Annotated in this window: 54 protein-coding genes (2 of these 54 only partly in view); 22 read left to right on the top strand and 32 right to left on the bottom strand. The window is 70.0% G+C overall.

The features are described from left to right. The 7 genes from J2X21_RS25725 to J2X21_RS25695 all read right to left on the bottom strand — a co-directional run. A protein-coding gene (locus J2X21_RS25725) for a patatin-like phospholipase family protein (RefSeq protein ID WP_310332996.1) crosses the window boundary here: on the bottom strand, positions 1–461 show its beginning. The gene continues 652 nt to the left of window position 1, outside the view; 461 of the gene's 1113 nt are visible here — the first part of the coding sequence; its start codon is at positions 459–461; its stop codon lies off the left edge, out of view. Beyond that, the gene (locus tag J2X21_RS25720) at positions 461–1087 is read right to left on the bottom strand and encodes a glutathione S-transferase (RefSeq protein ID WP_310332995.1); all 627 of its coding nucleotides are present in this window, start codon (positions 1085–1087) and stop codon (positions 461–463) included. The genes J2X21_RS25725 and J2X21_RS25720 overlap by 1 nt, the downstream gene beginning before the upstream one ends. Next, positions 1084–1593 (bottom strand): hypothetical protein, encoded by a 510-nt coding sequence (locus J2X21_RS25715; protein WP_310332994.1) that lies wholly within the window; start codon positions 1591–1593, stop codon positions 1084–1086. The genes J2X21_RS25720 and J2X21_RS25715 overlap by 4 nt, the downstream gene beginning before the upstream one ends. Beyond that, entirely contained in the window at positions 1577–2134 is a 558-nt protein-coding gene (locus J2X21_RS25710; protein WP_310332993.1) for a putative quinol monooxygenase, read from the bottom strand. The genes J2X21_RS25715 and J2X21_RS25710 overlap by 17 nt, the downstream gene beginning before the upstream one ends. A 4-nt stretch (positions 2135–2138) precedes the next feature. Continuing rightward, positions 2139–2669 (bottom strand): hypothetical protein, encoded by a 531-nt coding sequence (locus tag J2X21_RS25705; protein ID WP_310332992.1) that lies wholly within the window; start codon positions 2667–2669, stop codon positions 2139–2141. Between the two features lie 76 nt (positions 2670–2745). After that, the gene (locus tag J2X21_RS25700) at positions 2746–3168 is read right to left on the bottom strand and encodes a VOC family protein (RefSeq protein WP_310332991.1); all 423 of its coding nucleotides are present in this window, start codon (positions 3166–3168) and stop codon (positions 2746–2748) included. Positions 3169–3206: 38 nt separating this feature from the next. Continuing rightward, positions 3207–6011: a M16 family metallopeptidase gene (locus J2X21_RS25695; protein WP_310332990.1), complete on the bottom strand. Its 2805-nt coding sequence runs from the start codon at positions 6009–6011 to the stop codon at positions 3207–3209. A 182-nt stretch (positions 6012–6193) separates the two neighbouring features. Here J2X21_RS25695 and J2X21_RS25690 point away from each other — a divergent pair, with 182 nt between their 5' ends. Beyond that, positions 6194–6790, top strand: a complete 597-nt coding sequence (locus J2X21_RS25690) for a pyridoxamine 5'-phosphate oxidase family protein (protein WP_310332989.1) — start codon at positions 6194–6196, stop codon at positions 6788–6790. Between the two features lie 6 nt (positions 6791–6796). Here J2X21_RS25690 and J2X21_RS25685 read toward each other — a convergent pair whose 3' ends face one another. Both J2X21_RS25685 and J2X21_RS25680 read right to left on the bottom strand, forming a co-directional pair. Beyond that, entirely contained in the window at positions 6797–8338 is a 1542-nt protein-coding gene (locus J2X21_RS25685; RefSeq protein ID WP_310332988.1) for a methyl-accepting chemotaxis protein, read from the bottom strand. Between the two features lie 121 nt (positions 8339–8459). Continuing rightward, a complete protein-coding gene (locus J2X21_RS25680; RefSeq protein ID WP_310332987.1) occupies positions 8460–8747 on the bottom strand; it encodes a hypothetical protein in 288 nt (95 codons plus the stop codon). 182 nt (positions 8748–8929) lie between these two features. Here J2X21_RS25680 and J2X21_RS25675 point away from each other — a divergent pair, with 182 nt between their 5' ends. Then, the gene (locus tag J2X21_RS25675) at positions 8930–10678 is read left to right on the top strand and encodes a coiled-coil domain-containing protein (protein WP_310332986.1); all 1749 of its coding nucleotides are present in this window, start codon (positions 8930–8932) and stop codon (positions 10676–10678) included. A gap of 5 nt (positions 10679–10683) precedes the next feature. Here the strand turns inward: J2X21_RS25675 and J2X21_RS25670 are convergent, their stop codons facing one another. The 12 genes from J2X21_RS25670 to J2X21_RS25615 all read right to left on the bottom strand — a co-directional run bounded on the left by J2X21_RS25670 (position 10684) and on the right by J2X21_RS25615 (position 26658). Further along, positions 10684–11880, bottom strand: a complete 1197-nt coding sequence (locus tag J2X21_RS25670; RefSeq protein WP_310332985.1) for a vanadium-dependent haloperoxidase — start codon at positions 11878–11880, stop codon at positions 10684–10686. Positions 11881–11882: 2 nt separating this feature from the next. Beyond that, entirely contained in the window at positions 11883–12380 is a 498-nt protein-coding gene (locus tag J2X21_RS25665) for a DUF3455 domain-containing protein (RefSeq protein ID WP_310332984.1), read from the bottom strand. A gap of 26 nt (positions 12381–12406) precedes the next feature. Then, a complete protein-coding gene (locus J2X21_RS25660; RefSeq protein ID WP_310332983.1) occupies positions 12407–13243 on the bottom strand; it encodes a class I SAM-dependent methyltransferase in 837 nt (278 codons plus the stop codon). Positions 13244–13322: 79 nt separating this feature from the next. After that, complete coding sequence (locus J2X21_RS25655; protein ID WP_310332982.1) at positions 13323–13586, bottom strand: DUF1127 domain-containing protein; 264 nt, start codon at positions 13584–13586, stop codon at positions 13323–13325. 84 nt (positions 13587–13670) lie between these two features. After that, entirely contained in the window at positions 13671–16646 is a 2976-nt protein-coding gene (locus tag J2X21_RS25650; RefSeq protein ID WP_310332981.1) for an ATP-binding protein, read from the bottom strand. Between the two features lie 31 nt (positions 16647–16677). Then, complete coding sequence (locus J2X21_RS25645; protein ID WP_310332980.1) at positions 16678–16881, bottom strand: hypothetical protein; 204 nt, start codon at positions 16879–16881, stop codon at positions 16678–16680. A gap of 313 nt (positions 16882–17194) precedes the next feature. Further along, the gene (locus J2X21_RS25640) at positions 17195–17542 is read right to left on the bottom strand and encodes a hypothetical protein (protein ID WP_310332979.1); all 348 of its coding nucleotides are present in this window, start codon (positions 17540–17542) and stop codon (positions 17195–17197) included. 9 nt (positions 17543–17551) lie between these two features. Continuing rightward, positions 17552–20488 (bottom strand): EAL domain-containing protein, encoded by a 2937-nt coding sequence (locus tag J2X21_RS25635; protein WP_310332978.1) that lies wholly within the window; start codon positions 20486–20488, stop codon positions 17552–17554. Next, on the bottom strand, positions 20485–21096 hold the full coding sequence (locus J2X21_RS25630) for a FecR family protein (RefSeq protein WP_310332977.1): 612 nt from the start codon (positions 21094–21096) through the stop codon (positions 20485–20487). The genes J2X21_RS25635 and J2X21_RS25630 overlap by 4 nt, the downstream gene beginning before the upstream one ends. 11 nt (positions 21097–21107) lie before the next feature. Further along, complete coding sequence (locus J2X21_RS25625; RefSeq protein WP_310332976.1) at positions 21108–24107, bottom strand: CHAT domain-containing protein; 3000 nt, start codon at positions 24105–24107, stop codon at positions 21108–21110. A gap of 23 nt (positions 24108–24130) precedes the next feature. After that, complete coding sequence (locus J2X21_RS25620) at positions 24131–25294, bottom strand: MFS transporter (protein ID WP_310332975.1); 1164 nt, start codon at positions 25292–25294, stop codon at positions 24131–24133. Then, positions 25291–26658 (bottom strand): DNA recombination protein RmuC, encoded by a 1368-nt coding sequence (locus tag J2X21_RS25615; RefSeq protein ID WP_310332974.1) that lies wholly within the window; start codon positions 26656–26658, stop codon positions 25291–25293. Before J2X21_RS25615 ends, J2X21_RS25620 begins: the two co-directional genes overlap by 4 nt. A 100-nt stretch (positions 26659–26758) precedes the next feature. Between J2X21_RS25615 and J2X21_RS25610 the strand changes: the two genes are divergently transcribed. Beyond that, positions 26759–28267: an FAD-binding oxidoreductase gene (locus J2X21_RS25610; RefSeq protein ID WP_310332973.1), complete on the top strand. Its 1509-nt coding sequence runs from the start codon at positions 26759–26761 to the stop codon at positions 28265–28267. Here the strand turns inward: J2X21_RS25610 and J2X21_RS25605 are convergent. The 6 genes from J2X21_RS25605 to J2X21_RS25580 form a co-directional block, all read right to left on the bottom strand. Then, complete coding sequence (locus tag J2X21_RS25605; protein ID WP_310332972.1) at positions 28262–28954, bottom strand: LytR/AlgR family response regulator transcription factor; 693 nt, start codon at positions 28952–28954, stop codon at positions 28262–28264. The genes J2X21_RS25610 and J2X21_RS25605 overlap by 6 nt on opposite strands. Further along, positions 28951–30162 (bottom strand): sensor histidine kinase, encoded by a 1212-nt coding sequence (locus J2X21_RS25600; protein WP_310332971.1) that lies wholly within the window; start codon positions 30160–30162, stop codon positions 28951–28953. Before J2X21_RS25600 ends, J2X21_RS25605 begins: the two co-directional genes overlap by 4 nt. Before the next feature lie 208 nt (positions 30163–30370). Beyond that, the gene (locus tag J2X21_RS25595) at positions 30371–31162 is read right to left on the bottom strand and encodes a hypothetical protein (RefSeq protein WP_310332970.1); all 792 of its coding nucleotides are present in this window, start codon (positions 31160–31162) and stop codon (positions 30371–30373) included. A gap of 8 nt (positions 31163–31170) precedes the next feature. Then, positions 31171–32151, bottom strand: coding sequence for a 2-hydroxyacid dehydrogenase (locus J2X21_RS25590; protein WP_310332969.1), 981 nt, complete (start codon positions 32149–32151; stop codon positions 31171–31173). A 2-nt stretch (positions 32152–32153) separates the two neighbouring features. Continuing rightward, positions 32154–32867, bottom strand: coding sequence for a nitroreductase (locus J2X21_RS25585; RefSeq protein ID WP_310332968.1), 714 nt, complete (start codon positions 32865–32867; stop codon positions 32154–32156). Next, positions 32864–33304, bottom strand: coding sequence for an acyl-CoA thioesterase (locus J2X21_RS25580; protein ID WP_310332967.1), 441 nt, complete (start codon positions 33302–33304; stop codon positions 32864–32866). Before J2X21_RS25580 ends, J2X21_RS25585 begins: the two co-directional genes overlap by 4 nt. On the opposite strand from J2X21_RS25580, the gene J2X21_RS25575 reads away from it, so the two are divergent. Together J2X21_RS25575 and J2X21_RS25570 are read left to right on the top strand one after the other, a co-directional pair. Beyond that, positions 33212–33907, top strand: coding sequence for a cache domain-containing protein (locus tag J2X21_RS25575; RefSeq protein WP_310332966.1), 696 nt, complete (start codon positions 33212–33214; stop codon positions 33905–33907). The genes J2X21_RS25580 and J2X21_RS25575 overlap by 93 nt on opposite strands. Before the next feature lie 86 nt (positions 33908–33993). After that, positions 33994–35511 carry a methyl-accepting chemotaxis protein gene (locus J2X21_RS25570; RefSeq protein ID WP_310332965.1) on the top strand — a complete coding sequence of 506 codons (1518 nt, stop codon included), beginning with the start codon at positions 33994–33996 and terminating at the stop codon, positions 35509–35511. On the opposite strand, the gene J2X21_RS25565 is transcribed toward J2X21_RS25570, so the two are convergent. Further along, on the bottom strand, positions 35489–36427 hold the full coding sequence (locus J2X21_RS25565; protein WP_310332964.1) for a histone deacetylase family protein: 939 nt from the start codon (positions 36425–36427) through the stop codon (positions 35489–35491). The genes J2X21_RS25570 and J2X21_RS25565 overlap by 23 nt on opposite strands. Before the next feature lie 102 nt (positions 36428–36529). Here J2X21_RS25565 and J2X21_RS25560 point away from each other — a divergent pair, with 102 nt between their 5' ends. From J2X21_RS25560 to J2X21_RS25515, 10 genes are all read left to right on the top strand, one after another. Further along, positions 36530–37741 carry an amidohydrolase family protein gene (locus tag J2X21_RS25560; RefSeq protein ID WP_310332963.1) on the top strand — a complete coding sequence of 404 codons (1212 nt, stop codon included), beginning with the start codon at positions 36530–36532 and terminating at the stop codon, positions 37739–37741. A gap of 177 nt (positions 37742–37918) precedes the next feature. Next, positions 37919–38476, top strand: coding sequence for a TIGR01841 family phasin (gene phaP, locus J2X21_RS25555; RefSeq protein ID WP_310332962.1), 558 nt, complete (start codon positions 37919–37921; stop codon positions 38474–38476). Positions 38477–38642: 166 nt separating this feature from the next. Continuing rightward, positions 38643–39332, top strand: coding sequence for a LiaI-LiaF-like domain-containing protein (locus tag J2X21_RS25550; RefSeq protein WP_310332961.1), 690 nt, complete (start codon positions 38643–38645; stop codon positions 39330–39332). 105 nt (positions 39333–39437) lie between these two features. After that, the gene (locus J2X21_RS25545; protein WP_310332960.1) at positions 39438–40160 is read left to right on the top strand and encodes a LiaI-LiaF-like domain-containing protein; all 723 of its coding nucleotides are present in this window, start codon (positions 39438–39440) and stop codon (positions 40158–40160) included. Between the two features lie 3 nt (positions 40161–40163). Further along, complete coding sequence (locus J2X21_RS25540; protein WP_310332959.1) at positions 40164–41225, top strand: sensor histidine kinase; 1062 nt, start codon at positions 40164–40166, stop codon at positions 41223–41225. Then, on the top strand, positions 41222–41941 hold the full coding sequence (locus tag J2X21_RS25535) for a LytR/AlgR family response regulator transcription factor (RefSeq protein ID WP_310332958.1): 720 nt from the start codon (positions 41222–41224) through the stop codon (positions 41939–41941). Before J2X21_RS25540 ends, J2X21_RS25535 begins: the two co-directional genes overlap by 4 nt. Next, positions 41942–42334 carry a VOC family protein gene (locus J2X21_RS25530; RefSeq protein WP_310332957.1) on the top strand — a complete coding sequence of 131 codons (393 nt, stop codon included), beginning with the start codon at positions 41942–41944 and terminating at the stop codon, positions 42332–42334. A 1-nt stretch (position 42335) separates the two neighbouring features. Beyond that, a complete protein-coding gene (locus tag J2X21_RS25525; protein WP_310332956.1) occupies positions 42336–42620 on the top strand; it encodes an ASCH domain-containing protein in 285 nt (94 codons plus the stop codon). A 47-nt stretch (positions 42621–42667) separates the two neighbouring features. Next, positions 42668–43555 (top strand): YihY/virulence factor BrkB family protein, encoded by an 888-nt coding sequence (locus J2X21_RS25520; RefSeq protein WP_310332955.1) that lies wholly within the window; start codon positions 42668–42670, stop codon positions 43553–43555. Beyond that, positions 43552–44376: an alpha/beta hydrolase gene (locus tag J2X21_RS25515; RefSeq protein ID WP_310332954.1), complete on the top strand. Its 825-nt coding sequence runs from the start codon at positions 43552–43554 to the stop codon at positions 44374–44376. The genes J2X21_RS25520 and J2X21_RS25515 overlap by 4 nt, the downstream gene beginning before the upstream one ends. On the opposite strand, the gene J2X21_RS25510 is transcribed toward J2X21_RS25515, so the two are convergent. Genes J2X21_RS25510 through J2X21_RS25500 form a run of 3 tightly spaced genes read right to left on the bottom strand, consistent with a single transcriptional unit; the run spans position 44366 to position 46389 of the window. Next, the gene (locus J2X21_RS25510; protein WP_310332953.1) at positions 44366–44986 is read right to left on the bottom strand and encodes an LON peptidase substrate-binding domain-containing protein; all 621 of its coding nucleotides are present in this window, start codon (positions 44984–44986) and stop codon (positions 44366–44368) included. The genes J2X21_RS25515 and J2X21_RS25510 overlap by 11 nt on opposite strands. Before the next feature lie 2 nt (positions 44987–44988). Beyond that, positions 44989–45912 (bottom strand): patatin-like phospholipase family protein, encoded by a 924-nt coding sequence (locus J2X21_RS25505; RefSeq protein WP_310332952.1) that lies wholly within the window; start codon positions 45910–45912, stop codon positions 44989–44991. Between the two features lie 51 nt (positions 45913–45963). Beyond that, positions 45964–46389 carry an Lrp/AsnC family transcriptional regulator gene (locus tag J2X21_RS25500; protein ID WP_310333017.1) on the bottom strand — a complete coding sequence of 142 codons (426 nt, stop codon included), beginning with the start codon at positions 46387–46389 and terminating at the stop codon, positions 45964–45966. A gap of 127 nt (positions 46390–46516) precedes the next feature. Here J2X21_RS25500 and J2X21_RS25495 point away from each other — a divergent pair, with 127 nt between their 5' ends. After that, positions 46517–47554 carry an ornithine cyclodeaminase gene (locus J2X21_RS25495; RefSeq protein WP_310332951.1) on the top strand — a complete coding sequence of 346 codons (1038 nt, stop codon included), beginning with the start codon at positions 46517–46519 and terminating at the stop codon, positions 47552–47554. A 74-nt stretch (positions 47555–47628) separates the two neighbouring features. After that, complete coding sequence (locus J2X21_RS25490; protein WP_310332950.1) at positions 47629–48513, top strand: DUF4399 domain-containing protein; 885 nt, start codon at positions 47629–47631, stop codon at positions 48511–48513. On the opposite strand, the gene J2X21_RS25485 is transcribed toward J2X21_RS25490, so the two are convergent. Beyond that, entirely contained in the window at positions 48501–51428 is a 2928-nt protein-coding gene (locus tag J2X21_RS25485) for an HD domain-containing phosphohydrolase (RefSeq protein WP_310332949.1), read from the bottom strand. The genes J2X21_RS25490 and J2X21_RS25485 overlap by 13 nt on opposite strands. A 206-nt stretch (positions 51429–51634) precedes the next feature. Between J2X21_RS25485 and J2X21_RS25480 the strand changes: the two genes are divergently transcribed. From J2X21_RS25480 to J2X21_RS25460, 5 genes are all read left to right on the top strand, one after another. Further along, the gene (locus tag J2X21_RS25480; protein ID WP_310332948.1) at positions 51635–52207 is read left to right on the top strand and encodes an outer membrane beta-barrel protein; all 573 of its coding nucleotides are present in this window, start codon (positions 51635–51637) and stop codon (positions 52205–52207) included. A gap of 198 nt (positions 52208–52405) precedes the next feature. Further along, entirely contained in the window at positions 52406–52966 is a 561-nt protein-coding gene (locus J2X21_RS25475) for an outer membrane beta-barrel protein (protein WP_310332947.1), read from the top strand. Between the two features lie 58 nt (positions 52967–53024). Then, positions 53025–53948: a DNA-binding protein YbiB gene (gene ybiB, locus J2X21_RS25470; RefSeq protein WP_310332946.1), complete on the top strand. Its 924-nt coding sequence runs from the start codon at positions 53025–53027 to the stop codon at positions 53946–53948. An 83-nt stretch (positions 53949–54031) separates the two neighbouring features. Beyond that, a complete protein-coding gene (locus tag J2X21_RS25465) occupies positions 54032–55021 on the top strand; it encodes a sulfite exporter TauE/SafE family protein (protein WP_310332945.1) in 990 nt (329 codons plus the stop codon). 2 nt (positions 55022–55023) lie between these two features. Further along, a protein-coding gene (locus tag J2X21_RS25460) for a nitrite/sulfite reductase (RefSeq protein ID WP_310332944.1) crosses the window boundary here: on the top strand, positions 55024–55568 show its start. Its footprint extends 1171 nt past the window's final position; the window shows 545 of its 1716 coding nt (coding positions 1–545); its start codon is at positions 55024–55026; its stop codon lies off the right edge, out of view.

Genomic DNA, 55568 nt, shown 5'->3' with positions numbered 1-55568 from the left:
GTCAGCCGCACCTCGGCGGCAGCGATGCGGTCGAAGTCCACCAGCTCGCGCAGCGTGGCGGCCAGCGGCGCCGTGTCGTAGAAACCCAGTTCGCCCAGCGGCGCACGGCGGTTCATGTCCCAGGCCTGCGGGCCGCGCGGCTTGAAGAAGCCGGGAATGCCGGTCGTCAGCGTCTGCCAGGTCTGGAAGGCCGCCGTGAACGGGTTGCTGGGCAGGTGGGGCGCGACGCCGGGCCGCGTCACGCGGTCCCAGAAGCTGCGCAGCGCCTTCAACCGGTCGGCCGGCGCGTTGCCGGCGATCAAGGCCGCATTGATCGCGCCGATGGACGTGCCGATCAGCCAGTCCGGCGCGATGTCGGCCCCATGCAGTGCCTCGGTCACGCCGGCCTGGTAGGCGCCCAGCGCGCCACCGCCCTGGAAGACATAGACCGTCTGGGGCGGCGGGCGGCGGCGGGTGGCCATCAGCTCAGCGTGACGGCGTCGTCACAGGGAATCGCGCGGAACACCGGCAGCGCCTCCACCGCCGCCGCGTGCGCGGCCACGTGCGGGTAGGCCTCGGCCGGCGCCGCCTCGGGCAGCACGAAGCAAGTGAAGCTCCAGGCCACGCCCGCCGTGATGCCGTCCTGGCGCAGGCCGTCGGCGCTGGCGTCCAGCGGACGGGCGGCCAGTTCGGCGTCCAGCGCGGCCCAGGCGGCATGCAGTTGGCCGTTGACACGGTCCAGCCAGGGCTGGTGGCGCTTGTCCTCGGGCCGCAGGCCGCGCTCGTAGATGATCTGCGCGGTCTTTTCGCAGGCCGCCAGCGCGAGGCCGATGACGCGCAGCTCGCGCTGCAGCGCCGGCGCATCGCGCGACTGCAGGCTGCGCCCGGCCAGCGCCTCGGCGTACTGCAGCATCAGCGTGGAATCCATCAGCAGGCTGCCGTCGTCGCAGACCAGCGTCGGCGCCTTCACGACCGGGTTGATCTGCTGGAACGCGTCGAAGCCGCGGAACACCGAGATGGCCGCATGCTCGAACGGCAGGCCCAGCAGCCGCATCGAGATGGCGACGCGGCGCACATAGGGCGAGTCCAGCATGCCGATGAGCTTCATGGCTTGCCCTTGCCGTCGGCGCCCGGCCGGATCTCCTCGAAACCGGCCAGGCCGTCCGCCACCTGCTTGCCGTGGCGCTTCTCGATCTCCGCGTGCATCACGCGGTTGTAGGCCTCAACAAAGGCCGAGGTCTGCGGCGTCACGTTCTCGCTGTAACGGCCCCAGTCGACGCCATAGCGCTGCTTCATGCGCTCGGCGCGGGCCTTTTCGGCCTTGTTGGGCGTGGGCCCGACCGTCTGCAACTTCAGCTCGCCCGCCTCCAGGTCCATGCGGGCCCGCACGGCACCGCGCTCGGCCGCCAGCGCCGGCGTGCCCAGGCGCAGGTCCACGGTCGCGACAAGCAGCCGGTCGCCCGAGGTGTCCAGGTGAACGATGCCGAACCTGACGAACATCGCCAGCACGACGCCGACCGCGGCAAGGGCGAACAGCACCGCCACGACGTGGATGCGCCGGATGCCACGCGGCCGCTGCCACTTGGGCTCGACGAATTCAGTCAGCAAGGCCATGGCCGCCTATGGGTCGGGTTTCTCGGTGATCGCCGAACGCGGCGATCAGCGGAGGAGTCTGCGCGGCAGAGCGTGTTGCTCGCGTTGAGCCTGGCAGGGGCGCAAGCAAGGCGCGAGGAGGCCGCGGGCTCGTGCCCGCAACGACGAGCAACGCCGCATGCGCCCCTGCCAGGCTCAACCCGAAGGGCCGGGGCGATTTGCGGGGCCATGCGGCGTTGCCGGCGCGTTGTGGGTAGGAACCCACGCCTCGCCGGCGCCTTGCCTGGCCCCGCAACTCGCCCCGGCGCGGGCGACACGCTCTGCCGCGCAGACTCCTGGCCTGCGCGATGACGGCCTTCACGGCGGGCAGTTGCAGCGAGGCCTTGTGCGCGGCGGCATCGGTCCACACTTCCGTGACCCAGACGGTCACGTCGTCGGCCGGGTCTTCGGCCACCACATAGCTCAGGCAGCCCGGCAGGGCATCCACCTCGGCCAGCAGCAGCTTCACCAACTCGGCCCGCCGGCCCTCGGCAGCCTTGAAGCTGCCTATCAATCCGTACATCGCGTCAATTCCTCGAAGTCGAGGCCGGATTTTGTGCCAACAGCACCAAGGCCGCCTGCACACGGCCTTGCCAGCCGGCCTGCTGCGCCGCGCTCCAGTCCGGCCAGCGGTCCCCTTCGGCGTCCAGTTCGTCGGCCAATGCCTGCAGCGCGGGCCGGCCGGTGACGCTGGCGGCCAGCGTCAGCCGGGCCAGCCACTCCTGGGCCTGGCGCACGCGCGGGTAGGCCGCAAACAGCCAGCGCGCCACTTCGGGCCGCGCCCGCCAGTCGGCATCGCCGAACCGCGCCACGGCCTGCGCGGTCAGCCGCTGGCCGGCGCCCAGGCAGTCGAACGCGACGCAGCCGGTGAAGCCTTGCGCGATCAGCCCGTCATGGATGCCGCAGCGGTGGTCGGCGCACAAGTGATGGCAGGGCGTCTCGGCCGGCTTGTCGAAGCCGAAGCCCTGCACCGCGTCGAACGGCGGGATCACGCAGCACAGCGCCACGCAGGCCGAGCAGTCGGCCTTCAGGCGGGCCGGCAGCGTCGCCACAGTCACGAGGCATCCTTCGCGCTTCGCGCTGTCCCGCCAAGCGGGAGCTCGCCGCCTCCGGGCGGCCGCACGGCGGTGACGGTCACTGCGCGTCGTCCGACACGCCCACCATCCAGGCCACGCCGAAGCGGTCGGTGACCATGCCGAACAGCGGCGCCCAGAAGGTCTTGCCCAGCGGCATCGTCACCTGGCCGCCATCGGCCAGCGCCGCGAAGGCCTCGCGGGCGGTGTCGGCATCGGGGCAGTCCAGCGACAGCGAGAAGCCCTTGAAGCTGCCCTCCCCGTTGCACATGCCGTCGGACATCATGACCAGCGCGCCGCCGATGTGCAGCGATGCATGCATGATCTTGTTCTCCGAACCTGGCGGCAGCATGCCCTCGGGTGGCGGCTCTGGGCTTTCGGAGTTGCGCATCATGAATTCCACCTTGGCGCCCAGCGCCTTCTTGTAGAACTCGATGGCCTGCTCGCAGTTGCCTTCGAAGAACAGATAGGGATCGATCTTCATCGCGGTCTCCGGTGATGGGCTGATTTCGACTCTAGACCTTACGGGGCCTTGAAGTCACCGGCCGTCGAAATGATGAAACCATCTGCACGGATGTGTTTTCGCCAGGCCGCGTTGGCCTGCTCCACCGTGACGGCCGCCAGCGCGTCGTCGCGGGTCTGCGCGGCGGCCCAGGTCTCGCCGCGCTCGGCCAGGCCGGTCAGGCTGCCGGCCAGCGCGCCGGGGTCGGCGCGGCTTTGCTTGCGGCCTTCGAGGATGTCCTTCTTGGCGCGTGCCAGCTCGGCTGCCGTCACGCCGTCCTTGGCCATGCGCGCGATCTCCTCCTGCACGACGGCGATGACGCGCTCGCGCTTGTCCGGCGCATAGCTGCCCTGGATGGCGAAGCCACCGGCGTTGCCCCAGAAGCCGGCGTTCAACGACGCGCCGATGCCGTAGGTCAGGCCTTCCTTCTGGCGCACGCGCTCGGACAGCCGGCTCTCCAGCCCGCCGCCGCCGAAGATGTGCACGGCCAGTTCCAGCGCCGCGTAGTCGGCGTCCTCGCTGTTCAGCGCCAGCGGCTCGTGCAGGCGCACGATGGCGTTGGCCTTGTCGCGCGCGATCGCGTCGAAGCGCGCCGGCGGCACGGCCACATGCCTGGGCACGTGGCGCACGAACTTGGGCGCTGCCGGCTTCTTCCAGTCGCCGAACAGTTTCTCCACCTCGGCGGCGAGGCCGTCGGGCAGCGCCCCCACGACGCTGATCTGCGCGTCATTGGCGCTCCAGTAGTCGGCGTAGAAACCCTTCACATCGGCCAGCGTGGTCTTCTTCAGCTCGGCGATGCGCTCGTCCACGCTCATCACGTAGTCCGGGTGGCCCAGGCTCACACCGCGAGCCTGGTTGTAGTGGCCGCGCGTGGCCTCCTGGCGCAAGGTGCCGGGCTCCTGGCGCGAGGCCTCGATGCCGGCAATGGACGACTTGATCTCGCGATCGAACGCATCCTGCGGCAGCAGCGGCCGGCGCAATGTATCGGCCATCACCCGCAGCGCGGGCAGCAGCGTGTCGCGTTCGGCGCTCAGGAAGACCGTGGCGCCCTGGTCGTAGCTGGAGACGCTCAAGCCCGCACGCAGCTTGATCAGCGCATCCTGCAACTGCTGCTTGGTGTAGCCCGCGCTGCCCTCGTTCATCAGCGAGCCCACCATGCCGGTGCCGTTCAGCGCATAGGTCGCATCGCGCTCGCCCCAGCGCAGCTGCATCTGCAGCACCACGGTGTTGCCGCGCGTCTGCTTCTTCAGCGTGTGCAGGCGAACCCCGCTGGGCAGCGTGCCGCGGTTCACGCGCGTCTCCAGCACCGCTGGAACCGGGTCCAGCTGCTCGCCCTCCTCCACCTTGGGCGGGCCTTGCAGCGTCGCCAGTCGCTGGTCCAGCGGCGGCGCCACCGGGATCTCCACGCGCTCCACCTTGTCCGCCGGCAGGTAGCGGCCCAGCGTGCGGTTGGCGGGCTTGAAGTAGGCGTTGCGCACGCGCTCCACGTCGGCCAGCGTGACCTTGGGGATGTCCTCCATCAGCTGGAACAGCAGCCGCCAGTCACCCGTGGCGATGAAGCCGGACAGCTGCTGGATCAGCGCCTCGGGGTTCTTCATCTGCTGGCGGTAGCTGTTGACGGCGATGTCACGCACGCGCGCCAGCTCGCTCTCCTCGAAGGGCTGGGCCGTGCGGCCTTCGGCCAGGTCCAGCAGCAGCTTCTCGACCTTGTCGACGTCGGCACCCGGCGGCAACGCGGCGAACGCACTGGTGGTGGACGGATCCACGCTGCCCAGGCCACCGATGCCGGCCGCCAATGCCAGCTTGGACTCGACGAGCTGCTTGTAGAGCTGCCCGCTGGGCTGCAGGCTCATCAGCAGGCTGTAGACCAGGATGGCCGGCGTATCCGGGTGCGTGATGGCCGGCACGTGATAGGCCGCCAGAAGAATGGGCTGGCCGCCCACGCGGCGCACCACCACGCTGCGCTCGCCATCCTGTGCCGGCTCCACCGTGTAGGGCTGCGGGATGGGCGCGGCGGGCCGCGCGACCGGGCCGAAGTGTTTGCTGACCAGCGCCAGCGTGGCCGCCTTGTCGAAAGCGCCGGCGATCAGCAGCGTCGCGTTGTCGGGCCGGTAGTAGCGCTTGTAGAAGCCCTGCAGCTTCTCGATGGGCACGTTCTCGATGTCGCTGCGGGGGCCGATGGTCGCGTTGCCATAGGGATGCCAGGTGAAGGCCGCGGCGCTCACGCGCTGCGCCAGCACGGCGAACGGCTGGTTCTCGCCGCGCTCGAACTCGTTGCGCACCACCGTCATCTCGGTGTCCAGGTCGGCCTTGGCGACACGGCTGTTGGTCATGCGGTCGGCCTCCAGGTCGAGCAGGAAGGCCAGCGTGTCGGCGTTCGCGTTGAAGCTCGCGAAGTAGTTGGTCCGGTCGGTCGTCGTCGTGCCGTTGAAGCGCACGCCGCGCTGCGCCATCGCGCCGGGGATGTCGTTCTGCCGCTGGGTTCCCTTGAACAACAGGTGCTCCAGCAGGTGGGCCATGCCGTACTCGCCCGGCGATTCGTGGCGGCTGCCGACGCGGTAGGTGATGTTGACGGTCGTGGTGGTCTGCGTTGCGTCGGGGAACAGCAGGATCTGCAGGCCGTTGGGCAGCCGGTATTCCTCGATGCCGCCCAGCTCGCGCACGCGCTCCGGCAGCGGCAGCACGGCGGCAGCTTGCGCGCGGGCCGCGCCCGGCTTGGCCTTGGCCGTGGCGGGTTGCGCCTGGGCCTGCGCGCCGCTCAGGGCCAGGCCCAGCAGCACGGCGCCCAGCCCCCGGGCCAGACGCCCCTCCAGCTTCATCCCCATTTGTCTCGCTCCTCGGCCGTGCCGTTTCGTATGCGCTGCATTCTCGGGGCTTTACCGGCGGGGGCCCTTCGTCACTCCCCAGGGCGGCATTGCTGTCGTGCCGCCTACCCGCGTGGGTGGTGGACGCCAGCGCCGGAGCGCGCGACGATGGTTGCGGCGCCGGGCCGCGCCCAGGAGGGCTCATGGACACCTCTCCCTACCACGACGGCATGCGCGAGCTGCAGGACGCACGCGACACCCGCGCCATCGCCGACCGGCTCGCCCAGGTCACGCTGCGCCGGGCCTTCACCGACGACGACCGCGCCTTCATCCAGGCCTGCTGCATGTTCTTCGTCGCCAGCGCCGACGCGCAGGGCCGGCCCGACTGCTCGTACAAGGGCGGCCTGCCGGGCTTCGTGCGCGTGCTGGACGAGCACACGCTGGCCTTCCCAGACTACGACGGCAACGGCATGTACCGCTCCTGGGGCAACGTGGCCGTCAACCCGCAGGTGGGCCTGCTGTTCATCGATTTCGAGAAGCCGCGCCGGCTGCGCGTGAACGGCAGCGCCCGCATCGCGGCGGTCGACCCGCTGATGGCGGAGTTCCCGGGCGCGGTCTTCGTCGTGCGCGTGGCGGCCGAGGCCATCTTCCCGAACTGCCCGCGCTACATCCACAAGATGGCGCTGGTGGAGCCCTCGGTCTATGCACCGCGCGACGGCTACACGCCGCCGGTGCCGGCCTGGAAAGGCTTCGACGCGTTCCGCGACGCCCTGCCCGCGCGCGATCGCGGGCAGGGTTGAGCCAACTTAGCGGAACACGCCCACCGCATCCACCAGGCTGGCCGCCTGCTGCTTCAGGCTCATCGACGCCGCGCTGCTCTGCTCCACCAGCGCCGCGTTCTGCTGCGTGACCTGGTCGAGCTGGCTGACGGTCTGGCCCACCTGCGCGATGCCGCTGCTCTGCTCGCGCACCGAGCCGCTGATCTCGCCGATCAGGTCGGACACGCGCTGCACCTTGCTCATGATCTCTTCCATCGCCTGGCCGGCGCCATCCACCAGCTTGGAACCGGCTTCCACCTGCTCCACGCTCGCGCTGATCAGCGACTTGATCTCCTTGGCCGCCTCGGCGCTGCGCTGCGCGAGGTTGCGCACCTCGCCGGCCACCACGGCAAAGCCACGGCCCTGCTCGCCCGCGCGCGCCGCCTCCACCGCGGCGTTCAGCGCCAGGATGTTGGTCTGGAACGCGATACCGTCGATGGTGCCGATGATGTCGGCGATGCGGCGCGAACTGGTGCTGATGTCGCCCATGCGCGAGATCACCTGCGACACCGCCTGGCCGCCCTGCGCGGCGGCCGTGCTGGCCTGGCCGGACAGGTCGTTGGCCTGCTGCGCCGTGTCGGCGTTGTTCTTCACGGTGGCCGTCATCTGCTCCATCGACGAGGCCGTCTGCTGCAGGCTGGACGCCGCCTGCTCGGTGCGCGAGCTGAGGTCTTCGTTGCCGCGCGCGATCTCCTCGACCGCCGTCTGCAGGTTGACCACCTGCTCGCCCACGTCGGCCACCAGCCAGCGGAACATCAGGCCCAGCTGGCTGATGCAGCGCATGCTCATGCCGATCTCGTCGACGCGGTCCATGCTGGCGACCTCCTGCATCGCCCCCGTGGCCACGCCCAGCGCCTGCTTGCGCAGTTCCTCCAGCGGGGCCGCGAACATCTGCTCGAAGATGACCGACGTGACGATCATGCCGATGCCCACCACGGTCGCCAGGCGGGCCAGTGCCATCCAGTCGGTTGCCAGCGGGATACCCACCAGCACCATCGCCAGCCACACCAGGCCCAGCGTCATGCGGATGCGGCCGCGGGCGTTCAGCGTCTTGCGCCAGTTCATCAGGCCCGCCAGGCCCGAGCCCAGCAGCAGGCCCTTGTGCAGCTTCACGCCGGCGCGGCCCTCACGCATCTGCGCATACAGCTTCTCGGCAGTGGTGGATTCCTCGCGCGTGGCACGCGTGCGAACCGACATGTAGCCCTGATGACGCCCGTTGCGCACGATGGGTACCGCATTGGCCCGCACCCAGTAGTGGTCGCCGTCCTTGCGCCGGTTCTTGACCAGGCCCGTCCACGGCTCGCCGCCCTTCAGCGTGGCCCACATGTCGGCGAAGGCATCGGCCGGCATGTCCGGGTGGCGCACGAAGTTGTGCGGCTGGCCGATGATCTCGTCGCGGGTGAAGCCGCTGACCGAGATGAACGCATCGTTGGCGTACTTCACGTAGCTCTGGGTATCGGTGGTCGACATCAACGTGGCGTCTGCCGCAAAGTCGAACTCACGCTGGGTCACCGGTTGGTTGACGCGCATAACACCTCCACTGTGCAGTTGATTGGGGCCCATGCGGCGCCCGATGCAGGACGCCTGCGCGCAAGATGATCGCGCAACCGGTCACAAAAAGGGAGGCGTTAGCGTGGCGACAACCCAGATTTCAAGTCGCGACGACTCCGTGCAAGCCAGCCGTCAGGTCTGTCGGGAAAACCCAGCTTGTCAATCGGATTGCACGGAGCGGTTCGCCAGCGGCGACCGGCGCCAGCGATCCGGGCTCGGGGATCTGCAGCGTGCCTTCGATGACGGAGGCGCGATTCGAGACCAGGAATGAAGCCCTCACCCTTCTTTCGCCAGCCGCTGCCACCAGTGCCTGCGTGTAGGCGTGCTGCGCACCACCCTGCCACAGCGCGTCGCTGCTCAGCGTCTCGACGATGCGGCCTTGCTGCATCAACCACACCGCCTACCGCGACTACCTGACCAGCGTGGCCGACGTGTTGGGCAGGGCCTATGTGCTGACCGGCGAATACCGTTTCTGACGGCTGGTGCTCTTCGAGAGTGCGGCTTCACCGCGCGGCTCGAAGACCTTCAAGCCCCGGAGAGAGCCGGGGTTTTTTTGCTCCGCCGCCGCGGGTGTCGCGCGCGCCAGACATCCACCGGGCTGTATCGCCAGTTCTGAGGATGCCCCGGCCATTGAGCGACCTGACACAGCTGCATCCGCGCCTATCTTCCTCAGCACCGCAGAACAACGTCGACACCCGGTTCGCCATGCCAACCGGAACCTTGGGAGGAACCACCATGAACCACAAGAAGATCTCGCTGATGCTGGCCGCGCCGCTGGCATCGACCACGGCCTGGGGCTTGACCGTTACCGAGGCTGCGCTCGAAATGGGTCGCGCGCAGGGGCGCTACGAGATTTGCCAGAAGCCGCAAACCGCCACCGCCGAATGCCCAGCGCTGCTGAAGGCGCTACTGGAGGCGACCAGGGCATTCGGGGCCGCTGAGGTCAGGAACGCAAAGCCGGCTGCAGAAAATCCGGCGACCGAAAAGCCACAAGAACGTCTGGAGGGCGGGATCAGCAAGCTGCTCGAAGACACCCAGAAGATACAGACTCGCGTTGAAAAGCTCCGCCCCGAAACGGAACGACGCAAGCTTTTCAACACGATGGACGCCGCGCGTGATCTGGCGATGGGCGTGAACACCGGCAGCCCCTATGCCTCGGAAGCTCTGGAAGATGCCCGACGGATGCCGTCCGACGTGAACGAGATCGGAAAGTTGATGACGAAGGCCCAAGAGAAGGCCAACGAGGCCGTGTCGCAAGGGTTGATGCTGCGCCAGTGCGGCACCGCTGGAGGTCCCGGTTGCAAGCCTCGCGACGAGATGTTCCGGGAAGGCGAGGCAGCATTCAAGAGCGCAGATGAATCGATCAGGAAGGTCGAGGAGAAGATCAAGCAACTGCGCACCGATGTGCGCGAGATCACGGCCACGGAGGCGGGGCTGGACGCCCAGCAGCGCGCCGCCTATCTGAAGTTTGACGAGGGCCTGGAAAGCCTGCCCAACGCACGCTCGCTGCTGGGTGGCGACACCATTGGCCTCGTCGCTGCGAAGGAAGACGCGCAGGTCGCACTGCAGGTCGGCTACGACATCAAGAAGGGCCTGCTGGGCCGCAACCGCGTGTCATTTCACATGACGGCACCGCTGGGCGCGGGCGCCAAGCGCGCCGACGTGTTCAACAACGTGGACGGGCTGAGCAGCCAGGGCAGTGTCGGCTTCGGCTACGGCATGGCCCGCGCCAACCCGCTGGGCGACGGCCTGTACCGGGCCATGTTCGGTGCCACGCTGTCGCGCAAGACGCACCAGTACCTGGTGGACAACGCAGGCCAGGTGGAACAAGGCGAACAGAAGGTCAAACCCTGGCGGGTCGGTATCGAGGTCGAGTACGCGCTGTTTGGCGCCAAGGGCACCGCCCATCGCGTCTCGGTCTTCCACGAGCGCAAGTGGCAGGATGGCAAGGCCGGCGTCCACTGCCCCGGCGGCGCCACCAGCACGGCGATGGTGAGCTGCCTCAGCGGCCCCCTCGGCGCGCCCAAACAGGTCGAAGGCACCACCGCGTCCTACGCCTATCACTTCCGCTTCAACAACGGCATGGCGATGGCACCGCGCCTCAGCTACGACAGCGCCACCAAGGGCAGCGGCCTGGACGTGCCCATCTACCTGATCGTCAGCAAGGAGAAGAAGACCGAGCTGAACGCCGGCATCCAGGTGGGCTGGACGCGCAAGCCCGGCAAGGACGGTGAGCCGGCGCAGAACGACTTCGGCTTTGGCCTGTTCGTCGGTGCGCCGTTCGGTCTGCTGAGCGGCGGCGGCGTCAACTCCCGCTAGCCGGTTCAGGGCGCGGCGTTCAGCACCTGCCGCGCCGCAAGATCACCGATGCGCCGCCCCATCGCCTCGGCCGCGTCCGTGGCCGAGCGGAAGTGGATGCCGCCGTGGATGCGGGCGTCGGACACCTCGCGGACGAAGTCGGCCGTGCGCTGCCAACGGCGCGTCGCGCCCTTGGCCGTGGGGCTGCTGGTGGACAGCACCGGCAGCGCGCCACCCTTGGCATCCGCATCGATGACCGCGGCGACCGACGACGCCAGGATGCTGTGGCCGCTGGGGTACTCGGGGTGCATGGGCGCGTCGATCAGCGACAACCACGACGCGTCGCGCGTGGTGGCGTCATTGCCGTCCAGGTCGCCGTTGCGGATGGCCGTGACGGGGCGCCAGAACTGGTAGTGATACTTGGCGTCGAAGACGGCGATCAGCGCATCGTCCATGGCTTGCGCGATGGCGGCGAACAGGCGCGCGTTGCGGGCCAGGTCACGCTGCGGCGCCTGCGCCGCCGACTGCACCACGCCGTAGTAGATGGCCGGCAGCGAGTAGTCCCAGAAGCGCGCGGCATCGGTCTGCTCGGCGCTGCGGGCGCTGCCTGTCTTGCCGCCCAGCGACTTGATCTCGTTGTAGTCGCGCGCCCACTGCTCGCTGTTCAACGCCGGCGGCGCGGCCGGGCGGAACTGCGCCGCACTGGTCATCAGCCAGGGCTTGCGCTGCGACCACTGCGGCACGGCCATCGCTGAGGTCGGCACATAGCTGCCAGCGCTGGTCACGGGGCGGTAGGCCTCGGGCGACGCCGCACCGTCGTTCAGGCGCGCGCCCAGCACGGACTGGGCCGCGGCTTCGCCGGCGGCAATGCCCTGGTGGCGGGCCGGGCCTTCAGCGACACCGGCCAACGCTGCCTGGTAGGCCGCGTCGATGGCCGGCTGCTGCGCCGGCAGCAGCCGGTTCAGCGTGACGCGATGGGCGGCGGCCAGCGCGGCCTCGGGCGAGGCCTGGCGCTGCTTCGCGGCGTCGACGGCCTGCATCGCGGCGGTCTGCACGATGGCCATGACGCGCACGGCGGGCGGCGTGCCCAGCTTGGCGTCGGCGATCAGTTCGCCCGACTTGGTGTTCCAGTCGGTGACGGCGTCGGCCTGGGCCTCGGGCAGCGCGAACGCGGCAGCGATGGACAGCAGGCAGATGGCCAGCGGGGTTCGGTTCATTCTCATGTTCAGCTCTTGTAGAAGTGGTAATCGGCGCGGTAGGGCACGCGCAGTGGGTGGCCAGGCTGGCAGGCACCGCTGGGTGCCATGCCACCGGCCGTGTTGACGCGCTGGATCTGCGTGATGCCCACCAGCGCACCGGTCGAGGCACTTTCGGGCGCCGGCCGGGCGGCCAGCAGCAGCCACGGGATGGCGCCGGCCGCCGGCGCATCAGCGCGGGCACTGACGCTGGCCAGGATGCGGCTGCCGTCGCTGTGCTGCCAGAACGGGCCGGCGCCATGCGTGCCCGCCGGGCGGCCAGCGGCATCGAACAGTTCGGCCTGTGGCGCCACGAAGGCCCATTGGCCGTCGCGGCAGTCGTAGATCTGCACGCCGCGCGCGCCGAGGGTCAGCGCCAGCGTGGCGCCCGGCGCGGGTCGCAGCACGTCGGGCACGGGCGGCACGGCGTTGCAGCCAACCAGCGCGGCAGCGGCCGTGGCGGCGCACAGGGAAGTCTTCAGAATCATGTGCAGGGTCCTCGTGATGCAAGCGCTCAGCGCTTGGTGATGACGGCTTCGAGGTAGTGGCTGGGCACCACCAGCGACGTTGCGCCGGCCGCGTTCATCGCGTCCATCAGCGCATGGAGGTCGCGCTCCAGCGCGCGCTGACCCGTCGCGTCGAGCGCGGCGAAGGCCTTGTGCGTGGGGCCGTAGTAGTCGCGGAACACCTGCACGAAGTGCGCGGGCGACGCGTAGCGGAAATTGAAGACGCGGCGCTGGCACTGGATGTGCGAGGCCTGGGCGCCGAACAAAGCCTGCAGATGCTCCTCACTGCCCCACAGCGATGGCGGCTTGACGCCGGCCGGCGGCGCCACATGGGCACCCATCACCTTGAACAGGCGGCCGATGAAGCTGTCGGGCGTCCAGCTGGCCAGGCCGATGCGGCCGCCGGAGTGCGTCACGCGCAGCATCTCACTTGCGGTGCGCTCGTGGTCGGGCGCGAACATGGAGCCGAAGGTCGACAGCGTCACGTCGAACACGGCGTCGTCGAACGGCAGGTCCTCCACGTCGGCGGTCCGGAACTCCACGGCCAGACCTTCGGCCTGCGCGCGGGCGCGGCCCTTGTCGAGCAGCGAGGGGGCGTAGTCCGTGGAGACGACCTGCGCGAAGCGGCGTGCCGCGGCCAGCGTGGCGTTGCCGTTGCCGGCGGCCACGTCCAGCACGCGTTCGCCGGCCCGCACATCGGCGGCTTCGGCCAGGTTTTCGCCCACGATCTGCAGCGTGGTGCCGACGACGGCGTAGTCGCCGCTGGACCAGGCGGCCTGCTGGCGCTGCTTGATGGCAGCGAAATCGGGGGTGATGGCTTGGGTGGGTTCGATCAAGGTGGTCATGGGTGGCTTTTGAGGGTTGGGGCGGCCGCAGCCGCATGGGAATGCCCCGCCGAAGCAGGAGGTTGTGAAAAGGGAGTGCTCAGCGCCCGAACAGGCTGGGGCGGCGATCGCGCCGCGCCAGGCCGTGCAGTTCGGCGCTGGCCGACAGCAGTTCGCTGCGGTCCAGGCCCAGGTCGCGCAGCACGCGGTCGTCCAGCCGGCCCAGCGTGCGGGCGGTGGTTTGCATGCGGCGCAGGCGCAGCCAGCGAAGGCACAGGCGGCCGAGGACCAGCACGCCGTCATGGCAGGCCCGCACGGCCAGCGTGGCCGGCCCGGGGTTCAGGGAGATGGTGGGGATGTGCATCGTTCGTTCCTTGCGAGGAAACGAACTTTGCAAAGGGGTGCGTTCCGCGAGCGTTCCACGCCCGCAAGCGCCCTCAGGCGCCGGTCAATGCACCGCGGTTAGCTGCGCGATCAGCGCCAGATGCTGTTGGGATGCTTCGCCAACGATGCGATTCAGCAGCTCGGGCAAGGCCACGCCCGGCCAAGCCGGCGAACCGGCGGGCAGGCCGCCGCGGCCCGCCAGCAGGGCACCGATCTCGTCGCGGTCTGCCCGCGTCAGGTCGGGCAGGTCGGCGAAATGGGCCAGGCAGCGCCGCGCCAGCGTGGCATGGCCTTGCGCGTCGACCAGTTCGGCAAACGCCATAAGACCCGGCGCCAGCAGCGAGGGCGAACCCAGCGCGATGGCCGTGGACAGGCCTTCGGTCAGCGCGGCGCGGGCCTCGGCGAGATCGCCCTCGCGCACCGAGACGCGCGCGCGGTGCGCCTGTATCCAGGCGCTCACGCTGCGGTTGCCCACCGCGGTGGCGCTCTCGCACCCACGCTGCGCGTGCTCGCGCGCGCCGGCCAGGTCGCCGAGGTACAGCGCCGAATGCGACAGGTTGGTGTAGACCATGCTCGCCGTGTTCGCCAGCCCGTCGCGCGCGCTCAGCGCCAGCGCCTCCTGCAGCGGCGCCTGGGCCGCGGCGGGCTCGCCACGGGCGATGTAGAGCGCGCCGAGGTTGTTCAGGCACAGCGCGACGCCGGCGCCATGGCCGATGCGGCGGTGCTGCTCCAGCGACTCCAGCGAGAGTCGCAACGCCTCGTCGTAATGTCCCAGCCGCTTGTGCACCAACGACAGGTTGTCCAGCGTGCCCGCGATCTGCCGCGGCTGCCCTTCGGAGCGCACGCGGGCCAGCAGCTGTTCGTAGCGCCGCTGCGCTTCGTTGAGCCTGCCGACGCGCAGCGCGCAGGCGGCCAGCACCGTCAGCGCCTGGATGCGCGCGGCGCTCTCGGGCTCGGCGGGGTCAATGCGCTCCAGTGCCTGCGCGGCCAGGCGCTCCGCCTCGGCGTACCGGTCCCGCCGGTAGCTCAGGTGCGCGGCCCGGCTCTGCAGCAGCACGTGCAGCGCGGCATCGGCCTGCACGCGCGGCATGGCCACGGCGTCCAGCATCCAGCGCAGCCCGTCCTCGATGAGCCCGCGGTGGTCGAAGTAGGCCAGCAGCGCCTCGGCGCAGCCGGGCACGGCGTCGGTCGGGCCGATCTCGAGCGCCCATTGCCAGGCGAGGCGGAAGTTCTCCAGGTCGGTGTCGATGGCCCGCAGGCTGGCACGGTCGCCCGCCTCGGCGGCGCTGCGGCACTGCACCAGCCGGTGCTGGAAGTAGGCGGCATGCGCGGCCCGCGTGTCGCGCCAGGCGGCCTCGCCCAGCTTGTGTGCCGCGAGCTGCTGCACCAGCGGGTGCAGCGCCAGCCGCGGGCCGTCCCGGCGCAGCAGCGACTTGTCGGCCAGCGCACCCAGCACGGGCAGCGCCGCAGCAGCAACGGCTCGCGCGGCCTCCGCCGTGAAGCCGCCGCGAAACACCGACAGCCGCGCCAACGCGTCGCGTTCGGCCGGCACCAGCCGCAGCCACGACTGCTCGAACACGCCCTCCATGCTGGCGTGGCGCGGCGGATGCGTGGCGCCGTCCGCGCGCAGCAGCTCGGTGCCGGCGCTGAGCTCGGCCGCGATGGCCGCACAGGGCAGCACGCGCGTCCATGCGGCCGCCAGCTCCAGCGCCAGCGGCAGGCCGTCGAGCTGACGGCAGATGTCCACGATGGCGGCAGCCTCGGCCTGCGGCGACAGGGCCGGCTGGACCCGCTGCGCCGCGGCGATGAACAGCCGCGCCGCATCGAAGGCCTCCAGCCGGTCGCCGTCTTCCGGCTCCGGACACGGTAGGCCTTCCAGCGGGAAGAGCTGCTCGCCGGCCAGCCCCAGGCGCACGCGCGAGGTGACCACCACCTTCAGCCGCGGGCAGGCAGCCAGCAGCTCGCCCAGCAGTGCCGCCTCCGCCACCAACTGCTCGAAGTTGTCCAGCACCAGCAGCGTGGCGCGCTCGCGCAGGGCCGTGCACAACTGCTCCAGCGGCGACGCCCTGCCCTGCAGCGCCAGACCCAGCTCGCGGGCGATGCGCGTGGCCACATCCTGCATGCTGAGCAAGTCCTCCAGCGGCACGAAGACAGCGTCGTGGCCGTGCGAGGCGGCGAGGTCGTGCAGCACGCAGCGCGCCAGTCGCGTCTTGCCCATGCCGCCGGGGCCCGTCACGCAGACCATGCGCACATCGTCACGCGCCAGCAGTTCGGCGATGTGGCGCCGCTCGCCGGCGCGGCCGACGAAGCCGGCCAGCTCCGCCACCGGCGCCGGCATGGGCGCCGCGCTGCTCGCCACGCCCAGGCCGTCATGCAGCGCCTGCAGCTGTGCGCCCGGCGCCAGGCCCAGTTCATCGGCCATGCGCGCCGCGAAATCCCGGTAGGCCTGCCGGGCCCGCGCGGCCTGGCCGCTGCGCGCCAGCTTCTCCATCTGTGCCCCCAATGCAGCCTCGTCCAGCGGGTCGTCCTCCAGCAGGCGCGACGCCAATTGCAGCCCCTGGGCGGCGTCGGTCAGCGGGTCGGCCACATGCTCCAGCGCAACGGCGCGCCACGCCGCCTGCAGTCGGCCGCGCTCCAGGCGCAGCCAGGCGGTCCAGGGCTCGTTGGCATCGTCATCGAAGCCTTGCAGCCACGGGCCGCGGCGAAGCTCCAGCGCCGGGCCGCGCTCGCCGTTGCCGACCGCCGCATCGAAGGCGGCGATGTCGGTGTCGACCTCCAGCCGGACCGCGCCGGGCAGCACGTCCAGCGCGGCGCCCCAGGGCCGCTCCTGCAGGCGGAACAACGTCTTGCGCAGGTTGGTCAGCGCGAGCTTGGACTCGTGCTCGGGCCACAGCAGCGCGGCCAGCTCCTTGCGCGCGACCCAGCCGCGCCGGTGCGCCAGCAGCACCAGCAGCTGGCTGCCTCGCTCACTGGGCAGCGCCACGATGGCGCCCTCCTGCACCACCGACGGTGCGCCGAACAACAGGAAGCGGGTGGTCATGTGGGGCGCCGGTCGAGCACCGGATGGGCGCCTAGCGCGCGGCGAAGGCCGCCACGGTGTCCTGCCATTCGTCCACGCTGCTCTCGCGGACCTCGACGCCGCACAGGAAGTCCAGCGCGCGGCGGCGGTCGACGGCTTCGCGCCGCTCCCGCTCGCGGTCGGCCGCCTTCCAGGCGGGCATGGCGATCCAGCGCGGCAGATGTTGGATGAAGGAAGCGGTGCGAGCGGCGTTCATCAGAGATCCTCGTTGCATGCGGATGTCGACGTCCAAGTCGCAGCGCACATCACCCCGTGGGGTATCGATGAGAAGACGCGACCCACCTCCCTCGTTGTCCGCCTGGGCGGAAAAGGCGCCCCAGGCCAGAAGCCTGAGGCGAACCCGCGGCCACCAAGCCACGGCCTGCACGGGGAGGACGTGCAGGGGGCAAGGCCCGCACAAATTGTCAGAGGCCCATCACGTCAGGTCATATGCCAACGGGGCCACGGGCCATGCCTTGCGGTTCTAGCGTGAGGATTCACCTTGACGCCAAGCCGCCTCCCGGCGGGCGTCAGAACTCGTCCGCGGCGTGCCGTTCCGGCAGCGATGCGGCCACCTCGAACACCCAGTCGCCGCGCTCGACCCGCCCGCGGGCGATGCGCGCATGCCGGCCTGAGATGTTCTGGTCGGCACAGGCGTGAAAGGCCTCCCATGCCACGCTATAGCTCACGACGACACCTGCGCCGCCGGTCTCGACACCGGTCACCGTCACCTCGGTGAGCTGGGCCAGCGCATCGAACTCCGCGACGCTGAGATCCAGCGCCCGACGGAATTCGTCATCGCGCTGCGCCAGCGCAGCAAAGTAGCGCTGCAGGTCTTCGCCGGCACCGGGAACGCGAATGTGAATCTTGCCGGGCACGGGCGCACCTCAGCGCCGCCACGGCGCGCTCTTGATCGCCTCGGTCGCTTGCGCCTCGGGCAGCGCCTTCGCGAACAACCAGCCCTGGCCCACCTGCACGCCCAGTTGCTCCAGCAACTCGGCCTGCTTCTCGTCCTCGACGCCCTCGGCCAGCGTCTGCTTGCCCAGCGCCGCGCCCAGGCCCACGATGGTGCGGACGATCTCCTGCGCCTCGCGGCCCTGGTGCAGGCGGATGACGAAGCTGCGATCCACCTTCAGCGTGTCGAACGGGAAGCGGTGCAGATAGGCCAGCGACGAGTACCCAGTGCCAAAGTCGTCGATGGACAGCTTGAAACCCATGCGCGCCAACTCCTGCAGCACCTCGGCGCTGCGCTGCGGGTTGGCCATCGCCATGCTCTCGGTGACCTCCAGCTTCAGCCGGTGCGTGGGCACCTCGCCCAGCGCCGCCAGCGTCGCGCGGGCGTCGGCCAGCAGCTCGGTGTCGCGCTCCAGCTGCACGCCCGACAGGTTGACGGCCACCTCGCCGGTGAAGCCCAGCGGCTGCCAGCGCCGCAGTTGCGCGGCGGCCTCCAGCAGTGCCCAGCGGCCGATGGCGGCGATCTGTCCGCTGGCCTCGGCCACCGGGATGAAGTCGCCCGGCATGATCAGGCCCTTGGTCGGGTGCCGCCAGCGGATCAGCGCCTCGAAGCCCAGCAGCGCGCGGTCGCCCAGCCTCACAAAGGGCTGGTAGTGCAGCTCGAACTGGTCGCCCGCGGCCAGCGCCGTGTCGATGGCGTCGCGCAGCCAGCGTCGCGACTGCTCCACCAGTTGCTCGGCCGGATCGAACTCGTGCGACTGCCCCGGCCCGCCCGACTTGGCGCGGGCCAGCGCGCCCTCGGCGGCGGCCAGCAGCTCGTCGGCGCTGGAAGGGCCGTGGCGGCGCTGCGCCCATGCGATGCCGGCGGTCAGCTGCAGCATGGGCATGGCGACGTTGAACGGCTGCTGCAGCAGGTCCTGCACGCGGCGCGCGAGGTCGGAGGCCGAGTCGCCACCGGCCAGAAGCAGCGCGAACTCGTCGGGGCCCAGCCGCGCCACCAGATGGCGGGCGCCGAAGGCCAGACGCAGCCGCGCGGCCAGCTCGGTCAGCACCGCATCACCCACCACCGGGCCGTGCGACTCGTTCAGCGCGCGAAAGCCGTCCAGGCCCAGCAGCAACAGGCCGGTCTCGGGTGCCGGCACGCCGCCCAGCAGCTGCGTCAGCTGCTCGCGGAACAGCACGCGGTTGGCCAGGCCGGTCAGGCGGTCGTGCAGCGCGTCGAAGCTGATCTGGCGCTGCAGCCGCTGGCTCTCGGAGATGTCGGTCAGCGAGCCGGCCATGCGCACCGGCTTGCCACCGTCTCGCACGGCCAGGCCGCGCGCCAGCAGCCAGCGCTCCTGCCCACCCTGGTGGAACTGCAGCACATGGTGGAACTGCAGACTTTCGCCGCGCAGGTGGGCCTTCAGCTCGTCGTCGAAGGCCTGCGCCTGCGTGGGCTCCAGCGGCCGCGTCCAGGCCGAGATGTCGGTGCCGGCCTCGGCGGCGGACAAGCCCATCAGCGCCAGCCAGCGCGGCGAGTAATAGACCTCGCCGGCCTCCAGGTCCCAGTCCCACAGGCCGTCGTTGGCGCCCTGCGCGGCCAGCGCGTAGCGCTGCTCGCTGGCGGCGAGGCGGCGGGCGGCATCACGCCGCTGGCCCTGCTCCAGATTCGCGCGCAGCGCGCTGGCCCCCAGCGTGGCCACGGCCAGTGCCAGCAGCGGCGGCGCCAGCGAGAACACCCAGTGATGGCGCTCGAACGCCCATTGCGCGCCCGCCAGCAGCAGCACCACGACCACGCCTATGCCCAGCAGCGCCACACCCAGCGGCCGGCGGGCCAGCAGCAGCACGGCCCCCAGCGGCAGCAGCAGCGCGGCGGCCAGCTCCAGCGCGCCCGCCCAGGCCGGGCGCACAAGGCTGCGGCCGGTCAGCAGGTTGTCGGTGACGGTGGCGATGCGCTCCATGCCGGGCAGGCGCGCGTCAAACGGCGACGGCAGGTGGTCGCCCGCGGCCAGCGCCGCCACGCCCACCACGGCGATGCGGCCGCGCAGGCGCGCCGGGTCGACGCGGCCGGCCAGCAGGTCCGCAAAGCCGATGCTGTCGAAGCTGCCGCTCTGGCCGTAGTAGTTGACGCCCAGGCGCGACAGCTCATCCAGGCGCAGCTGCAGCGTGTCGCCCGCCTGCACATGGGCGCCGAAGCGCGCCCGCACCGAGGCCCAGTCCACGCCGCGCACGAACGCGGCCAGGCGCAGCGGCAGCGACGGGTATACCTCGCCGTCCAGCCGCAGCAGCGGCAGATCGCGGCGCAGGCTGCCATCGGTGTCGACACGCGCGGTGATGTGGCCCAGACCCGCCGCCGCGGCCGCCAGCGCGGGCTCCGGCGCCACGAGCCGCAGCGCGCGGTAGTAGCTCTCGCTGCGCGCCAGCGCGGCCTCGTCCTCGTAGCGCAGCAGCGCATGCGCGAGTACCGGCGCCGGGACCGGCTGCGCCTGCGGCGCGCCGTCATTGGGCAGCGAGAACGGCAGCAGCGTGTTGCCGCCGGCCTGCATGGCCGCGGCCAGCGCGGTGCTGCCGGCATCCGGGCCAGCGCCGGGCAGCAGCAGGAAGTCCAGCGCGATGGCGCGCACGCCGCCCGCCGTCAGCGCCTGCACGGCGCGCGCGATGTCGGCGCGCTCCGGCACGCGGCCGCCCATCGCCTCCAGCGCCGCATCGTCCACGCGCACCAGCAGCAGTTCGTCGCTGGCCTTCAGCGGCCCGCGCCAGAAGGTCTGCAGGTCCAGCGTCCAGTGGTCCAGGCGCTCGAAGGCCGACACGTCGGCGCGGCCTGCCAGCACGGTCAGGCCCAGCAGCGCAGCCGCCAGGGCGATCAGCCCAAACGCAAATAGACGTTTCAATCCAACGACCCCAGCCGCTGCTGCGTGCGGGCCACGCGGTCCGCCGTCCAGGCCGCCGCGGCGGTGCACTGGGCCGCATCGCATTGCGTGCCGTTCAAGGCCTTGGCCAGGCGCACCGGGTAGCGCGGCTTGATGCCACGCGTCTGCGGCCCGCTGGGCTCCACGTCGACCTCGCCGGTCTTCACGTGCACGGCGGTGGCGCGGTCGTCGCCGACCTCCACGCTGAACTCGGTGCCGCGCACGGCGGTCACGGCGGTGGGCGTGCGCACGCGCCAGCTGCCGCCGGACGACGGCGTGACGCGCTGGCCCACCAGGCCCAACTCCAGCAGCAGCTCGGCCGCACGCGGCTGGCCCGCGGGCGCCGTGAAGGCCTCGATGCGCAGCTGGCTCTTGTCGGCCAGCACGACGACGGAGCCGTCCGTGAACTTCAGCCGCACGCGGCCGCCGGCGCCGGTGCGCAGCGTGGTGCCCACGTCCAGCTTGTCGCCCACGGCCAGCGCCTTGCCGTCGGTGCGCTGCGCGTCGCCGCTGACGGCCGCGACCTCGCAGGCGGTCTGGGCGAGAACCGCCGAACTGAGCAGGGACAAGGACAACAGCAAGGCGCGCATTTCAAAGGTTCTCATCGAGAAGGATCGCCAAAGAGGGCGTAGCCCGCCCAGTAGAACGGATGCGCCCAGCGGCCGCCACCGAGTTTTCCTTCGATCATCCCCACTTGAGCGAGGCGCAGCGCTTCGGCGCGCGGCGCCTGTGCGGAGAAGGTGGCGGACGTGAGCGCAGCGGCAGACGCGGTCTCGACGGCCCAGTGCGTGGCCAGCACCGAGCGCCCGCCGGCGAAGAAGAAGCCGCGCACCAGGCCCGACATGGCCGCCCCGCCCTGCTCGCCCGCGGCCGTGTTGCAGGCCGACAGCAGCACGGCCTGCGCGTTCAGGCGCAGCGTCAACACGTCGTCCAGCTCCAGCAGCGGCGATGCGCCGGCGTCCTTGCCCGGCGCCAAGGCCAAGGCGGGCTTGGACACGCCCGGCAGCTCGCCCGGCATCAACCCGTGCGTGGCGAAGGCGACCAGCCGGCGGTCGGCCAGCGGTGCGGCCAGCACCGCATCGCGCGTGGCGGCAGCGCCCAGCAGCAGGTCGGTCTGCGCGTTGGCGCCCACGGCCTTGGCCAGCGCGGTCAGCTCGGCGCGGGTCTCGGGCAGCGGCGGGATGTCGCCATAGCTGAAGCCCCAGGCCGCGTCGTACTTCGTCGCGCCCGCGCCCAGCGCGGCGCGGCCCGCCTTCGCGGTGGACTTGAACAGCGGATCGCCCACGCCGAACAGCGGCTTGGGCGCCGGCGTGGGCGAGGCCGCACGGCGCAGCGCGTACAGCGCGCCGGCAGACGGCAGTTGCGTGACGGCCATGTGACGCGCGACGAAGGCGCCGGGCTCGGGCGCCGTCAGCGCGGCCGCGAACGGCATGCCGGCCAGCGCGCCATCGGCGGCCACCAGCAGGCTCTTGATGTCGGCGCCCGGCCGCAGCGGCGCCACCAGTTCGCGCCAGACCTCGTGCAGCAACGCCACCGGCAGCGTGGGCGGCCGGCCGGTGCTGAGGTCAAGCGCCGTGCGGATCTGCCCAACCTTGTCGGCCCAGCCGGCCGCACCGATGGCCGACGCGCCGAAGCGCGTGGCCTCGCCCGGCACCAGCAGCCAGGCCAGCGTCGCGTTCTCCAGCGGGTGCACGACCAGCAACGCCTCGCCGGGCGACAGCAGCTTCTGCAACTGGGCCGGCGCCGGCAGCGTGGGCGTGACCAGGTCGGCATAGGCCGGATAGGCCTTGGCGACACGCTCGCGCTGCGCCGTCAGCGCCTCGCGCGCCGCCTGCACCTGCTCACGCTGCTGGCGCACCTGTTCGCGCACGGCGGCCAGTTCGTCGGCCATGGCCTTCTGCCGCTTCTTGCGCTCCGCATCGGGCAGCGCCTTCAGCTCGGCCTTGGTCTCGTCGCTGCTGTTGCGGCGGCGCAGACGGTCCTCCTCGTTCAGCGTGCCGCTCATCGCGCCGGCCTTGGCGGCGGCCGCGCTGCGCAGCGTCTGTTCCTCCTCCAGCAGCGCGCGCAGCGCCGGCGTGGCGGCGCGCACGCGGGCGCTGGCGTCCACCAGCGCGCGATGCGTGCTGCCGGTCTGCAGCCGGTCGGCCACCTGCATCGCGCGGTCCAGCCACGCGGGCTCCAGCTTGTCGCCTCGCTGGGCACGCGCGGAGATCTCGCGCAGAAACTCGTCGAAGGCCAGGCCCAGCGCAAAGCCGCGCGCACCGGCCAGGTCCAGGTCTTGCCAGCCGCCGGGGCTATCCAGCATCGCGGCGAACAGCGGCTGGTAGTCGCTCCAGGCGCCGGCCATGTCGCCCTTCAATACGCGCACCAGCGCGCGCACGCCGGCGGCTTCCTGCGTCTGCGGGTGAGCCTCACCGTAAAGCCGCAGCCGGAAGCGATGGATGCGCTCGACGGTCTCCAGCGCCTCGTCGAAGCGGCCGTTCTTGGCGGCCAGCAGCGCACGCAGCCGCCAGTCGCTGGCACGGTCGCGGGCAAGGCTGTCGGCCGGCAGGCTGCCGAGGAACTCGCGGTAGAACGCATCGGCTTCGGCCCAGCGGCGCAGGCCGATCAGCGAGCGCACCTGCTCCTGGCGCGCCAGCCAGCGCGCATGGCTGGCCGGGCTGGCGCCGGCGCGCTGCAGCATGTCGTCGGAGCGCTGCGCGTTCTCCAGCGCGGCGGCGTACTGGCGCGATGCGACCTGGGCCTGCGCGAGCCGGTAGCTCCAGCGCGCGCCCTGGGCGTCAGTGATCTGGCCGGCGCGCCACAGCGCCAGGTTGCTCTGGCCGATCTGCACCGCCTCGGGCGCGCGGCCCTGGCGCACCAGCGCATAGGTCAGCATGCCTTGCGAGCCGTCGTACCAGCCGTAGACGTCCAGCAGCGCCGGGTCGCGCGGCGACGCCCCCATGCGCCGCGCGTCCTCCACGCCCTTTTGTGCCAACCGCACGGCCTCCCGCAGCGTCGCGGTCGCGTCGGCCAGGCGGCCGTCCCAGCGCTCGACCTCGGAGCGCACCTGCAGCCGGTCCACCTGCAGCAGCAGCGTGCCGGTAGGGTCGCTGTCGCCGCGGCTCTCCAGCGCCTGCTTGGTCAGGCTTTGCGCACGCTGCCAGGCGCGGTCCAGCATCGCGCGGTCGCGGGCCTGCGACAGCGCATAGACCTGGCGCAACGCGGCCACGGCGCGCACCGACGGGCTCAGCGAGGTGTCCGTGGCATAGGCATCGGCCACCGTCAGCCCCTTGCCGGAGCTGCCCCAGACGAACTCGGCGCTGAGGTATTGCCGCACCCAGGTCTCGGCACCCGGCTGCTGGCGCACCAGCTGCGCCAGTTCGGCCAGCAGCTCCACCCAGCGGCCGCGCTGCTCCAGCGACTGCGCCGCGCGCACCTGCTGCTTCAGCAACTCCACCCGTGCGGTCGGATCGGCCGGCAAGGGCCTGGCCAGCAAGGCCTGCGCCTCGGCGGCAGGCATGAGAGCCATCGCCGATTCGCCTGCGTCCTCATCGTCGACCTGGGCCAGCGCGGTCGTCGCCGCGAGCAGGCCGGCCGCCGCCCACATCCAATTGCGCATGGGCCACCTCCAGGCCCTGGATGCTAGAGCTTGCGGGCTGGAAACTGTGCGAGCAGAAGCGCCCCGGCCATCACCCACATGGGGGCCGCCAGCGCGGTCGCCGCGGCCAGCATGCCGAAACCCACGGGCATGCCCACGGTCGCTCCGTTCAGCGTCAGCATGCGCAGGCCCAGCGCCTGGCCGTGGCGGTCGGGCGGCGTGGCGCGGTGCAGCATGGCCAGGATCATGGGCTGCACCGAACCCAGCGCCACGCCCAGCAGCGCCGAGCCGATCATCAGGCCCAGCGTGCCGGGCAGCCAGGCGTAGGCGATGAAGGTCAGCGTGGCCAGCGTCATCGCGGCGCGCAGCGCCTTGGCCTCGTCGATGTCGTCGGCAAAGCGCACGATGGCCAGCCGCACGACCGTGGCGGCCGCCGCGAAGCTGCCCAGCACCAGCCCGATGCTGGCCGCCGACAGCCCGCGCGCATGGCCCACCACCGGAACGACGAAGCTGTGCGCGTCCCAGCCGGCCGACAGCGCGAGGTTGACCAGCAGCAGGCGGCGGTAGGCCGGCAGACGGAACAGGTCCCAGGCCGCCGGCTCGCGGAAGCTCTTGGTGTAGACCTTGGGCGGGTTGCGCGGCACCTTGCGGGCCAGCGCCCAGGCCACAAGAGGCAGCAGCGTCGCGAACGCGAACGCGGCCGTCATGCCGATGTGGTCGATGAGCAGGCCCGCGATGATGGGCGACAGCGCGTTGGACATCGCCGGCCCCAGCGCCATCCAGCTGAAGATCTTCTTCAGCTCGCCCGGCTCATCGGCCATCAGGCCCGCCTCGCGCTGCAGCGCCACGGCGGCCACGGCCACCGCCCCGCCGCACAGCAGGCAGCCGGTGGCGATGGCCCACAGCTTGGGAATCAGCAGCGTCAGCAGCGCGCCGGCAAAAGCCATCGCGACGCCCACACCCACCGGGCGGTGGAAACCGTGACGGTCCGCCAGCCGGCCCGCCCACAGCGACAACACGATGGGCGCGACCGCGAACAGGCTCAGCAGCATGCCCACCGACGCCTCGCCATAGCCCTGGCCCAGCACCCACAGGCTGGCCGTCACGCGCGTGGTGGCCATGCAGGCGTGCACGCAGATGATGGTGGCGACCAGCCACACGAAGGCGTCGCGCAGGCCTTTTCGCGGCGCTGGCGCAGCGTCGCTCACTCAGCGTCCTCGCCGAGGCTCAGCTGCAGCAACTGCTGGGCCGCGTCATCGGGCAGCGCCTCAACGGTCTTGAGCTTGCGCGTCATCGCGCGCGTGCGCACCTCTGCGGCGTCCAGCGTGTTGCCGGCCTCTTCCAGCTTCTTCTTGGCCTTGGCCAGCACGTCGCCGAACTTGCCGAACTCGGTCTTCACGGCGCCCAGCACCTCCCAGACCTCGGCGCTGCGCTTCTCCAGCGCCAGCGTGCGGAAGCCCATCTGCAGGCTGGTGAGAGTCGCCAGCAGCGTGGTAGGACCGCACAGCATGACCTTGTGTTCGCGCTGCAGGCTCTCCAGCAGGCCCGGGCGGCGCAATGCCTCGGCGTACAGGCCTTCGGTGGGCACGAACAGGATGGCGAAGTCGGTGGTGTGCGGCGGACCGATGTACTTCTCGCGGATGGTGCGCGCCTCCAGGCGCAGCCGGTTCTCGATGGCCTTGCCAGCGGCCTCAGCCGCGGCTGCATCGGCGCGCTCCTGCGCATCCAGCAGTCGCTCGTAGTCCTCGCGCGGGAACTTGGCGTCGATGGGCAGCCACAGCGGCTTGCCGTCGTTGCGCTGGCCGGGCAGCGAGATGGCGAACTCCACGCGCTCGTTGGAGCCCGGCAACGTCGCCACGTTGGCCGCGTACTGCTCGGGCGTGAACACCTGGTCCAGCAGGCCGGCCAGCTGCACCTCGCCGAACACGCCGCGCGTCTTCACGTTGGTCAGCACGCGGTTCAGCGAGCCCACGTCGCGCGCCAGGTTCTGCATCTCGCCCAGGCCCTTGTGCACCTGCTCCAGCCGTTCGGCCACCTGCTTGAAGCTCTCGCCCAGGCGCTGCTCCAGCGTCGCGTGCAGCTTCTCGTCGACGGTGGCGCGCATCTGCTCCAGCTTCTTCTCGTTGTCCTGCTGGATGGCGGTGAGGCGCTGCTCCACCGTCAGCCGCAGCTCGGCCAGCCGTTGGTCGTTGGTCTTGGACAGCACCTGCAGCTGCTCGCGCATCGCGTCGTTCAGCTTCTGCATGGATTCGGCCTGCGCCTGCACGCTGCGCAGCGCGGCGGCGTCCTGCGCCTCGCGTGCGGCCAGCGCCTGTTGTGCCAGCGACTGGTTGCTGCCCTGCAGCCCCTGCGCCAGCACCTGCTGGAACTGCGCCAGCCCCTGCACCAGCTCCTGCCGCGTGCCGCTGGCGCTGCGGCCCAGTTCGTCGCGCAGTTCGCGCTCCAGCCGCTCGTTGCTCTGCAACAGCTCGGGCGCGACGCCCGCTTGTGGTTTTTGACGAGCCCAGATCAGCAACAGCAGGACAAGGATCAGGGCCAGCAGGCCCAGCAGCAACACATCGATCAGGCTCATGCCGGCCATTGTCGCCTTCACGGCAAGTTTTACATTGGTCTTTTATTGGTATCACATAAAGTGCTGTCATTGGTCTTTTTCTGGTATCTGTGGAGACAACATGGAGAGAAGACAGTTCCTGACGCTGGGCGGCGCTGCAGCCATCGGCCTGAACTTGCCGGGCTGCGGTGGCGGCGGTGGCGATTCGGCAGTGCCGCCTCCCCCGCCGGCCCCACCACCCGCCAGCGGCGTCGACTGGGATGCCCTCTCCCGCCAGCTGCAAGGCAGCCTGCTGCGCCCGGGCGCCATCGACTTCGACCGCGTGGCCCGCGCCGCCAACGCGCGCTACGACAGCCAGCAGCCGCAAGCCATCGCCCGCTGCAGCGGCGCCGCCGACATCGCCGCGGCGCTGACCTTCTCGCAGCAGCAAAAGCTCGCATTCACCACCCGCAGCGGCGGCCACAGCTACCTGGGTGCCAGCAGCGGCAGCGCGCTGCTCATCGACGTGGGCGCGATGGACGGCGTGCAGCTGGATGGCGAAAGTGTGACCGTCGGCGCGGGTGCCAAGCTGGTGGACATCTACGACACGTTGATCAGCAATGGCCGCTGCCTCTCATCGGGCAGCTGCGTGACGGTAGGCATCGCCGGCATCACGCTGGGCGGCGGCGTCGGCGTGCTGGACCGCGCCCACGGCCTGACCTGCGACGCGCTGCTGTCCGCGCGCGTCGTGACGGCCGATGGCCGCCAACTGGACTGCAGCGCGACGCAGAACGCCGACCTGTTCTGGGCGCTGCGCGGCGGCGGTGGCGGACAGGTCGCGCTGGTCACGTCGCTGACCTTCCAGACCCATGCGGTGCAGCCGCTGGTGCAGTTCGGCGCCACGTTCACCCAGGCCGAACTGCCGGCCGTGCTGAGCGCCTGGCAGGCCTGGCCGCAGACGCTGCCGGACACGGTCTGGTCACAGCTGGCGTTGAACGGCGGCAGCACCTATCTGTGGGGCATCGCCATCGGCGACGCCGCGGCGGTGCAACCGCATTGGAACGGTCTGCTCGCGCGCATCGGCCGCACACCGCCCGACGCGATGCTGCAGGCGCGCACCTATCGCGACGTCATGCTGGGCAGCTGCGCCACGCTGAGCCGCGCGCAATGCCACCTGCCCAGCCAGAACACCAGCGGCGTGCTGGGCCGCGTGGCGATGGCGGCCAGCTCGGACTTCTTCGACACGCCGCTGAACACGGCTGGCACCACGGCGCTGGGCGACGCGCTGCAGCAGCGCCGCGGCAGTGGCCGTCCCGGCGCCGCGCTGCTGAACCTGATGGGCGGCGCCATCGCACGCGTGGCGCCCGACGCCACCGCCTTCCCGCACCGCCGTGCGCTGTTCAGCGCGCAATACCTGGCCGAGTACCCGGCCGGCAGCGCCGCCGCCACGCTGGACGAAGCCGCCACCTGGGCCAACGGCATGCGCGCGACCATGGCCGCATGGAGCAGCGGCGGCGCCTATGTGAACTACCTGGACGGATTGCTGGCCAAGCCGGCGGAGGCCTACTACGGCGCCAACCTCGCGCGGCTGCGACAGGTGAAGCAGGCGTGGGATCCGGCGGGCGTGTTCAAGGCGCTGCCGGCGCTATAGGGCTTTGAATAGCGGGTGGTACTGAGCGGATACCTTCAGCCGCTCCATCCGCCCCTTGATCTCCAGCTCCAGCGCGTCGTCCACGCGGTGCACGCCGTGCACATGGCGCCGGTTGACGACGATGCTGCGATGCACCTGCATGAAGCTGGCCGGGTCCAGCCGTTCCCGCAGTTCCTTCAGCGACACGCGAATCAGACCATCGCAGTCCGGCGCGACGACGCGGGTGTATTTGCTGTCGCTCTCGAAATACTGCACATCGTCCACATGCAGCAGCCGCACCTGGCTGCCCACGGCCACCTGCAGCCAGTCGTCGCGCCGTGCCGGCTCCATCAACGCTTCACGCAGCCTCGCCACCGTCTTGGCCAGGCGCGGCAGCTCCACGGGCTTGAGCACATAGTCCGCGGCTTGCGCCTCGAAGGCGTCCACCGCATGCGCGTCGTAGGCGGTGACGAAGACGACGCGCGTGTCGACGCCCTGCAGCGCTTCGGCCACTTGCAGACCGGTCAGGCCGGGCATGCGGATGTCGAGAAACGCCAGTTGAGGCTTCAGGCGCTGGATGGCTTGCAAGGCCTGGATGCCGTCCTCGCATTCCTGCAACAACCGCAGTTCCGGCCACAGCTGCGCCAGCCGCTCACGCAGCGCGGCGCGCATGAAGGGCTCGTCGTCGGCCAGGATGGCGGTCGTCATGCAGTCTCCTTCTCCAGCGGCACCACCACTGTGGCCAGCACGCCGCCATCGGCCAGGCCCACGACGGACAGCTGCGCTCGCTCGCCATGCAGGCCGCGCAGGCGCTCACGGACGTTCTGCAGGCCCGTGCCGCCGTCAGGCGCCATCACGCCGCTGAGGCCCACGCCGTTGTCCTGCACGCCCACATGCAGCTCGCTCCCCACCTGCCGCGCGAACACGCGAATGTGCGCGGGCCCCGGCTTAGGCTCCACGCCGTGCTTGATGGCGTTCTCCACCAGCGTCTGCACCACCAGCGCCGGGAACCCGGTGGTCAGCAGCGCGTCGGGCAGTTCCACGTCCACTTGCAGCCGGCCGCCCATGCGCAGTCTGGCGATCTGCAGGTACGCATCGGTCAGCTCGAACTCGCGGCCCAGCGTGGACGACAGCTGCCGCATGGACGGCATGGCCAGTCGCAGGTAGCGGGTCAGCTGGTTCAGCAGCACGCCCGCCTTGTCCGGCTCGCTCTTGATCAGGTACTCCACCGTCGCCAACGTGTTGAACAGGAAGTGCGGCTCGATCTGCGCCTGCAGCACGGCGAGGCGTGCCTCGGCGAGGTGGCGGGCGGTGTCGGCGGCGTCGGCGCGCTGGTCAGCCTGGCCGATGCGGGCGTGCCAGCTCAGCGTGGCCCGGTGCAGGACCACCAACGTCAGCAGGTACAACGGACCCGCCGCGAGACCGAAGAAGAAGTGGACCGGCTTGAACAGGCCGGCCGACGACAGCTGGATCACCTTCATCACGATCAGGCATGCCAACATGGACACCAGCAGCGCGGGCAGCCACATCGACAGTGCCTGCTGCATCGTCGGGCGATCGCCCACATGGCGCGCGAGCCACCAACTGCAGGCGTCAAAGGGCAACAGCGCGGGCACCAGCAGCAGCACCAGCAGCATGAACTTGCTGGCTGACGCGCTCACCCCATCGACGACCAACGGGATGATCCCCACGAGAAGCGCGCTCACATAGATCAGCAGCAGCGTGAGCTGCCACGTCCACTGGCGGTAGCTGGCGAACATCCCGACGTCGCGGCTGTAGCCTGGCAGCCCACCGCCTTGCATCACGTAGGCCAGCGCAAGCGTCACGCCCCAAAAACCGCCCGCCAGCGTCCCGAACTCGGCCAGCCTCGCGCCGGGAAACACCCGCGACAGCACGCCGATCACCAACAGTCCCATTATCCCAATCACGATCCAGAAGCTGACCGCGCTGTATGCCTGTCGCTCGCTGCCGGCCGCCTCGCTCGCGTTGCTCGTTGCCGCTTGCACCATCATCCCTCCTGCACCGCGCTCGCACCTTGCAAGACGCCGGGCGACAGCATCCTCACCCAGCAGATGCGGCGCCGCCGCCATGCGACGAACGTGGCACCCGCGGGACGAACGCCGCTCAGGGCGCGACCAACCCCGCCACCGCCTTGGGCAGCTCCGCCTCGATCAGCGCCTCCAGCGCCTGCACGCGCTGCTCGGGCGTCGTTGCGGCCCAGGGGTTCGCGGCGGCTTCGCGCGTGACGGGCAGGCGGCTGCCGACGGCCAGCGACTGCTCGCGGCGCAGCCGCAGGTCGCCCAGGTCGATCAGCGCGACGCGGATGGACACATAGGGCGCGAGCACCGGCAGGCCCGCCTGGCCGTCGAAGCCGATCTGGCCGCTGGGGCGCTGGTCCAGCACGAAGCCGGGGCCTTCCAGGCTGGACAGGATGCGCGCCGGCAGCGTGGCGATCAGCCCCGGCTCCTGGACGCTGCGCGTGACCAACAACAGCTTGCCGGCACCGGCCGAACGCACGGCGGCGGCCAGGTTGCCGGGCAGGCTGAGCTTGCCATCAACGAACAGCTTGGCCGGATCGCCGAACAGGCTGCGCGTGGACGAGGTGTAGAGCTTGATCTCCCGCTTCTCGTCGCTGGCCTTGACGGCCATGTTGAGCGCCTGCAGCACCGCGTTGTCCAGGCCGCCGGTCGGCTTGGCGGTCCATTCGCCGGTCTGCACCGTGTCGCCGCGCGCGGGCGTCAGGTTCAGCAGCTGCACGCTGTCGCCCAGCAGGGACAGCGCGGCAAACTTGTTGGGGTCGCGGGGCGTCTTGTCCTCAACGGCGGCGGGTTCGGGCGTGGGCGGTGGCGTGGCCTTCTTCTGGGCCAGGGCCAGGGCGGGCAGCAGCGCGAGGACGTACAGCAGACGGCGTTTCATCACGGGGATCACAGGGGCAGGACTTCGGGGTTCAGCGGGGTGGGTGGCGTCGCGCCGGTCAGCGCGGCAACCAGGTTGTCGGCGGCCAGGCCGGCCATGGCCAGGCGGGTGGGCATCGTGGCGCTGCCGATATGGGGGGTCAGTACGACGTTGGGCAGCGTCAGCAGCGCGGGGTTGACCTGGGGCTCGCCTTCGAAGACGTCCAGGCCCGCCGCCGCAAGCCGGCCCTCGCGCAGCGCGGCGGCCAGTGCGTTCTCGTCGACGATGCCGCCGCGGGCGATGTTGACCAGCGTGGCCGTGGGCTTCATGCGCGCCAGCTCAGGCGCGGCCATGCAATGGTGCGACTCGGCCGAGTACGGCAGCACCAGCACCAGGTGGTCGGCCACGGCCAGCAACTCGTCCTTGGACAGGAAGCGTGCGGCCAGCTCGGTCTCGATCTGGGCCGGCAGCCGGCTGCGGTTGTGATAGACCACCCGCATGCCGAAGCCGAAGCGGCCGCGCCGCGCGATGGCCTGGCCGATGCGGCCCATGCCCAGGATGCCCAGCGTGGTGCCGTGCACGTCCGCACCGGCCAGGAAGTCCCACGCCCAGCTCTTCCACTGGCCGTCGCGCAGCATGCGTTCGCCCTCGCTCATGCGGCGGGCGGCGGCCATCAGCAGCGCGAAGCCGAGGTCGGCGGTGGTCTCGGTCAGCACATCGGGCGTGTTGGTGACCAGCACGCGGCGCGCCGTGCAGGCGGCCAGGTCGATGTGGTTGTAGCCCACGCTCATCGTGCAGACGGCGCGCAGTTGCGGACAGGCGTCCAGCAGCTCGGCCGTGATGCGCTCGGTGCCGGTGATGTAGACGCCGTCCTTGCCCTGCAGCCGCTCGCGCAGCTCGGCGGGCGTCAGCACCGTGGCGCCATCGACTGCGTCCACGTCGAACTGGGCCGACAGCTTCTCGATGACGGCGGCCGGCGCGCGGCGCGCGACGAGAACCTTCTTGCGCATGGTCACTCCTCCAGGAAGCGTGCGAACTCAGCCACCGGCGCCCGCTCGGTGACCAGGCTGTTCTCCACGGCGGCCGGGTCGGCAAAACCCAGCGACATGCCGCAGACCAGCATCTGCTCTTCGTTCAGTTGCAGCTCTTCAGCGATCAGGCGGTGGAACTGCGTGAACGCGGCCTGCGGGCAGGTGTGCAGGCCGCGCGCGCGAGCAGCCACCATGACGTTCTGCAGGAACATGCCGTAGTCCAGCCACGAGCCCTGCTGCATGACGCGGTCTATCGTGAAAAACAGCCCCACCGGCGCGTCGAAAAAGATGAAGTTGCGCCCGTGCTGGTGCTGCATGCGCGCCTTGTCCGTCTTGGCGATGCCCAGCAGGCCGTACAAGTCCCAGCCCACCTTGCGACGGCGGTCGATGTAGGGGCTGCGCCACTCGTTGGGGTAGTAGGCGTACTCCTCCTTGTGGGCCGCGTTCTGCTCGGCGTCGAGGTACGCTGCCTGAATGCGGCCGGCCACGCGTTCGAGCGCCGCGCCGGTCAGCACATGCACCTGCCAGGGCTGGGTGTTGGTGCCCGACGGCGCCCAGGAAGCGACCTCGAGGATCTGTTCAACGGTCGCGCGCGGCACCGGCGTGGGCAGGAAGGCGCGTAGCGAGTGCCGGGTCTTGATGGCCGCGTCGACCGCGGCGGTCTGTTCGGGCGTGGGCGTGTCGAAGCGCTTCATGGCGTCAGGTCTTTCAGGGCCTGCAGGTAGGCGGCAGGCAGTTCAGCCACCGGGCGGCGGGTCTCGCGGTCTACATAGACATGCACGAAATGACCCCGGGCGGCACAGGTCGGCGCGCCTTCGGCGAACAGCCCGATCTCGTAGCGCACGCTGGAGCGCCCCTGGTGGGCCACGCGCACGCCGGCATCAATGCGCTGCGGGAACGCCAGCGACTCGAAGAAGTTGCAGTGCGTCTCGACCACCAGGCCGATGACGCCGCCCGCATGGATGTCCAGCGCGCCGGCCTCGATGAGCAGGCGGTTCACGGCGGTATCGAACAGGCTGTAGTAGACGACGTTGTTCAGATGGCCGTAGACGTCGTTATCCATCCAGCGCGTGGTCAGCGGCACGAAGCGGGCATAGGCCTCGCGGGCGTCGGGCTGGGGGCGTGCGGTCATGGCCTCATTCTTCCATGCGGCCCGAAGTGGTTGTTTTTTAGGGGTCTGTTTGCGGCATATGCACTTGCTGATTCCGTTTTCCCGGAGAGAAACTGGCCCGAACCGCCTGGATCCCCCATCCGCTCGGAAAGGAGCACCCTCATGAAGCGAATCCCCGTGGCAGGTCTTGCCCTCGCTGTGGTCACCCTGTTCGCAGCCCCGGCCGCTCAGGCGCAGAACGCGACCAAGGACGACGCGGTCGCGATGGTCAAGAAGGGCATCGCCTTCATCAAGGCGAACGGCAAGGACAAGGGCTACGCAGCCATCACGACCAAGGATCCGCAGTTCATCAAGCACGACCTCTATCTCGTCGTCTACGGGCTGGACGGCAAAGGCCTTGCCCACGGTGCCAACGAGAAGATGGTGGGTCGCGACCTGATCGACCTGAAGGACATCGACGGCAAGCCCTTCATCAAGGAGCGTGTGGAGCTGGGCAAATCCAAGCCGGGCGGCTTCTGGCAGGACTACAAGTTCACCAACCCGACGACCAAGAAGGTAGAGCCCAAGCAGATGTACTGCGAGCGGCTGGACGAAACCATCGTCTGCGGCGGCATCTACAAGTAAGGTCGCGACACCGGATGCCCGGCCATCTTCCCTTGCGTCGCGGCGCTGTCCGCGAGAGGTTCTAGACAATGAAGCTGGCTGCAAAGATGTTGCTGCCTCCCATGGCGGCGCTGGCCGTGGTGCTGGCCATCGGCCTGGGCAGCAACATGTATTCACTGCGCGAGGTGGTGGCCTCCAACGAGGCCAGCCAGGAGCGCAACGAGGTCTTCCTGACCACGGTGGCCGTGCAGACGCAGGTGGGCGAGATGCACGGCGGGGTCTTCCGCACCATCGCGCTGATCGGCTCGCTGGACGATGCCAAGGTCAAGGCGCTGCGCGGCCAGCTCAAGCAGCAGGTTGAAGGCCTGACGCGCACCTTGACGACGCTGGCCGACATGGACGGCACGCCGCCGGAGACCGACGTCCACATCAAGGCCACGCTACCGCTGCTGCAGGCCTATCTGGCCAAGGCCGACGGCGCCATCGATCTGGCCTCGGTGGACCCCAACACAGGCGTCGCCGCGATGCAGGACGCCGAGACTCGCTACAAGGAAGTTGCAACGCTGATCGCCAAGGTCGTGCAGAGCATGGGCGAGGACCAGCAGTCCGCCGCCGCCGCCCAGCAGGCCAATGCGCGCCAGCGCACCTGGCTGTTCGCGCTGGTGTCGCTGTTGGCTGCCGGCGCGGGCATGGGCGTGCTGCTGGTCATCCAGCGCAAGATCGCCGCGGACGTGAATGCGTCACTGTCGCTGGCAGAGTCCGTTGCCGCCGGCGACCTGACGCGCCGCGCGCAGCCCGTGGGCCAGGACGAACTGGCCGGCCTGATGCGTACGTTGAACCAGATGTGCGAGCAGCTGGGCAACACGGTGGGCGACGTGATGCTGGTGGCCGACTCCATCCGCACGGCGTCCGCCGAAATCGCTTCGGGCAACCAGGACCTGAGCCAGCGCACCGAGCAGACGGCGTCCAGCCTGGAGATCACCAGCTCGTCCATGGGTCAGCTGACCGGCACCGTGCGGCAGAGCGCCGACAACGCGCAGACCGCCAACCAGCTCGCCACGTCGGCCGCCGACGTCGCGCACCGCGGCGGCAGCGTCGTGCAGCAGGTGGTGGACACGATGAACGACATCGCAGCCTCGTCCAAGCGCATCGCGGACATCATCGGCGTCATCGACGACATCGCGTTCCAGACCAACATCCTGGCGCTGAACGCGGCCGTCGAGGCGGCGCGCGCCGGGGAACAAGGTCGCGGCTTTGCCGTGGTGGCTGGCGAGGTACGCAGCCTCGCGGGCCGTAGCGCCGCGGCCGCCAAAGAGATCAAGACGCTGATCAGCGCCAGCGTCGAGCGCGTCGAGTCCGGCGCGCGGCTGGTGCAGGATGCCGGCTCGACGATGGGCGAGATCGTCGGCGCCGTGCAGCGCGTGACCGACATCATGGGCGAGATCAGCGCCGGGGCCACGGCGCAGAGCCAGGGCATCGACGACGTGAACCGCGCCGTCACGCAGGTCGACGACATGACGCAGCAGAACGCCGCGCTGGTGGAAGAAAGCGCCGCGGCCGCCGAGTCGCTGCGCGAACAGGCGCAGCGGCTGGCCCAGGTGGTCAGCCAGTTCCGCGTGCGCTGAGTCGCCAGGCCAGCCAGGACTCGGCGGCCAGGTTCAGCGTCGTCACCTGCACGGCGACCGTGGTCGCCAGGTCCACGCCGTAGCCGCCCGCCATGCTTAGCGCCACCGGGATGCCGCGTTCCCGCAAGGCTGTCAGCACACGCCGGTCGCGCTCGGCCAGGCCCGCATACGTCAGCTTCAGCCGCCCCAGCCGGTCGCCCTCATGCGGATCGGCACCGGCCAGGTAGAAGGCCAGACCCGGCTCGCAACGCCGCCGGACCTCGACCAACGCATCGTCCAGCGCGGCGAGATAGTCGGCGTCGCCGCAGCCGTCGGGCAAGTCCACGTCCAGGTCGCTAGGCTCCTTGCGGAACGGGAAGTTGCGCGCGCCGTGCATGGAGAAAGTGAAGACACTGTCGTCGTCGCGAAAAATAGCCGCCGTGCCATTGCCTTGGTGCACATCCAGGTCGATCACTGCCACCTGCAGCCGGCTGCGATGCGCCCTCGCCCACTCCGCCTGCATCAGCCGCGCCGCCACGGCCACATCGTTGAACACGCAGAAGCCGGAGCCCTTGTCGGCATAGGCATGGTGGGTGCCGCCCGCCATGTTGGCTGCCACGCCCTCGGCCAACGCCGCGCGTGCCGCGGCGATGCTGGCGCCCACGGAGCGCCGTGATCGCTCGGCCATGGACTCGCTCCACGGAAAACCGATCTCGCGCTGCTGGGCCGCGCTCAGCGTGCCTTGCAGCACGGCGGCCATGTAGTCCGGTGTGTGCACCAGCGCCAGTTCGCCCTCGCTGGCGGCAGGCGCTGGCTGCATGCGAAGCAGCCCGGGCTCGCGCTCGAAATGCTCGCGCAGCAGCCGGTACTTGGATTGCGGAAAGCGGTGCCCGGGCGGCAAGGCCAGGCTATGGGCGTCGGAGTGGAAGGCCAGCATGGAGCCCGGACCATAGCTCGTCATCGTTTTGATAGGCTGCCCCGCATGCATCCCAGCCGCTCACTCCTCGCTCGTGCCGCCGCCGCCCTCCTGTTCGCCGCCATGGTTGTCCCTTCGGCCGGCGCTGCCGACGCCGGCCTTCGCGCGCTGCGCGGCGTGAAGCTGTATCCGGCGCCCGACGCCGCGCCAATCCACGACGGCGTCGTGCTGTTGCGGGACGGCCGCATCGTCGCCGTCGGCCCACGCGATGCCGAGAACACCAACGTCCCTTCGCTGGCGCCTGAATGCGAGGGTGGCGTGCTGGTCGCAGGCTTTCAGAACAGCCATGTGCACCTCAACGGCCCGGCGTTCGCGAAAGCGACCGGCGCCAAGGCCGCCACGCTGGAGAAAGGCCTGGAAGCACTGCTGACGCGCTATGGCTTCACGACCGCCTTCGACATCGCCTCCGACCGCGACAACACGCTGGCGCTGCGCCAGCGCATCAACCAGGGTGAGTTGAAGGGGCCGCGCCTGCTGACCGCCGGCCTGCCGCTGTTCCCGGCGCAGGGCCTGCCGGTGTACCTCGACCACTTCGATGCCGCCTTCCTTGCAAAGTTGCCGCAGCCCCACTCGGTCGACGCCGCGCTGAAGACGATCCGGCAGAACCTGGACGCCGGCGCCGAGGCGACCAAACTGTTCCTCGTGACGCCACAGCGCAACCGCCCGCCCAAGCGCATGTCGGCCGACATCGCCCAGGCGGCCGCAGCGGAAACGCACCGCCGGGGGCACCTCGTGTTCGCCCACCCGACCGACCTCGACGGCGTGCGGGCGGCGCTGCGCGCGAAGGTGGACATCCTCGCGCATCCGCCGCTGGGCACACCAGGCCCCTGGCCCGTGGCGCTGATGGATGAATTGCGCAACGCGGGGGTCTACATGGTGCCGACGCTGAAGTTGCTCCGGCACGAACTGAACAAGGAGAAGGTGCCGCCGCGGATCGGCGAGCCCATCCTGCAGGACAGCGTGCGCGAGTTCGGCCGCTTTGCGGCCGCGGGCGGCAAGGTGTTGTTCGGCACCGATGTCGACTACATGGAGGACAGCGACCCCACGGAGGAGTACGAGTTGATGGCGCAAGCGGGCCTGAGCCCTATGCAGATCCTCGCTTCCCTCACGACGACGCCCGCCGAACGCTGGCAGGAATCTTCGCGCCGCGGCCGGCTCGCGCCAGGGCAAGACGCGGACATCGTGGCGCTGGGCGGCGACCCGATGCAGTCGGAAAAGCATTTCGCCAACGTGAAATGCGCGGTGCGCGGCGGACGGGTGGTCTTCGCCCGCTGACACGGATGGGCTGTCAGCGGATGCATTTCGGGGTGTCGCCAACCGGACACCCCTAGTTTTGCTGCAGCGCACAAAAAGTTCTTGCAATCCTCGGCACAACCCCTATGATTCGAGTCATGTTGCAGTGCAGCAAAACAGCACAGCAATCTGTTCGTCAACCAGAGATCGGAGTCCTACATGCTGACCGCTGAACAAGTCCTCGCCGCGCACAAGGCCAACGTCGAAACCCTCTTCGGCCTGACGAACAAGGCGTTCGAAGGCGTCGAGAAGCTCGTCGAGCTGAACCTGCAAGTGGCCAAGACCGCGCTGACCGAAGTGGCCGACACCACCGCCGCTGCGCTGTCCGTGAAGGACGCCCAGGAGCTGCTGAGCCTGCAGGCCGCGCTGCTGCAGCCGACCGCCGAGAAGGCCGCTTCCTACAGCCGCCACATCTACGACATCGCCTCCAAGACCGGCGCCGAAGTCGCCAAGGTCGCCGAGAGCCAGTTCGCCGATGCGCAACGCACCTTCTCCAGCCTGGTGGACAACGCCGCCAAGAACGCGCCGGCCGGCACAGAGAACGCCGTCGCGCTGGTGAAGTCGGCCGTCGCCGCCGCCAACAACGCGTTCGAGTCCGTGCAGAAGGCCACCAAGCAGGCCGTCGAAGTGGCCGAGTCCAACTTCCAGGCCGCCACGTCGCAAGCCGTCAAGGCCACGCAGACGGCTGCCCGCACCGCCAAGCGCGCTGCCGCCTGATCTCCAGAGTCATCTGATCCCGAAAGCCCGGTGCGAAAGCCCCGGGCTTTTTTTCATTGGCGCGCTGCTCTGACCGTTCATCGCCGGCGCTGTCGATTCGCCGCACCACGGTCGCGGCAACACCGCCCGGCGGGCCCAATGGCGTCATCAACCCACGGAGCCCGCCATGCAAAGCACGCACATCCGCCACCAGAACACCGGCAGCCAACCCGGCCATCGCGCCCTCTTCGGGCTGGGCCTCGCCGCCATCGGCACGCTGGTGCTGCTGGGCAACCTGCACATCGTCGACACCGCGCTGCTGCGCAACTTCTGGCCGCTGGCGCTGGTGCTCTTCGGTCTGGCACGGCTGGCAATGCCCGGTCGGGGCCGCATGGCTGGCATCGCGCTGGTGCTGGTCGGCGCCATGCTGACGGCGCAGAACCTGGGCAGCGACCTGTTCGCGCTGCGCCACTGGTGGCCGGTGTTCATCATCGCGGCCGGCCTGTCCATGCTGCGCCGCGGCGCCCACGGCGCGATGCAGTTGCAGGGCGACCACATCGCCACCCAGGCCAGCTTCAGCAACCTGCAGCAGCGCAGCGACGCGACCGACTTCCAGGGCGGCCGCATTGACCTGAACTGCAGCAACCTCGAACTGGACCTGGGCAACGCCCGCCTGAACGCGCCGGAAGCGGTGCTGCAGATCGACGCGCGCCTCAGCGGCCTGACGCTGCGCGTGCCCCAGGGCTGGCAGGTCGTCGTGGAGATGTCGGCCAGCGCCGGCAGCATCACCGACCGCACCCAGCCGCAGGCGGTGGGCGCCCCGCGCCTGGTGCTGCGGGGCGAGGCGCTGCTGGGCAGCGTCGAGATCCGCCACTGAGCGGCCGTCGATTCGTCGGCTCGCGGCGTCGATTCACCGAGGCCGGGTCGGAGCGGCCCGCGAATCGCGGTCTACTGGCGGCACTTGCGCAACCCAGGAAACGCCGTGTCGTCCGATCAACCTCCCCGCCACCGCCCCTCGCATGCGGCCCAGCGCGTCCTGTTCGGTCTGGCCGTCGTCGCCATCGGCGTACTGGCGCTGCTGGACAACCTGCACGTCTTCGACATCGCGCTGCTGCGCACCTTCTGGCCGCTGGCGCTGGTGCTGTGGGGTGTGAGCCGGCTGGTCTTCTGGCGCCACGGCAGCGTGATGTTCAGCCTGGTCGTCATCGGCATCGGCGCCGTGCTGACGGCGCAGAACCTGGGCTACACGCACATCCAGCTGCGCGACTGGTGGCCGGTGCTCATCATCATGGCGGGCCTGTCCATCCTGCTGCGCGCCTTCATCCCCCGTGCCGGTGACAAGGCCGGCTGCATTCCCGCGACCACGCTGGCGCATGGCGAGTTGGTCAGCATCAATGCCAGCTTCAGCGCCATCAGCCAGCGCAACGACTCGCCGGACTTCAAGGGCGGCCGTCTCAGCTCCACCTTCGGCGGCGTCGAACTGGACCTGACGCAGGCCGTCATCGCTGGCACCGAGGCCCGCCTGGAGATCTCGGCCCGCTTCAGCGGCATCGAGCTGCGCGTGCCGCGCGAGTGGCAGGTCGTCGTGGAGGTGGACTCCACCTTCGGCGGCGTGGAGGACAAGACCACACCGCCCATGGCCGGCGGCCCGCGGCTGGTGCTGCGCGGCGACGTGGTGTTCGGCGGCGTCGAGATCAAGAACTGAGCCTTGCACCCGCTGCTCAGCCACCTGCGCGGCCTGGCCGCCTACCTGCTGGCCTGGGTGCTGGCCGGCCTGGCGCTGACCGCAGCGCTGCACGGCCTCGGGTTGGCGCCCTGGAGCCGCGCCTTGCCCTGGACCCTGCCGCTGTGCACCGTGTTCGCCTTAGTTGCGCTGGCCACCTACTACCCCTGCCGCAGCCGCCCCTTCGGCACCGCGAGCTGGCGGGCCGCAGTGGGCTATCGCGCCGGCCTGGTGCTGACACTGGCGGCATTGATGCTGGCACTGGCCGCCAGCTGGGACGCCGCCGCCACGCTGTTCGGCCATGCCGAAGGCTGGGTGGGGCTGACCGGCCGTGGACATGCGCTGCTGGCCGCTGGGCTGCTGGCGCTGCTGACGCTGGCGGTGCTGGCCCACGACCTGCTGATCGCCTTCCAGACCGCCCGGGCCGCCAGCGCCCGCGAAGCCCAGGCCCGGCTGCTGGCGCGCGACATGGAGCTTCAGCTGCTGCGGCTGCAGATCGACCCGCACTTCCTGTTCAACAGCCTGAACTCCATCAGCGCCCTCACCCACCTGGACCCCGCCGCCGCACGCGCGATGGCCATAGACCTCGCGCAGTTCTTCCGCCAGACGCTGGACCTGGCAGGCCGCGAGCGCATCCGGCTGTCAGATGAGCTGGGCCTCGTGACACACTACGTCGCCATCGAGAAGCAGCGGCTGGGCGACAAGCTGGCCACCGCCGTCGATGCTCAGCCCGACTGCCTGGAGGCGCTGCTGCCGCCGCTGACGCTGCAGCCGCTGGTGGAGAACGCGCTGAAGCACGGCTTGCGCCCGCGCGACGATGGCGGCCTGCTGAGCGTGCAGGCGCAGGCGCGCGATGGCTGGCTTCACCTGGCCGTGCGCAATCCCGTGCCCGCCACGCCGGTGCATGAGTCCGGCCTGGGCCTGGGGCTGCGCAACCTGCGCGACCGGCTGGCCTCGCAGTACGCCGGCCGCGCCCGCGTGCACTGGGGTGCCACGCGCGAGGGCTTCGCCGTAGAGATTTCTCTGCCACTGGAGACCACATCATGACGCTGCGCGCGCTCATCGCTGAAGACGAGCACCTGGCCCGTCGCCTGCTGGCGGAGTACCTGCGCTGCCATGCCGACATCACGCTGGTGGCCGAGGCCGACAACGGCCTGGACGCCGCCCGCGCCATCACCGAGCTGAAGCCCGATCTGGTCTTCCTCGACATCCAGATGCCCAAGCTCACCGGGCTGGAGGTGCTGGAACTGACCGGCCGGCGCGACGGCGTCATCTTCACGACCGCCTACGACCAGCACGCGATGCGTGCCTTCGAGCTGCATGCGGTGGACTACCTGCTGAAGCCCTTCTCGCAGGCCCGCTTCGACGCGGCGCTGGAGCGCGCCCGCCGCCTGCGCGAGCAGCCGTCGCCGGGGCTGGAGCGCCTGCTGCCCAAGGCAGCGCTGACGCGCGTGCTGGTGCGCGACGGTGACGGCATGCAGGTGCTGCTGGTGGACGACATCGCCTACATAGAAGCCCAGGCCGACTACGTCGCCTTCCACGCCCACGGGCGTGAACACCTGAAGCCGCAGCGCATCTCCGAGCTTGAGACCCAGCTGGACCCGGCGCGCTTCGTGCGCGTGCACCGCTCCTTCATCATCAACCTGGCCGCACTGCAAGGCCTGGAGAAGACCGACAGCGACGCCTTCATCGCCCGCATGAAGAACGGCAAACGCATCCCGATCAGCCGCAGCGGCTATGAGAAGCTGCGCACGGAGATCTGAATGTCCAGGCCGCGCATGATCATCCCCATGCTGGTGTGCGCCGATGCGGCGGCGCAGATCGCGTTTTGCAAGGCCGCGTTTGGCGCCACCGAGCTGTCGCGCCGCGCGGCAACGGACGGCCGCGTCATCCACGCCACGCTGTCCTTCTTCGACTCCTTGTTCATGGTGCACGACGACTCGCCCCACCTCGGCAGCCGTCCACCGGCACCGGACGGCAGCTCGCCGGTCGTGCACTTCCTCTACTGCGACGACACCGACGCCACGATGGCCTCCGCGATCGCTGCGGGTGCGCGCGTTCTGATGCCGGCTGCCGACCAGGCCTGGGGCGACCGCGTCGGCCGGATCATCGACCCGGCGCATCACGTGTGGAACGTGGCATCGCGCATCGGCTGACATGCAGTTCGCCAAGCAGCTGCGCGAAGGCGTGCGCAACGGCACCATCACCACCAGCATCCGCATCTGGCAATCGCCCCGCGTGACGGCCGGCGGCCGTTATTGGATCGAAGGCGGCAGCATCGTCGTCACATCCATCCGCGAGATCACGCTGAACGACATCTCGGATTCGCTGGCCCGCGAGTCGGGCTTTCGCAGCTTGGCAGACCTGTTGCAGACGGCCCAGCACGGCGGTGGGCACAAGGTGTACTTCGTCCGCTTCCGCTTCGAAGCCGCGGGCGTCTAGGGCCCCGTCCTACAAGCCCCGCCCATGGGCGCGGCCAGACTTCGGCCATGCGCTGGCTTGACCCCATCCGCCCGCTGGGCCGTGTGCTGCAACTGACCTTCGACGGTTTCCTCGACGACCGCGGCCCGCGCATGGGCGCGGCACTGGCCTACTACACGCTGTTCTCGCTGGCGCCGCTGCTGCTCATCGTGGTGTCCGTGGCGGGCCTGGTGTGGGGCGGCGAGGCGGTGCGCGGCGAGCTGTTCGAGCAACTAGAGGCGCTGCTGGGTACATCCGCCGCATCCACGATCGAAGCGCTGCTGAAGAGCGTGGCGTGGCCGGTGGGCGGCTGGTTCAGCACGCTGCTGGGGCTGGGCCTGATGCTGGTGGGCGCCACGACCGTGTTCGCCGAATTGCAGGACGCGCTGGACACCATCTGGCGCGTGCCGCAGCGGCCGGTGCAGGGCTGGTGGGCTTGGCTGCGCGCGCGGCTGCTGAGCTTCGGGCTCATCCTGGGCCTGACCTTCCTGCTGCTGGTGTCGCTGCTGCTGGGCGCAGCGATGTCGGCGGCCGAGACCTGGTGGAAGCCGTGGTTCGGCGAATGGCTGTACGTGGCGGCGGTGGCCAACATGGTCATCAGCCAAGGGCTGGTGGTGGCCGTGTTCGCGCTGATCTTCAAGTGGATGCCGCGCGCCCGCATCGCCTGGCGCGACGTGCTGCTGGGCGCGCTGGTCACGGCCGGCCTGTTCGAGCTGGGCCGCACGGTCATCGGCTTCTATCTGCGCAGCAGCGGCGTCGCGTCGGGGTTCGGCGCGGCGGCGTCGGTCGTCGCGCTGCTGGTGTGGGTGTACTTCTCGGCGCAGATCCTGCTGATAGGCGCCGAGTTCACCTGGGCCTACGCGCGCGTGCTGGGATCGCGCCGCGAACAAGCGACCTCGACGACACTGGCGCGATGACGCTGACCACCGACGACGGCCTGAAGCTGCACACCCGCCACTGGCCCGCCACGGCCGCCGAGCGCGGCCAGATCCTCATCGTGCACGGGCTGGGCGAGCACATTGAGCGCTACGCCCATGTGGCCGCGGCCCTCAACGCCGAAGGCTGGGACGTGCATGGCTGGGACCACCGCGGCCATGGTCGCAGCGAGGGAAAGCGCGGCGACATCGCCGACCACGACGCGCTGCTGCGCGACACGGCCCGCGTCATCGACGCGGTGCGCAAGCCCGATGCCCGTTTCGCGCTGCTGGGCCACAGCATGGGGGGTCTGGTGGCGGCACGCTTCGCCGCCGAGGCGCTGAGCCCGCAGCCGGCCGCGTGGAGCCGGCCGCTGAACGGCCTGGTGCTGTCATCGCCGGCGCTGGATGCCGGCCTGTCCGGTGGCCAGAAGCTGGCGCTGGCGCTGGCCGAGAACCTCGCGCCGGGCCTGGCCGTCGGCAACGGGTTGAAGCCGGCCTGGATCTGCCGCGACGAGGCCATCGTGAAAGCCTACACGGCCGACCCGCTGGTGCACGACCGCATCACCGCGCGGCTGACGCGCTTCATCGTCGATGGGGGCGAACGCGTCATCGCCGATGCGCCGCGCTGGGCCGTGCCCACGCTGCTGATGTGGGCCGGCGCGGACCGCTGCGTGGCCCCGCGCGGCAGCGAGGCCTTTGCGGCCGCCGCACCGGCGCAGGTGGTCGCCACGCGACCGTGGCCGGGGCTGTTCCACGAGATCTTCAACGAACCGGAGAAGGCCGAGGTCATCGGCGTGCTGACCGACTGGTTCAGCCGCTGATCGCGTCCAGCCGGTCCACCACCAGCTCCAGCCGCAGCAGCGGGTTGTCCATGGCCATCAGCCGCTGGCGGTCGGCCGTGGGCATGGGCAGCAGCTGGGCCCAGCGGTTGGCCAGCCAGCCAGCATCGTCCCAGACGTAGGGCGGCTGCACGGGCAGCTCATCCGCCGTCACACGCTCGCTCCATTCGGCCAGCAGCTGCTGCAACCGCCACACGGCGGGCTCCAGGTCATAAGGCACCGCCACGGCCGCATCCTCGGGCAGCAGTTCGATTTTGCCCACCCACAGCCCATGGCTCAGGCAGCGCGACGACCGCAGCCGAAAGCGCTGCGTTCCGCGCGTGCGGATGTGGATGAGGCCGGACTGCGCGGGCTCGAAATGGTCGATGCGCGCCAGCGTGCCCACGTCGTGGAAAGCCTCGCGCTTGAAGCCTTCGCCCTCGCGCTGGCGCACCTCGTGGCCCTCGGTCAGCGCGACGACGCCGAACGGCAGGCCTTGCGCATGGCAGCGCTGGATCATGTCCAGGTAGCGGGGTTCGAAGATGCGCAGCGGCAGGTGGCCGCCGGGGAACAACACCGAGCCCAACGGGAACAGCGGCGTCTCGGTGCTCATGGCTAGCGGGTCTTTTCCGCAATGCGCTGCTTCAGCAGCGGCAGCACGGCTTGCGCTGCATCGCGACCGGCCTGGATGGCACGGCGGCGGGCCGTGAAGTCGGCGCTGCCGACGCCGTCCAGCCGCGGCCGTATCAGCACATCGGCATCGCGCAGCTCGAAGCTGTTGATGCTGCGGCCCATGATGGAGAAGGTTTGCATCAGCATGCGGAAGGCGTCACCGGGCGGATCTTTCTCCGGCGGCGACGTGATGTCCACCGCGACGATGAGCTGGGCGCCCATCTCGCGCGCGAAACGCACCGGCACCGGCGAAACCAAGCCGCCGTCCACATACTCGCGCATGCCGATCTTGACCGGCTGGAACACCGCCGGCACCGCGCTGGACGCGCGTACGGCCGTGCCGGTGTCGCCGCTGCGGAACAGGATGGCTGAGCCATCGGACAGGTCCGTCGCGACGATGCCCAGCGGCAGCACCATCTGCTCGATGCCCCGGCCGCCGGTCTTGTCGCGGATGAAGCGCGCCAGCGCCTCGCCGCGGATCAGGCCGCGCAGCGGGAAGGACCAGTCGGTGATGGCACCCTCGTCCATGCCCTCGGCAAGCGCCTGCATCTCTTTGCCGCCCTTGCCGGACGCGTACAGCGACGCCACCAGGCTGCCGGCCGACGTGCCGGCCACGAGGTCCACCTTAATGCCGTTCTCCTCCAGCACCTGGATGACGCCAATGTGCGCAAAGCCGCGCGCGGCGCCGCCCCCCAGCGCCAGGCCCAGCCGCGGCGGTTTGGGCGTGGGTTTGATGACGGGGATGGGATCGGGCGCCGGCGTGGGCGCGATGACGGGCGGCGTGGGCGGCTGCGTGGACATCACGGAGCAGCCGGTCAGCGCGGCCAGCAGCAGCGCAAGGGAGAAGCGGATCAGCACAGGATTCATGAAGGAACGCGGGAACAGGCGCCCGCCGCGGCGCACGATAACCGACCTGTTTCAGCCGAGCTTGTAGCTCTGCAGGTGGATGGATGTTTCCGTGCCGGCAATACCCTTGATGAGCCGCACCCGCTCCAGCACATCGGCCAGCTCCTGCAGGCTGGAGCTGCGGATCTCGGCCAGCAGGTCCCAGCGGCCGTTGGTGTCGAACAGGCCCGTGATGCCCGGCTCTCCCAGCAGCATGGCAACCACCTCCCGGGTGCGGTTGCCCTCCACGGTGATGCTCATCCACGCGGTGATCTGGTCGGGCACGGTGTCGGGCCGCAGCCGCACCGTGTAGCCGGTGATGACGCCGCCGTCCTCCAGCCGCGCGATGCGGTTGGTGACCGTGCCGCGCGACACCTTGAGCTTGGCCGCCAGCGTGGCGACGCTGGCGCGGGCGTCGGCGCGCAGCAGCGCGAGGAGTTGCTGATCCAGTGCGTCCACTTTGATCAAAAAGACAATTTTCACTGCCATTTTGCCAAACACCAATCAATTTTTGATCAGGAGTTGCGCTTCTGCTTAGCGTGACGCCTCGGAAGAATGGGCTCCAACACCACCACCGCAAGAGCCCATGCCCACCGTGTTGACCACCCAAGACGTCGCCACCCTCGTGCAGCGCGTCGGCCTTCCCGATTTACTGCGCCGCCTCGTCGGCTACCTGGAAACCGACTACGCCCGCTGGGCCGAGTTCGACAAGACACCGCGCGTTGCGGCGCATTCCCAAGACGGCGTCATCGAGCTGATGCCCATCGCCGACGCAAGCCTCTACAGCTTCAAGTACGTCAACGGTCACCCCAAAAACCATCGCGTCGGCCTGCCGACGGTGATGGCTTTCGGCGTGCTCGCCGACGTGGCCACCGGCAGCCCGGCGCTGCTGTCCGAGCTGACGCTGACCACCGCCATGCGCACCGCCGCCACGTCCGTGATGGTGGCCAAGCGCCTGGCCCGCCCCGACAGCCGCGTGATGGCGCTGATCGGCAACGGCGCGCAGAGCGAGTTCCAGGCGCTGGCCTTCCACCACCTGCTGGGCATCCGCGAGCTGCGGCTGTACGACATCGACGCGGCCGCGACGGCCAAGCTGGTGCGCCACCTGCAGCACACGCCGGGCCTGACGCTGACCGTCTGCTCCAGCACCGCCGAGGCCGTGCGCGGCGCCGACATCGTCACCACCGTCACTGCCGACAAGACCAACGCGACCATCCTGACGCCCGACATGATCGAGCCCGGCATGCACATCAACGGCGTGGGCGGCGACTGCCCCGGCAAGACCGAGCTGCACCGCGGCGTGCTGGAGATGGGCCGCGTGATCTGCGAGTTCGAGCCCCAGTCCCGCATCGAGGGCGACATGCAGCAGATGCCGGCCGACTTCCCCGTCACCGAGTTCTGGCGCGTGCTGGCCGGCCAGGCGCCGGGTCGTGACAACGACGCGCAGGTCACCGTGTTCGACTCCGTGGGCTTCGCGCTGGAAGACTACTCGGCACTGCGGCTGCTGCGCGACGTCAGCGCGCAGTTGGGCCTGGGCACGCCGCTGGACCTGATCCCGCAGATGGCCGACCCCAAGGACTTGTTCGGGGAGCTGCACCTGGACGGCCACCGTCAGGCCGCCTGAGCGCCATCACTATTCACCCCACCCACCGTCACGGCGCGCCGCCACAATGGCCCGCACTGCTGACGGAGGGTCGAATGAAAAAGTCTCTCGCTTGCCTCGCCCTGCTCTGTGGCTGGGCCCAGGCCGAGCCCTTGCCGAACGACCCGCTGGAACGGCAGTGCTGGCTGGCGCATACGTCTCAGCGCACGGCAGTGGACGTGCGCGAGCCGGTGTCCGTGCACTTCAGCAACCTGCGAACCGGCTACCGCGTTCGCGCACCGTTCTGGGTGGAGTTCGGCATACGCGGCATGGGCGTGATCCCGGCCGGCAACGCCAACGACAAGGCCGGCCACCACCACATCCTCATCGACACTCCGCTGCCGCGCGACCACACGGCGCCCATCCCGTTTTCCAACACGCACAAACACTTCGGCAAGGGCCAGACCGCCACCGTGCTGGACCTGCCGCCGGGCCGCCACACGCTGCGCCTGCTGTTCGCCGACCACGCGCACAAGCCCTATTTCGTGTTCAGCAACGAGATCGTCATCGAGGTCACCGGCAAGCGCAGTGATCCCGGTCCCCAGGTCGTCGCCGGCAACGCAGCCAGTTGCGCGGCCTGGTACCAGGACTTGCGCGCCGCGCCGCGCACGGCGAGCGGCCGCGAGGTCTATGTGAAGAACCTGCGCGACGAGGAGCTGGTCGCCAGCCCCTTCACGCTGTCGCTGGGCGTGCTGGGCGACGGTCTGGGCGTGGCGCCTGCCGGCACCAGCATCAAGGACACGGGTCACTTCCGCCTGGTCGTCACGCAGCGCGGCGGCAGCACCGTGAAGCGCCAAGACCTGGTGGATGGCCGCACCGAGGCCATCCTGGACCTGCCCATCGGCGACTACGAGGTGCAGGCGGCGCTGCACGACGGCGCCGGCAACCTGATGGTCAAGGGCACGCCGCTGAAGTTCAGCGTCAACCGTCAGGACAGATAGGCGCCCACGTCGGCCACGTCGACCATGTCGCGCGTCATGAACTGCCGCGCATAGGCCAGGCACACGCCCGAGCGCAGGAACAGCGCGAACAGCTCGGCATCCAGATGCTGCTCGGCCACCATACGGCGCATGATGGCCAGCGCCTCGGACAGGCGCTTGCCGGGCTTGTAGGGCCGGTCGTCGGCAGTCAGTGCCTCGAACACGTCGGCGATGGCCATCATGCGTGCCTGGGGGCTCATCGTGGCGCCCGTCAGTCCGCGCGGATAGCCCTTGCCGTCCATGCGCTCGTGGTGGCCACCGGCGATCTCGGGCACGGTCTTCAGATGGCTGGGGAACGGCAGCGCCTCCAGCATCTTGATCGTCTGCACGATGTGGTCGTTGATCTTGTAGCGCTCCTCGTCGCTGAGCGTGCCGCGCGAGACGGACAGGTTGTGCAACTCGCCGCGGTGGTACTGATGCTCGGGTTGGCGCAGCTTGAAGCCCCAACGGTTGTCGGCCGTCAACTGCTCGCTGGGTGGCCGCGCCACGATGTGTTCGGGCCGGTCCTGCAGCAGCTGCTCGGTGGCCGGCAGCACGGGCCGTGGATGCGACAGCCGGCCCGCCTCGGCCAGCGACAGACCCAACCCGTCGTCCAGCGTGCGCTGCCAGGTCCGCTGGCCGATGGCGCGCAGCCGCTCCACCGCAGCCGGGTCCAGGAACTCGCCACCCTGGTTGCAGCTCGCGACGAAGGCGTAGTCGGCCTCCAGCGCGGCCAGCTCGTCGGCCGCGGCGACGCGCGCGCGGGCCGTGCCGGCCTCGCCCAGCTCGGCCTGCAGCCGCTCGATGAGTACATCGCGCTTCAGCACCTCGAAGCGCGTGCGGATCTCGTGAATGCGGTTGTAGATGGTCTCCAGCTTGGTCGCCTTGTCGACGACGTACTCGGGCGTCGTGACCTTGCCGCAGTCGTGCAGCCAAGCGGCAATGTGCAAGGCCTCCCACTGTTCCTCGTCCATCGCGAAGCTGGCGTAGGGGCCGTCGGTCGCCTCGCAGGCCGCCTGCGCCAGCATCTTGGTCAGCGCCGGCACGCGCTGGCAGTGGCCGGCCGTGTACGGGCTCTTGGCATCGATGGCGCCGGCCACCAGCTGGATGAAGCTCTCCAGCAGCTCCTTGCGCGCGCGCAGCAGCAGCTGGTTGTCGATGGCCACGGCCGCCGTGCCCGACAGCGCCCGCACGAAGGCCACGCGCGCGGCGCCCAGCGGCTCGGCGGCACCGTCGGCCGGCAGCGGAAAGCTCAGCGTCAACGTGCCCACGGTCTGTTCCTGCCGGTTCTTCAGTGGCAGAGACAGCAGGCGCAGCCGCGCCGCGCTGAGCCCGGCAAACAGCGGCTCGTAGGCCTTCAGGTGGATCGGGTTGTCCCAGCGCAGCTCCACCTCCACGGGCTCACCCGCCCGCAGTGCCTGCACCGGCGCGGCAATGCTCTCGGCGGCGCGCGCATCCCAGGTCAGGCCGGCGCGGTGGGCCGTGCCGCCATGCAGATGGGCGGCGGCGGGGCGCAGCTCGGCGCCGTCATCGCTGAGCAGGTGCACCGCGCCGCCGCTGGCGCCGGTCACGGCGATGGTCTCGCGCAGGATGCGCTCCAGCAGCGCGTCGAAGTCGCGCTCCGCGCTCAACGCGCCGGCGATGTCGAGGAAGTGGCGCAGCGAATGCTTCATCGCCGTCATCGCGACGGCCAGCCGATCCACCTCGCGGATCAGGCTGCGGCGCGGGTCGGGGCTGTCGAATTCGAAACGTTCGATGGCCTCGGCCTGCCGCGCCAGCTCACGCAGCGGCCGCGACACGCGGTCGGCCAGCAGGTGCACCACCGGCAGCAGCAACAGCATCAGCGCCAGCGAAATGTAGAAGCCGTGACGGCGGCTCTCGATCTGGAAGGCCTGCAGCTCCTCGCGCGGCGCGGCCATCATCAGCACCAGCGGCGCCACGCCCTCCGCAGCCCCCGGCAGCGGCAGCGCATGGCTGACCCATTCCACGCTGTCCACGATCTGCACCGACTCGAGATGACCAGCGCCGTCACGGCGCTGCCACAGGGTACGCATCAGCGGAGAGGCCGCCACATCCACGCGCGCCAGCGCCTGGCCATCGCCCGACACCAACCCGCGCTCGCGACGGGCTTCGGCCACTGTCTCGCCGCCCACCGTGGCGATCAGCAACTGGGCCGAGCGGCTGATCTGCGGCCGCTCCAGCATCTCGCCCAGTGCGCGCAGGCTCACGTCGGCGCCCACCACTGCGTCGCCATGGGCCTGGGCCAGCGTCACGCCCGGCTCGCCGGTCGTGAAGAAACGGTAAGGCGCCGACTGCACGACGGCGCCGCCCGCCGACTGCCGGGCCAGCTCGAACCAGGGCCGTGTGCGCGGATCGAAGTCGTACTCGGGCCGCTCGGCGCGCGCCAACTCCAGCAGCGCCGTGTCATAGAAGCGATAGAGGCCACGCGTACCGCCGCCCGCACGCTCCACGCTCTGCAGCGCGAAGGCGGCCGCGGCCGGCGCCTCCATGCGCTTGCGCGTGGCGTCGTCCAGCCGACGCAGCAGCACGAAGGCGCCACCAGTCGTGCCCGCGTAGACGGCCGACACCGCGGCATTGCCCTGCAAGGCCGCGGCCATCTGTGGCAACGCCGCCAGCCGCTCCGCTTCGCTAGCCGCGCGCCCCAAGCCGCCGCTGGCCAGCAGCATCACGCTGACGCGCGCCGGCCGCAGTTCCGCCTCCACCGTGGCCGCCGCCTCGCGGCCAATGCGCTTGGCGGCAGCACCCGCCTGCGTCAGCAGCAGCGCGTCGCTGCGCGAGCGCTCGTACAGCATCAGCACGCCGTACACCATCACCACCAGGCCAATCATCAGCACGCTGAGCGTGATGTAGAGCGTCTTCGGCTTGATGTTCGGCATAAGACCCGTTGGCGGATGCAGTTACGCCAGTATCCCCGCGCCGCCCAGCGTTTGCCTCCACTTACCAAGATGGAAGCCGGTGCGTGACGGTCCGGCGTCGACGGGGGTTCACGTCCTACAAAGTGCCTGGTTTGGTGCATTGACGATGCGTCGCAGCGATGCCCGCCGTCGCCGACCGATGAACAGAGCATGAAAGTGAAGTACCCATGAAGAAGACCGCCCTCACCGTTGCCGCGCTGCTGCTGGCTGCCGGCGCACACGCCCAGACCGCCAACCACGGCAACCAGCCCCACACCTACGGCCTGCTGTCGCTGGGCCAGAGCCGCCTCAACGTCGAGTGCGGCGGCTTGCAGTCCTGCGACAAGAGCGCCGTCGGCGGCAAGGCCATGCTGGGCTATGGGTTCGGCAACGGCTTCGCGCTGGAAGGCGGCTATGCCAACTTCGGCAAGTTCCGCGCGTCCAGTGGCGCGCTGTCGGTCAGCGGCAAGCCCGAAGCCGTCGTGCTGGGCGGCGCCTATACCGCCGATCTGACGCCGGACTGGGGACTGACCGGTCGCCTGGGCGCCGCCTACGTCCGCACCAAGCTGCACGCCGAGACCGGCGTGCTGTCCGGCTCCGACAAGGAAAGCAAGACCCAACCCATCGTGGGCCTGGCCGTGAACTACGCGCTGACCCCGTCCACCCGGCTGGAGCTGGGCATAGACGCCACGCGCGCCGAGTACCAGGGCGAACGCACCAACCTGCGCATGGTGTCGCTGGGCGCACGCATGGCGTTCTGAAGCTCCCTGCCAGGCCTTCCCTGCAGACCACCTGCCGGCCGTGCGCCGACAGGTGGTTTTTCACGTCTGTGTCCTCCTCACGACAAGCTTGGCCGCAAGCCCCTGTGGCCACCGATAGCATGCGCGCCGCCCACTACAGGGCAGCCCCGCCCTGCCCGACGTGGGCCATTCAATCCGAGAAGTAGAGGGAGAGTTCTCATGAAAAACCAAATCATCGCCATCGCCGCACTGCTGGCTGCCGCCGCAGCCCACGCCCAGACGACGCCGGCCCAGGTCTACGTCACCGTCGCCGGTGGCTCCACGCACATGGCTGTCGACTGCACCGGCGCCACCACTTGCGACAAGACCACCACGGGCGGCAAGGCGCTGGTGGGCTACTCGTTCGGCAACGGCTTCAGTCTGGAAGGCGGCTACGCCAGCTTCGGCAAGGCCGTCGCGGCCGACCGCACCAGCTCCGCCACCATCAAGCCGACCGCGCTGCTGCTGGGCGGCGCCTTCGCGCTGCCGCTGGGCAACGAGTGGGGCATGAACGTCCGCCTGGGTCTGGCCCAGGTGAAGACCAAGGCGTCCGCCGCCATCGGCACGCAGCGCGGCTCGGTGTCCGAAAGCGAGGCCAAGGCCTACGCAGGCATCGGTCTGACCTACGCGGTGGCCCAGAACGTCAAGCTCGAACTGGCGGCCGACTCCACCCAGGGTGAAATCGCCGGCGAGAAGGGCACCATCCGCCTGATCTCGCTGGGCGCGACCTTCGCGTTCTGAGCGCCGTCCACGCCCATCCCGAAAGGCCGCCACGTGCGGCCTTTTCTACACTGGCTCCATGGACTACGCCCCGTTGATCAAGGAAGTGGGCCGCGGCGCCCGCGGTGCCCGCGACCTCACCCGCGCCCAGGCCGAAGAACTGTTCGGCGAGATGCTGGACGGCCGGGTGCCCGACATGGAGTTGGGGGCGCTGCTCATCGCGATGCGCGTGAAGGGCGAGAGCGCCGACGAGGTGGCCGGCTTCCTGGCGGCCATGCAGGCCCGCACGGCCGCGATGGCGGCCCCTACCGGCCCGCGCACCGTGCTGCTGCCCAGCTTCAACGGCGCGCGCAAACAGGCCAACCTGATGCCGCTGGTGGCACTGCTGCTGGCGCGCGAGGGCGTGCCGGTGCTGATCTTCGGCCGCCACGATTTCGACAGCCGCCACAGCCCCTTCGAGCTGCTGGACGCGCTGCAACTGCCCGCCAGCCCCACGCTGGCCGACGCCGAGGTGCAGTTGACCGCCCGCCGGCTGGCCGTGCTGCCTTTGCAAACGCTGAACCCTGGGTTGAACACCTTGATGGCTTTGCGCCCGCGGCTGGGCCTGCGCAACAGCTCGCACAGCCTGGCCAAGCTGCTGGACCCCTTCCCCACCGGCCGCGGCGTGCGCGTGGTGGCGGTGACCCACCCGGAGTATCTGGACAGCATGGGCCAGGCCCTGCCCGGGTTGACCACGGGCGGCGGCCGGGCGCTGCTGATGCGCGCCAGCGAGGGTGAGGCCTATGCCCACCTGCGCCGCAAGGCCCATCTGATCGGCTTCCAGGACGGACAGACCGCGCCACTGCACCCGGCCGACACCACCGACCTGGACTGGCCGCTGTCGAACGCCTGCGAGCCGGCCGACAATGCGGCGCTGATCCGCGCCATGATGGATGGCCTGGAGGCGGTGCCGACCCGCATCACCGAGCAGGTGGCCGTGCTGCGGGATCTCGCCACAAACTGATGTTGCTTATTCAGCTTGGGCATATAGGCCCAAGAATTAAGTAGTTCTGCCGCGCTGCAACATTCCCTAGAGTCGCGCCCTCAATGAAAGTCCGCGACCTCGACCTCAGTTACAACCCCGTCAACGCCGAGCACGCCGAACTGGGCCTGCCGCCGCTGGAGAACGCGGTCACGCATGCCAACGACCCGGGCCACCCGGTGCTGCGGTTTGCGATGTGGTCGGTCATCGGGCTGCTGATGGCCTTGTCCATCGCGCTGGCGTCGCGGCTGTTCACGCAGCCGGCGGGCAGCCACAGCGGCTTTCAGCTGGTCGCGCAGGCGCTGTCCAGCAACGAGTTCTGGGCCGCCGTGGCCGTGGGCCTGCTGGCGCAGACGGTGGATGGCGCGCTGGGCATGGCCTATGGCATCACCAGCACCTCCTTCCTGCTGGCCACCGGCAGCAGCCCGGCCGTGGCCAGCGCGTCGGTGCACATCGCCGAGGTGTTCACGACCGGCGTGTCGGGCATCGCCCATCTGAAGCTGGGCAACGTCAACCGCAATCTGTTCTTGCGTCTGCTGGTGCCGGGCATGCTGGGCGCGGCATCGGGCGCCTGGATCCTGTCCAGCATCGACGGCAAGGCCATCAAGCCCTTCATCTCCGCCTATCTTCTGCTGATGGGCCTGTACGTCATCAGCAAGATCTTCCGCAAGATCAAGCCGCGCGGCGGTGAACCCCGCCATGTGGCCAAGCTGGGCCTGTTCGGCGGCTTTGTCGATGCCGTGGGCGGCGGCGGCTGGGGCCCCGTGGTGACCACCACGCTGGTGGGCACCGGCAACGACCCGCGCACCACCATCGGTTCCGTCAACCTGGCAGAGTTCTTCCTGACCTTCATCAGCGCGGGCGTGTTCGCGCTGCTGATCGGCGACCAGAGCCCCTGGACCACCGTGGCCGGCCTGGTGCTGGGCGGCCTGTTCGCCGCCCCCCTCGCCGCGCTGCTGACCAAGCGCCTGCACACCAAGGCCCTGTTGGCCCTGGTCGGAACGACCATCGTCCTCGTCAGCACGTTCAACATCTACCGTTCTCTCCTGGCCTGAGCATGTATCAGTACACCGACTTCGACCGCCGCTTCGTCCACGCCCGCGCCGCGCAATACCGCGACCAGCTCGAACGCCACCTGAACGGCCAGCTCGGCACCGACGAGTTCCGCGCGCTGCGCCTGCAAAACGGCTGGTACATCCAGCGCCACGCGCCCATGCTGCGCGTGGCCGTGCCCTACGGCGAGCTGTCCTCGCGCCAGCTGCGCCAGTTGGCCAAAATCGCCCGTGAATATGACCGCCAGCCCGACGGCCCGTTCGCCGGCCAGGGCGGCTACGCCCACTTCACGACGCGCCAGAACGTCCAGTACAACTGGATCCCGCTGAAGGACAGCGCCACGGTGATGGAACTGCTGGCCGAGGTCGACATGCACGGCATCCAGACCAGCGGCAACTGCATCCGCAACATCACCAGCGACGCCTTCGTGGGCATCGCGCCGGACGACATCGTCGACGCCCGCCCCTACTGCGAGATCCTGCGCCACTGGAGCACGCTGCACCCCGAGTTTGCCCACCTGCCGCGCAAGTTCAAGATCGCCGTCAGCGG

The sequence above is a fragment of the Roseateles asaccharophilus genome (assembly GCF_031458115.1).
Taxonomy (GTDB): Bacteria; Pseudomonadota; Gammaproteobacteria; order Burkholderiales; family Burkholderiaceae_C; genus Pelomonas; species Pelomonas asaccharophilus_A.
The sequence above is the reverse complement of the archived record's forward strand: the minus strand, read 5'-3'. Positions and strand labels throughout refer to the sequence as shown.

Excerpts from the sequence above, each read along its gene's own strand:
- J2X21_RS25720 (WP_310332995.1), bottom strand. The coding sequence starts at position 1,087 with ATGAAGCTCATCGGCATGCTGGACTCGCCCTATGTGCGCCGCGTCGCC.
- J2X21_RS25715 (WP_310332994.1), bottom strand. The coding sequence starts at position 1,593 with ATGGCCTTGCTGACTGAATTCGTCGAGCCCAAGTGGCAGCGGCCGCGT.
- J2X21_RS25710 (WP_310332993.1), bottom strand. The coding sequence starts at position 2,134 with ATGTACGGATTGATAGGCAGCTTCAAGGCTGCCGAGGGCCGGCGGGCC.
- J2X21_RS25700 (WP_310332991.1), bottom strand. The coding sequence starts at position 3,168 with ATGAAGATCGATCCCTATCTGTTCTTCGAAGGCAACTGCGAGCAGGCC.
- J2X21_RS25695 (WP_310332990.1), bottom strand. The coding sequence starts at position 6,011 with ATGGGGATGAAGCTGGAGGGGCGTCTGGCCCGGGGGCTGGGCGCCGTG.
- J2X21_RS25690 (WP_310332989.1), top strand. The coding sequence starts at position 6,194 with ATGGACACCTCTCCCTACCACGACGGCATGCGCGAGCTGCAGGACGCA.
- J2X21_RS25685 (WP_310332988.1), bottom strand. The coding sequence starts at position 8,338 with ATGCGCGTCAACCAACCGGTGACCCAGCGTGAGTTCGACTTTGCGGCA.
- J2X21_RS25680 (WP_310332987.1), bottom strand. The coding sequence starts at position 8,747 with ATGCAGCAAGGCCGCATCGTCGAGACGCTGAGCAGCGACGCGCTGTGG.
- J2X21_RS25670 (WP_310332985.1), bottom strand. The coding sequence starts at position 11,880 with ATGAGAATGAACCGAACCCCGCTGGCCATCTGCCTGCTGTCCATCGCT.
- J2X21_RS25665 (WP_310332984.1), bottom strand. The coding sequence starts at position 12,380 with ATGATTCTGAAGACTTCCCTGTGCGCCGCCACGGCCGCTGCCGCGCTG.
- J2X21_RS25660 (WP_310332983.1), bottom strand. The coding sequence starts at position 13,243 with ATGACCACCTTGATCGAACCCACCCAAGCCATCACCCCCGATTTCGCT.
- J2X21_RS25655 (WP_310332982.1), bottom strand. The coding sequence starts at position 13,586 with ATGCACATCCCCACCATCTCCCTGAACCCCGGGCCGGCCACGCTGGCC.
- J2X21_RS25650 (WP_310332981.1), bottom strand. The coding sequence starts at position 16,646 with ATGACCACCCGCTTCCTGTTGTTCGGCGCACCGTCGGTGGTGCAGGAG.
- J2X21_RS25645 (WP_310332980.1), bottom strand. The coding sequence starts at position 16,881 with ATGAACGCCGCTCGCACCGCTTCCTTCATCCAACATCTGCCGCGCTGG.
- J2X21_RS25630 (WP_310332977.1), bottom strand. The coding sequence starts at position 21,096 with ATGCGCGCCTTGCTGTTGTCCTTGTCCCTGCTCAGTTCGGCGGTTCTC.
- J2X21_RS25625 (WP_310332976.1), bottom strand. The coding sequence starts at position 24,107 with ATGCGCAATTGGATGTGGGCGGCGGCCGGCCTGCTCGCGGCGACGACC.
- J2X21_RS25615 (WP_310332974.1), bottom strand. The coding sequence starts at position 26,658 with ATGAGCCTGATCGATGTGTTGCTGCTGGGCCTGCTGGCCCTGATCCTT.
- J2X21_RS25610 (WP_310332973.1), top strand. The coding sequence starts at position 26,759 with ATGGAGAGAAGACAGTTCCTGACGCTGGGCGGCGCTGCAGCCATCGGC.
- J2X21_RS25605 (WP_310332972.1), bottom strand. The coding sequence starts at position 28,954 with ATGACGACCGCCATCCTGGCCGACGACGAGCCCTTCATGCGCGCCGCG.
- J2X21_RS25600 (WP_310332971.1), bottom strand. The coding sequence starts at position 30,162 with ATGGGACTGTTGGTGATCGGCGTGCTGTCGCGGGTGTTTCCCGGCGCG.
- J2X21_RS25595 (WP_310332970.1), bottom strand. The coding sequence starts at position 31,162 with ATGAAACGCCGTCTGCTGTACGTCCTCGCGCTGCTGCCCGCCCTGGCC.
- J2X21_RS25590 (WP_310332969.1), bottom strand. The coding sequence starts at position 32,151 with ATGCGCAAGAAGGTTCTCGTCGCGCGCCGCGCGCCGGCCGCCGTCATC.
- J2X21_RS25585 (WP_310332968.1), bottom strand. The coding sequence starts at position 32,867 with ATGAAGCGCTTCGACACGCCCACGCCCGAACAGACCGCCGCGGTCGAC.
- J2X21_RS25575 (WP_310332966.1), top strand. The coding sequence starts at position 33,212 with ATGGCCGTAGACGTCGTTATCCATCCAGCGCGTGGTCAGCGGCACGAA.
- J2X21_RS25580 (WP_310332967.1), bottom strand. The coding sequence starts at position 33,304 with ATGACCGCACGCCCCCAGCCCGACGCCCGCGAGGCCTATGCCCGCTTC.
- J2X21_RS25570 (WP_310332965.1), top strand. The coding sequence starts at position 33,994 with ATGTTGCTGCCTCCCATGGCGGCGCTGGCCGTGGTGCTGGCCATCGGC.
- J2X21_RS25565 (WP_310332964.1), bottom strand. The coding sequence starts at position 36,427 with ATGCTGGCCTTCCACTCCGACGCCCATAGCCTGGCCTTGCCGCCCGGG.
- J2X21_RS25560 (WP_310332963.1), top strand. The coding sequence starts at position 36,530 with ATGGTTGTCCCTTCGGCCGGCGCTGCCGACGCCGGCCTTCGCGCGCTG.
- phaP (WP_310332962.1), top strand. The coding sequence starts at position 37,919 with ATGCTGACCGCTGAACAAGTCCTCGCCGCGCACAAGGCCAACGTCGAA.
- J2X21_RS25550 (WP_310332961.1), top strand. The coding sequence starts at position 38,643 with ATGCAAAGCACGCACATCCGCCACCAGAACACCGGCAGCCAACCCGGC.
- J2X21_RS25535 (WP_310332958.1), top strand. The coding sequence starts at position 41,222 with ATGACGCTGCGCGCGCTCATCGCTGAAGACGAGCACCTGGCCCGTCGC.
- J2X21_RS25530 (WP_310332957.1), top strand. The coding sequence starts at position 41,942 with ATGTCCAGGCCGCGCATGATCATCCCCATGCTGGTGTGCGCCGATGCG.
- J2X21_RS25525 (WP_310332956.1), top strand. The coding sequence starts at position 42,336 with ATGCAGTTCGCCAAGCAGCTGCGCGAAGGCGTGCGCAACGGCACCATC.
- J2X21_RS25520 (WP_310332955.1), top strand. The coding sequence starts at position 42,668 with ATGCGCTGGCTTGACCCCATCCGCCCGCTGGGCCGTGTGCTGCAACTG.
- J2X21_RS25515 (WP_310332954.1), top strand. The coding sequence starts at position 43,552 with ATGACGCTGACCACCGACGACGGCCTGAAGCTGCACACCCGCCACTGG.
- J2X21_RS25510 (WP_310332953.1), bottom strand. The coding sequence starts at position 44,986 with ATGAGCACCGAGACGCCGCTGTTCCCGTTGGGCTCGGTGTTGTTCCCC.
- J2X21_RS25505 (WP_310332952.1), bottom strand. The coding sequence starts at position 45,912 with ATGAATCCTGTGCTGATCCGCTTCTCCCTTGCGCTGCTGCTGGCCGCG.
- J2X21_RS25495 (WP_310332951.1), top strand. The coding sequence starts at position 46,517 with ATGCCCACCGTGTTGACCACCCAAGACGTCGCCACCCTCGTGCAGCGC.
- J2X21_RS25490 (WP_310332950.1), top strand. The coding sequence starts at position 47,629 with ATGAAAAAGTCTCTCGCTTGCCTCGCCCTGCTCTGTGGCTGGGCCCAG.
- J2X21_RS25485 (WP_310332949.1), bottom strand. The coding sequence starts at position 51,428 with ATGCCGAACATCAAGCCGAAGACGCTCTACATCACGCTCAGCGTGCTG.
- J2X21_RS25480 (WP_310332948.1), top strand. The coding sequence starts at position 51,635 with ATGAAGAAGACCGCCCTCACCGTTGCCGCGCTGCTGCTGGCTGCCGGC.
- J2X21_RS25475 (WP_310332947.1), top strand. The coding sequence starts at position 52,406 with ATGAAAAACCAAATCATCGCCATCGCCGCACTGCTGGCTGCCGCCGCA.
- ybiB (WP_310332946.1), top strand. The coding sequence starts at position 53,025 with ATGGACTACGCCCCGTTGATCAAGGAAGTGGGCCGCGGCGCCCGCGGT.
- J2X21_RS25465 (WP_310332945.1), top strand. The coding sequence starts at position 54,032 with ATGAAAGTCCGCGACCTCGACCTCAGTTACAACCCCGTCAACGCCGAG.